The 56,730-nt window shown below is 60.7% G+C and carries 53 protein-coding genes and 2 pseudogenes (2 of these 55 cut by a window edge); 32 read left to right on the top strand and 23 right to left on the bottom strand.

From position 1 onward, the window contains the following. Together amn and AACY08_RS22060 are read left to right on the top strand one after the other, a co-directional pair. Positions 1-288 carry the end of an AMP nucleosidase gene (amn, locus tag AACY08_RS22055; protein ID WP_339427978.1) on the top strand. 1,185 nt of this gene lie to the left of the window's left edge, so only the last 288 of its 1,473 coding nucleotides appear in the window; its start codon lies off the left edge, out of view; the stop codon is at positions 286-288. A gap of 71 nt (positions 289-359) precedes the next feature. Further along, positions 360-995: a pseudouridine synthase gene (locus tag AACY08_RS22060; RefSeq protein ID WP_339437543.1), complete on the top strand. Its 636-nt coding sequence runs from the start codon at positions 360-362 to the stop codon at positions 993-995. On the opposite strand, the gene AACY08_RS22065 is transcribed toward AACY08_RS22060, so the two are convergent. Both AACY08_RS22065 and AACY08_RS22070 read right to left on the bottom strand, forming a co-directional pair. Then, positions 990-1,199: a DUF2788 domain-containing protein gene (locus AACY08_RS22065; RefSeq protein ID WP_049713471.1), complete on the bottom strand. Its 210-nt coding sequence runs from the start codon at positions 1,197-1,199 to the stop codon at positions 990-992. The genes AACY08_RS22060 and AACY08_RS22065 overlap by 6 nt on opposite strands. Before the next feature lie 194 nt (positions 1,200-1,393). Then, entirely contained in the window at positions 1,394-1,873 is a 480-nt protein-coding gene (locus AACY08_RS22070; RefSeq protein WP_017735654.1) for an Lrp/AsnC family transcriptional regulator, read from the bottom strand. 398 nt (positions 1,874-2,271) lie between these two features. Here AACY08_RS22070 and AACY08_RS22075 point away from each other — a divergent pair, with 398 nt between their 5' ends. Further along, on the top strand, positions 2,272-3,255 hold the full coding sequence (locus AACY08_RS22075) for a DUF6515 family protein (protein ID WP_339471395.1): 984 nt from the start codon (positions 2,272-2,274) through the stop codon (positions 3,253-3,255). Positions 3,256-3,281: 26 nt separating this feature from the next. Here AACY08_RS22075 and AACY08_RS22080 read toward each other — a convergent pair whose 3' ends face one another. After that, entirely contained in the window at positions 3,282-4,187 is a 906-nt protein-coding gene (locus AACY08_RS22080; protein WP_339427980.1) for a cation diffusion facilitator family transporter, read from the bottom strand. 15 nt (positions 4,188-4,202) lie between these two features. Then, positions 4,203-4,622, bottom strand: a complete 420-nt coding sequence (locus AACY08_RS22085; protein ID WP_090401953.1) for a polyribonucleotide nucleotidyltransferase — start codon at positions 4,620-4,622, stop codon at positions 4,203-4,205. 192 nt (positions 4,623-4,814) lie between these two features. Here AACY08_RS22085 and hrpB point away from each other — a divergent pair, with 192 nt between their 5' ends. Beyond that, complete coding sequence (gene hrpB, locus AACY08_RS22090) at positions 4,815-7,325, top strand: ATP-dependent helicase HrpB (RefSeq protein ID WP_339471396.1); 2,511 nt, start codon at positions 4,815-4,817, stop codon at positions 7,323-7,325. Positions 7,326-7,409: 84 nt separating this feature from the next. Here the strand turns inward: hrpB and AACY08_RS22095 are convergent, their stop codons facing one another. The 4 genes from AACY08_RS22095 to AACY08_RS22110 all read right to left on the bottom strand — a co-directional run bounded on the left by AACY08_RS22095 (position 7,410) and on the right by AACY08_RS22110 (position 13,044). Continuing rightward, positions 7,410-8,366 (bottom strand): TauD/TfdA family dioxygenase, encoded by a 957-nt coding sequence (locus AACY08_RS22095; protein ID WP_339471397.1) that lies wholly within the window; start codon positions 8,364-8,366, stop codon positions 7,410-7,412. Positions 8,367-8,397: 31 nt separating this feature from the next. Next, complete coding sequence (locus AACY08_RS22100; RefSeq protein ID WP_005791677.1) at positions 8,398-9,135, bottom strand: TSUP family transporter; 738 nt, start codon at positions 9,133-9,135, stop codon at positions 8,398-8,400. A gap of 330 nt (positions 9,136-9,465) precedes the next feature. Further along, a complete protein-coding gene (locus AACY08_RS22105) occupies positions 9,466-11,922 on the bottom strand; it encodes a membrane-bound PQQ-dependent dehydrogenase, glucose/quinate/shikimate family (RefSeq protein WP_339416886.1) in 2,457 nt (818 codons plus the stop codon). Between the two features lie 219 nt (positions 11,923-12,141). Further along, positions 12,142-13,044, bottom strand: a complete 903-nt coding sequence (locus AACY08_RS22110) for a GntR family transcriptional regulator (protein WP_339471398.1) — start codon at positions 13,042-13,044, stop codon at positions 12,142-12,144. A 189-nt stretch (positions 13,045-13,233) separates the two neighbouring features. Between AACY08_RS22110 and AACY08_RS22115 the strand changes: the two genes are divergently transcribed. Beyond that, positions 13,234-14,001: a hydroxypyruvate isomerase family protein gene (locus AACY08_RS22115; RefSeq protein WP_339416884.1), complete on the top strand. Its 768-nt coding sequence runs from the start codon at positions 13,234-13,236 to the stop codon at positions 13,999-14,001. 3 nt (positions 14,002-14,004) lie between these two features. Here AACY08_RS22115 and AACY08_RS22120 read toward each other — a convergent pair whose 3' ends face one another. Together AACY08_RS22120 and AACY08_RS22125 are read right to left on the bottom strand one after the other, a co-directional pair. After that, the gene (locus AACY08_RS22120; RefSeq protein ID WP_339416883.1) at positions 14,005-15,093 is read right to left on the bottom strand and encodes an endonuclease/exonuclease/phosphatase family protein; all 1,089 of its coding nucleotides are present in this window, start codon (positions 15,091-15,093) and stop codon (positions 14,005-14,007) included. A 40-nt stretch (positions 15,094-15,133) separates the two neighbouring features. Next, positions 15,134-15,793 (bottom strand): YciC family protein, encoded by a 660-nt coding sequence (locus AACY08_RS22125; protein ID WP_339416881.1) that lies wholly within the window; start codon positions 15,791-15,793, stop codon positions 15,134-15,136. Between the two features lie 176 nt (positions 15,794-15,969). Here AACY08_RS22125 and AACY08_RS22130 point away from each other — a divergent pair, with 176 nt between their 5' ends. From AACY08_RS22130 to AACY08_RS22140, 3 genes are all read left to right on the top strand, one after another. Beyond that, positions 15,970-16,737 (top strand): DUF2076 domain-containing protein, encoded by a 768-nt coding sequence (locus AACY08_RS22130; protein WP_339416879.1) that lies wholly within the window; start codon positions 15,970-15,972, stop codon positions 16,735-16,737. A gap of 117 nt (positions 16,738-16,854) precedes the next feature. Continuing rightward, entirely contained in the window at positions 16,855-17,331 is a 477-nt protein-coding gene (locus AACY08_RS22135; protein ID WP_065873655.1) for a LabA-like NYN domain-containing protein, read from the top strand. Positions 17,332-17,373: 42 nt separating this feature from the next. Further along, positions 17,374-17,985: a 3'-5' exonuclease gene (locus AACY08_RS22140; RefSeq protein ID WP_339471400.1), complete on the top strand. Its 612-nt coding sequence runs from the start codon at positions 17,374-17,376 to the stop codon at positions 17,983-17,985. Positions 17,986-18,010: 25 nt separating this feature from the next. On the opposite strand, the pseudogene AACY08_RS22145 reads toward AACY08_RS22140, so the two are convergent. Continuing rightward, a pseudogene (locus AACY08_RS22145) lies at positions 18,011-18,162 on the bottom strand (DUF3077 domain-containing protein); the annotation flags it as partial. Between the two features lie 225 nt (positions 18,163-18,387). Next, positions 18,388-18,849, bottom strand: coding sequence for an Lrp/AsnC family transcriptional regulator (locus AACY08_RS22150; protein ID WP_339416871.1), 462 nt, complete (start codon positions 18,847-18,849; stop codon positions 18,388-18,390). Between the two features lie 160 nt (positions 18,850-19,009). Between AACY08_RS22150 and yedA the strand changes: the two genes are divergently transcribed. Beyond that, positions 19,010-19,906: a drug/metabolite exporter YedA gene (gene yedA, locus AACY08_RS22155; protein ID WP_339471401.1), complete on the top strand. Its 897-nt coding sequence runs from the start codon at positions 19,010-19,012 to the stop codon at positions 19,904-19,906. 49 nt (positions 19,907-19,955) lie between these two features. Continuing rightward, positions 19,956-21,290, top strand: a complete 1,335-nt coding sequence (locus tag AACY08_RS22160) for a DEAD/DEAH box helicase (RefSeq protein ID WP_339438507.1) — start codon at positions 19,956-19,958, stop codon at positions 21,288-21,290. 62 nt (positions 21,291-21,352) lie between these two features. Here the strand turns inward: AACY08_RS22160 and AACY08_RS22165 are convergent, their stop codons facing one another. Next, on the bottom strand, positions 21,353-22,597 hold the full coding sequence (locus AACY08_RS22165) for a TIGR03862 family flavoprotein (protein ID WP_339471402.1): 1,245 nt from the start codon (positions 22,595-22,597) through the stop codon (positions 21,353-21,355). Positions 22,598-22,767: 170 nt separating this feature from the next. After that, a complete protein-coding gene (locus tag AACY08_RS22170; protein ID WP_339471403.1) occupies positions 22,768-23,688 on the bottom strand; it encodes a histone deacetylase family protein in 921 nt (306 codons plus the stop codon). Positions 23,689-23,763: 75 nt separating this feature from the next. On the opposite strand from AACY08_RS22170, the gene AACY08_RS22175 reads away from it, so the two are divergent. Genes AACY08_RS22175 through AACY08_RS22185 form a run of 3 tightly spaced genes read left to right on the top strand, consistent with a single transcriptional unit; the run spans position 23,764 to position 25,828 of the window. Next, entirely contained in the window at positions 23,764-24,333 is a 570-nt protein-coding gene (locus AACY08_RS22175; RefSeq protein ID WP_339471404.1) for a GNAT family N-acetyltransferase, read from the top strand. Between the two features lie 41 nt (positions 24,334-24,374). Continuing rightward, positions 24,375-25,244, top strand: coding sequence for an acyl-CoA thioesterase II (gene tesB / locus AACY08_RS22180; protein WP_339471405.1), 870 nt, complete (start codon positions 24,375-24,377; stop codon positions 25,242-25,244). Further along, entirely contained in the window at positions 25,241-25,828 is a 588-nt protein-coding gene (locus tag AACY08_RS22185) for an HAD family hydrolase (RefSeq protein ID WP_339471406.1), read from the top strand. Before tesB ends, AACY08_RS22185 begins: the two co-directional genes overlap by 4 nt. Positions 25,829-25,892: 64 nt before the next feature. On the opposite strand, the gene AACY08_RS22190 is transcribed toward AACY08_RS22185, so the two are convergent. Genes AACY08_RS22190 through AACY08_RS22200 form a run of 3 tightly spaced genes read right to left on the bottom strand, consistent with a single transcriptional unit; the run spans position 25,893 to position 28,214 of the window. Beyond that, a complete protein-coding gene (locus AACY08_RS22190; RefSeq protein WP_339471407.1) occupies positions 25,893-26,870 on the bottom strand; it encodes an alpha/beta hydrolase in 978 nt (325 codons plus the stop codon). Continuing rightward, positions 26,871-27,755: a KPN_02809 family neutral zinc metallopeptidase gene (gene ypfJ / locus AACY08_RS22195; protein WP_339471408.1), complete on the bottom strand. Its 885-nt coding sequence runs from the start codon at positions 27,753-27,755 to the stop codon at positions 26,871-26,873. Between the two features lie 45 nt (positions 27,756-27,800). Continuing rightward, positions 27,801-28,214, bottom strand: a complete 414-nt coding sequence (locus AACY08_RS22200) for a membrane lipoprotein lipid attachment site-containing protein (protein WP_339436764.1) — start codon at positions 28,212-28,214, stop codon at positions 27,801-27,803. A gap of 199 nt (positions 28,215-28,413) precedes the next feature. Between AACY08_RS22200 and AACY08_RS22205 the strand changes: the two genes are divergently transcribed. Then, the gene (locus AACY08_RS22205; RefSeq protein ID WP_339436765.1) at positions 28,414-29,292 is read left to right on the top strand and encodes a DMT family transporter; all 879 of its coding nucleotides are present in this window, start codon (positions 28,414-28,416) and stop codon (positions 29,290-29,292) included. A gap of 13 nt (positions 29,293-29,305) precedes the next feature. On the opposite strand, the gene AACY08_RS22210 is transcribed toward AACY08_RS22205, so the two are convergent. Next, a complete protein-coding gene (locus AACY08_RS22210) occupies positions 29,306-30,640 on the bottom strand; it encodes an MFS transporter (RefSeq protein ID WP_339471409.1) in 1,335 nt (444 codons plus the stop codon). Positions 30,641-30,850: 210 nt separating this feature from the next. Between AACY08_RS22210 and quiC the strand changes: the two genes are divergently transcribed. Together quiC and AACY08_RS22220 are read left to right on the top strand one after the other, a co-directional pair. Further along, positions 30,851-32,752 (top strand): 3-dehydroshikimate dehydratase QuiC, encoded by a 1,902-nt coding sequence (quiC, locus tag AACY08_RS22215; protein ID WP_339471410.1) that lies wholly within the window; start codon positions 30,851-30,853, stop codon positions 32,750-32,752. Between the two features lie 78 nt (positions 32,753-32,830). Beyond that, entirely contained in the window at positions 32,831-33,472 is a 642-nt protein-coding gene (locus AACY08_RS22220) for a TetR/AcrR family transcriptional regulator (protein WP_339416847.1), read from the top strand. 52 nt (positions 33,473-33,524) lie between these two features. Here the strand turns inward: AACY08_RS22220 and AACY08_RS22225 are convergent, their stop codons facing one another. Both AACY08_RS22225 and aroQ read right to left on the bottom strand, forming a co-directional pair. After that, entirely contained in the window at positions 33,525-34,379 is an 855-nt protein-coding gene (locus AACY08_RS22225) for a shikimate dehydrogenase (protein ID WP_339471411.1), read from the bottom strand. Further along, the gene (aroQ, locus tag AACY08_RS22230; RefSeq protein ID WP_065873640.1) at positions 34,376-34,825 is read right to left on the bottom strand and encodes a type II 3-dehydroquinate dehydratase; all 450 of its coding nucleotides are present in this window, start codon (positions 34,823-34,825) and stop codon (positions 34,376-34,378) included. The genes AACY08_RS22225 and aroQ overlap by 4 nt, the downstream gene beginning before the upstream one ends. A 206-nt stretch (positions 34,826-35,031) precedes the next feature. Between aroQ and AACY08_RS22235 the strand changes: the two genes are divergently transcribed. From AACY08_RS22235 to AACY08_RS22275, 9 genes and pseudogenes are all read left to right on the top strand, one after another. Then, on the top strand, positions 35,032-35,553 hold the full coding sequence (locus AACY08_RS22235; protein ID WP_049711425.1) for an RNA polymerase sigma factor: 522 nt from the start codon (positions 35,032-35,034) through the stop codon (positions 35,551-35,553). A gap of 63 nt (positions 35,554-35,616) precedes the next feature. Then, positions 35,617-36,615, top strand: coding sequence for a FecR family protein (locus AACY08_RS22240; protein WP_339471412.1), 999 nt, complete (start codon positions 35,617-35,619; stop codon positions 36,613-36,615). A gap of 150 nt (positions 36,616-36,765) precedes the next feature. Then, a complete protein-coding gene (locus tag AACY08_RS22245) occupies positions 36,766-39,528 on the top strand; it encodes a TonB-dependent receptor (RefSeq protein ID WP_339471413.1) in 2,763 nt (920 codons plus the stop codon). Positions 39,529-39,632: 104 nt separating this feature from the next. Further along, positions 39,633-40,256 carry a heme acquisition protein HasA gene (locus tag AACY08_RS22250; RefSeq protein WP_065875361.1) on the top strand — a complete coding sequence of 208 codons (624 nt, stop codon included), beginning with the start codon at positions 39,633-39,635 and terminating at the stop codon, positions 40,254-40,256. Between the two features lie 173 nt (positions 40,257-40,429). After that, positions 40,430-42,166, top strand: coding sequence for a type I secretion system permease/ATPase (locus AACY08_RS22255; protein ID WP_339471414.1), 1,737 nt, complete (start codon positions 40,430-40,432; stop codon positions 42,164-42,166). Then, positions 42,163-43,488 (top strand): HlyD family type I secretion periplasmic adaptor subunit, encoded by a 1,326-nt coding sequence (locus AACY08_RS22260; RefSeq protein WP_339471416.1) that lies wholly within the window; start codon positions 42,163-42,165, stop codon positions 43,486-43,488. Before AACY08_RS22255 ends, AACY08_RS22260 begins: the two co-directional genes overlap by 4 nt. Then, a complete protein-coding gene (locus AACY08_RS22265) occupies positions 43,485-44,795 on the top strand; it encodes a TolC family outer membrane protein (RefSeq protein WP_339471417.1) in 1,311 nt (436 codons plus the stop codon). Before AACY08_RS22260 ends, AACY08_RS22265 begins: the two co-directional genes overlap by 4 nt. Before the next feature lie 141 nt (positions 44,796-44,936). Continuing rightward, positions 44,937-45,364: pseudogene (locus AACY08_RS22270) on the top strand (DUF4160 domain-containing protein). Continuing rightward, positions 45,361-45,831 carry a DUF2442 domain-containing protein gene (locus tag AACY08_RS22275; RefSeq protein WP_339471418.1) on the top strand — a complete coding sequence of 157 codons (471 nt, stop codon included), beginning with the start codon at positions 45,361-45,363 and terminating at the stop codon, positions 45,829-45,831. Before AACY08_RS22270 ends, AACY08_RS22275 begins: the two are co-directional and overlap by 4 nt. On the opposite strand, the gene trmA is transcribed toward AACY08_RS22275, so the two are convergent. Together trmA and AACY08_RS22285 are read right to left on the bottom strand one after the other, a co-directional pair. After that, on the bottom strand, positions 45,814-46,893 hold the full coding sequence (gene trmA / locus AACY08_RS22280; protein ID WP_339471419.1) for a tRNA (uridine(54)-C5)-methyltransferase TrmA: 1,080 nt from the start codon (positions 46,891-46,893) through the stop codon (positions 45,814-45,816). The genes AACY08_RS22275 and trmA overlap by 18 nt on opposite strands. Then, a complete protein-coding gene (locus AACY08_RS22285) occupies positions 46,890-48,185 on the bottom strand; it encodes an NCS2 family permease (protein WP_339416840.1) in 1,296 nt (431 codons plus the stop codon). The genes trmA and AACY08_RS22285 overlap by 4 nt, the downstream gene beginning before the upstream one ends. A 173-nt stretch (positions 48,186-48,358) precedes the next feature. On the opposite strand from AACY08_RS22285, the gene AACY08_RS22290 reads away from it, so the two are divergent. The 4 genes from AACY08_RS22290 (at position 48,359) to AACY08_RS22305 (ending at position 52,574) form a co-directional block, all read left to right on the top strand. Then, positions 48,359-48,805, top strand: coding sequence for a DUF4879 domain-containing protein (locus tag AACY08_RS22290; protein ID WP_339416839.1), 447 nt, complete (start codon positions 48,359-48,361; stop codon positions 48,803-48,805). A gap of 96 nt (positions 48,806-48,901) precedes the next feature. Continuing rightward, on the top strand, positions 48,902-49,408 hold the full coding sequence (locus AACY08_RS22295) for a (2Fe-2S)-binding protein (RefSeq protein WP_339471421.1): 507 nt from the start codon (positions 48,902-48,904) through the stop codon (positions 49,406-49,408). Then, complete coding sequence (locus AACY08_RS22300; RefSeq protein WP_339471423.1) at positions 49,405-50,394, top strand: FAD binding domain-containing protein; 990 nt, start codon at positions 49,405-49,407, stop codon at positions 50,392-50,394. The genes AACY08_RS22295 and AACY08_RS22300 overlap by 4 nt, the downstream gene beginning before the upstream one ends. After that, positions 50,391-52,574, top strand: coding sequence for a xanthine dehydrogenase family protein molybdopterin-binding subunit (locus AACY08_RS22305; RefSeq protein WP_339471424.1), 2,184 nt, complete (start codon positions 50,391-50,393; stop codon positions 52,572-52,574). The genes AACY08_RS22300 and AACY08_RS22305 overlap by 4 nt, the downstream gene beginning before the upstream one ends. Positions 52,575-52,709: 135 nt before the next feature. Here AACY08_RS22305 and AACY08_RS22310 read toward each other — a convergent pair whose 3' ends face one another. Next, positions 52,710-53,948, bottom strand: coding sequence for an MFS transporter (locus AACY08_RS22310; protein ID WP_339471426.1), 1,239 nt, complete (start codon positions 53,946-53,948; stop codon positions 52,710-52,712). Between the two features lie 320 nt (positions 53,949-54,268). On the opposite strand from AACY08_RS22310, the gene AACY08_RS22315 reads away from it, so the two are divergent. The 3 genes in view from AACY08_RS22315 to AACY08_RS22325 are tightly spaced (at most 12 nt apart) and all read left to right on the top strand, a layout consistent with a single transcriptional unit that may run on beyond the window. After that, positions 54,269-55,708 (top strand): cytochrome ubiquinol oxidase subunit I, encoded by a 1,440-nt coding sequence (locus AACY08_RS22315; protein WP_339436771.1) that lies wholly within the window; start codon positions 54,269-54,271, stop codon positions 55,706-55,708. 1 nt (position 55,709) lies between these two features. Next, complete coding sequence (gene cydB, locus AACY08_RS22320; protein ID WP_339416833.1) at positions 55,710-56,717, top strand: cytochrome d ubiquinol oxidase subunit II; 1,008 nt, start codon at positions 55,710-55,712, stop codon at positions 56,715-56,717. 12 nt (positions 56,718-56,729) lie between these two features. Then, on the top strand, position 56,730 holds a 1-nt sliver of the coding sequence (locus AACY08_RS22325) for a DUF2474 domain-containing protein (protein WP_339471427.1). The gene runs 167 nt beyond the window's last position; only 1 of the gene's 168 nt is visible here; the start codon is cut by the window's right edge — 1 of its three bases falls inside, at position 56,730; the stop codon falls past the right edge of the window.

Raw genomic sequence — 56,730 nt, forward strand, 5'->3', positions numbered from 1 at the left:
GAACGCCCATTGATCAACCTGTCTCGCGCGGTGGCCGTGGACATGGAAAGCGGTACCATCGCGGCGCAAGGCTACCGCTTGCGTGTGCCTTACGGCACCTTGCTGTGCGTGTCCGACAAGCCGCTGCACAGCGAGATCAAACTGCCGGGTTCGGCCAACGCGTTCTATGAGCGCGCGGTCAGCCAGCACTTGAAGATCGGCATCGAAGCCGTCGACCTGCTGCGCACCGAACTCAACTCGCTGCACTCGCGCAAACTGCGCAGCTTCGACGAACCGCCGTTCCGCTAAGCGGTTGGGATGGTCATTTAACGGTCAGGCCACTAGGATTGTCGGTCCTGACCGTTAGATGTTCCTTTGCCATGTCCCGTCCCACCCGTCCTGATTCGCGCCGCCCCAGCGTGAAACCTACGCATTCCGCAGCCCGTCGTGTCGCCAAGGCACCGCCGGCCGAGCCGAAGTTGATCCTCTTCAATAAACCGTTCGACGTGCTGACCCAGTTCAGCGACGAAGGCGGGCGCGCGACCCTCAAGGACTTTATCGACATCCCCGGCATCTACCCGGCCGGTCGCCTGGACCGTGACAGTGAAGGCCTGTTGCTGCTGACCAACGATGGCCAACTCCAGGCGCGGATTGCCGACCCCAAGCACAAACTGGCGAAAACCTACTGGGTACAAGTGGAGGGCGAACCGACCGAAGAGCAACTGCAACGGCTGCGTGACGGCGTCGAGCTCAATGACGGCAAGACCTTGCCCGCCGAAGCGCGGCAGTTGGATGAGCCCGAGTTATGGCCGCGCAACCCGCCGGTGCGCTTTCGTAAAAGCGTGCCGACCCATTGGTTGGAGTTGGTGATTCGAGAAGGGCGCAACCGTCAGGTACGGCGCATGACCGCCGCCGTGGGGTTGCCCACCTTGCGCCTGGTACGTGTGCGAATTGGCGATTGGACAATTGAAGGCCTGGATCAAGGCCAGTGGAAGGAAGTGCCGGCGCGCTTATAAGGCGCCGGACTCGATCAGACCGATGACCACGCTCTTGATGATGAACGCGGCCACGCCCAGGCCCAGCACGAAGAACAGGATGAACGAGCCAAAGCGTCCAGCTTTGGATTTCTTCGCCAGGTCCCAGACGATAAAGCCCATGAAAATGATCAGGATGGTGACCAGGCCGGTCATCATCCATTCTTCAAACAGGACGGGATCGATGTTGTTCATGGAGTTTTTCCGACAAAGGCAGGCGGCGAGTATACGGCAGTGCTACAGGCGCAATATTGACTTGAGTTGGAATGCAATCAATGTGGGAGCTGGCTTGCCTGCGATAGCATCACCTGGGTCTGGCTGACATACCGAGGTGTCTGCATCGCAGGCAAGCCAGCTCCCACATTTGATCTTCATGGGGCTCAGGTACGCAGATGGGTCAGTGGTAACTCAGTGCTGTTGAGCACCTGGTTCAGCACAAAGCTCGACCGCACGCTGGTCACGCCATCAATGCGCGTTAGATGCCCCAGCAGCAACTTCTGGTAGTGATCCATATCCGGCACCACCACTTTCAATTGGTAGTCAGCATCCATTCCCGTCACCAAACTGCATTCCAATACCTGGGGCAAGGTGCGGATGGCCGCTTCGAAATTCTCGAAACGCTCGGGGGTGTGACGGTCCATGCCGATCAGCACATAGGCAGTGAGGCTCAGGCCGAGCATCTTGCGGTCGAGCAGGGCGACCTGGCGTGCGATGTAGCCGTCATCCTCCAGTTGCTTGACCCGGCGCGAGCACGGCGAAGGCGACAAGCCGATACGTTCGGCCAACTCCTGGTTGGAGATCCTCGCATCACGCTGCAATTCCGCCAAAATACTCAGGTCGTATCGGTCAAGCTTGCTCATTGGGTTGGCCTTTGTCGTAACTATTGCGGTTAATTATCTATGAAGGGTTAAAAATTGCGCAAGCACTGTTTATTGACGCAATCTTCGCAATCATCTGTCGGGCGCTCGCCTGTATCTTTATCAACAGAATCACCGCCTGGACAACAGTCCACTTACAGCGCGCCCAATCAGGCCCGCTGCGGCCGCCACCCCAGCAGGGTTGAGCCGGCCTCCAGGCTGCACACTGTCCACAAGACGGCGTGAGGTGAGCCAACGCCAAAAGCGTTGAGCCAGGACGAAGTTCTCAAGGGGTGGCCGACGGGTCACCCCTTTTCTTTTGCCTGCTGATAACCTGTCCAAGAACCGGGCCTCGCTTTTCCAGTCTCATGGACAGGTCCTAATCCGCAATGAGGAATAGCATGAAGCGCATCTGGCGTTGGGCAGGTGTTGGTTTGCTGATGGTCACCGTTGGTGCTCAGGCAGTGGCCGACGAGCGTGATAACGCGCCGCGCGGTGAAGGCGGTGGTCAGCATGAAAGAGGGCCGGAGGGCGGACGGCCTGGGAATAATGAACAGCCGCGCCCACAGAATCAGCATTTCGATGGTGGTGCCCAGAACGGTGGTGGCCAATGGCAGGGGCGTCCCCAGGGCAATGAGCAGGGGCGGCCGGTGCAGCAACCGCAACCGTCGAATAACCTGCCGATCCAGAGTCGCCCCGACACCGTGCGCCAGACCCAGGAGCCCCGCCAGGGCTATTACCGCGACATCCCGCGACGCAATGATGGTAACCCACATTGGGAAGCCGGCGGCCCAGGCTCACGGCCCGGCGACAACCGCTGGCCAGGCCGCCCCGACGGGCACGGCAATGGTTGGGGCCCAGGCCCGCAACATCGTCCTGGCTACGTGATCGACCGCTTCCCCGACCGCAACTACCGCGTGCCTTACCGCGGCCAGGATTATTTCTATTCCGGTGGCTACTGGTACCGCCCGCAAGGGCCGCGCTATGTAGTGGTGACGCCGCCCTACGGAATCCGCGTGCAATACCTGCCCGACTATGCACGTGAAGTGTGGATAGGCAGTGCGCTGTTCTTTCTTGCGGCGGGCTCTTATTACACCTACGAAAGCAGTTCCCAGCAGTACGTGGTGGTGCAACCGCCGACCGCCGTGCCGGCGCCGCAGCCCACGCCGCAAGGCAATGGCTATGACGTGGTGGCGTACCCCGCCAACGGCCAGTCACCGGCCCAGGTGCAGCAGGACGGTTACGACTGTTATCGCTGGGCGGTGCAGCAAAGCGGCTTCGATCCGCAGGCGGTGACGTACGCCCCAGACCCTGCGGTGGTGCAAACCTACCGCCAGGCCCAGGGCAACTGCCTGAGCAGTCGCGGCTATCAGGTGCAACAGTAGCAGCGACAAGCCTCAAGCTTTTGGTGTCAAGCTTGAGGCTTGTGACTTGCAGCTTGAAGCTGATCCGCAGGATCCGCATGCACCAGCACTTCGGCGCGCGGGTAAGCCTTGTGAATGGCATCGGCGGCCTGGTCGCTGATCCCGTGGGCGACTGACAGCGTCAACTCCCCCGGCAACTCCAGGTGCAATTGCACAAACCAGTGGCTGCCGGAAATCCGCGTGCGCAGATCATGTGCGCCCAACACCCCCGGTACGCCACGGGCCAGTTCCAACATGTGCTGGCTGACGTCCGTCGGCAGCTCTTCATCCATCAACACCGCAAAACTCTCCCGAGCGATCTGGACCGCGCTCCACAAGATGTAGGCAGCGATGCCCAGGCCGAACCAGGCGTCCACTTGATGGTAGCCAACACCCGCCAGCACCAGCGCCACCAGGATGCTCCCATTGAGCATCAGGTCCGAGCGGTAGTGCAGTGAATCCGCGCGCACGGCGTTGGAGCCGGTTTCGCGGATCACCCGGTGTTGCAGCATTAATAAGGCGACGGTCAACGCCAGGGAAAACACGATTACGCCAATGCTCAACCACGGCGCGCCCACCGGTTCCGGGTGCTGCAGCCGCTCGTAGGCCTGGAACGCGATCAGCACCGCACTGCCACCGATAAACAGCGCCTGCGCCATGCCCGCCAGCGATTCTGCCTTGCCATGCCCATAACGGTGATCGTCATCGGCAGGGCGCAGGGCGTAATGCACCGCGAGCAAATTCAACAGCGAGGTCACGCCGTCCAGCAGCGAGTCGGTCAACCCGGCGAGCATGCTCACCGAGCCGCTGAACCACCAAGCGATGGCCTTGGTGATAATCAACGCACAGGCCACGCCCACCGAAGCGCGAGTGGCCAGGCGCAAGAGCCGGGCGTGTTCGGGACTGCTGGTCATAGGCGGCTCGACTCCTTAAGCGGCAGGTTGCAGGCCCAGGCTGGCGAGCTGTTGCACGCTGCCTTTGAACTGGATCATGCGCGGGTCGTCCAGCGGCAGGGTGCGGCCGGTTTCTTTTTGAATGATGCTTTGCAGCTTGGCATTGTCGACCTTGCCGTCGGCGCCGATGGCTTCGTGGAGTTTTTCCGGGTCGACCTGGGCGGTCTTGCCCGGTTCGAAGTAGATGGCGCCGGTGGCGAAGTCCACACCAAAAGCGATCAGGCCTGGGATTACGTAGAACAGCAGGCCCACGGCATCGAGCACGGCAATCGTCGGGTCGATCTTGCCGTCGATCTGGCCGCGGCGGTCCGGGTAGAAGATCGATCCGCAGGCCGTCAGTTGGCTCAGCAGGGTGACGGCGAGGACACCACCAATGACACGGGAAGCGATACGCATAAAAATTCTCCTGAACACGATTGATACGGGACTATATGACAATACTGCTGAACAACAGCGCTCTAATGTGCGAGCAGGCAAGCCAGCTCCCGCCGTTGAGCGCGTTGCCAGGCGCAGCCGGTGGTGTTTTTCAGACCAGCGTCGGCAACCGGCAGTTCGCCGTTATACTCGCCGCTCTGCTTTGGAGCCAGTATGAATTCGTTGCCGATTGATGATGTTTTACCCGCCCTGCGTGACGCCTTGGCGAATCGCCATGAAGCCGTGCTGGAAGCGCCGCCCGGCGCCGGTAAAACCACCCGCGTGCCCTTGGCCCTGTTGAATGAGCCATGGCTAGCCGGGCAAACCATCCTAATGCTCGAACCGCGCCGCCTTGCCGCCCGCGCCGCTGCCGAGCGCTTGGCCAGCGAGCTGGGTGAAAAAGTCGGTGAAACCGTCGGTTATCGCATTCGGCTGGACAGCAAAGTCGGCCCCAACACGCGCATCGAAGTGGTCACCGAAGGCATCCTCACCCGCCGCCTGCAGGACGACCCGGCGCTGGACGGCGTGGGCCTGCTGATTTTCGACGAATTCCACGAACGCAGCCTCGACGCCGACCTCGCGCTGGCCCTGAGCCTGAACGGCCGCGACCTGTTTCGTGATGAGCAACCGCTGAAAATCCTGCTGATGTCCGCCACCCTCGAAGGCGAGCGCCTCGCCAGCCTGCTGGAGAACGCGCCGATCCTGCGCAGTGAAGGGCGCATGTTCCCGGTGCAGATGCGTTGGGGGCGGCCGTATCAGACGGGCGAATTTATCGAGCCGCGCCTGGTGCAGACCATCCTTGAAGCCCTGCATGACGAAACCGGCAGCGTGCAGGTGTTCTTGCCGGGGCAGGCGGAGATTCGGCGGGTCAATCAACAACTGGCCGACGCCCTGGGTGATCGTACCGATGTGCTGCTGTGCCCACTGCATGGCGAACTCGATTTGAACGCTCAGCGCGCTGCTATCGATCCCGCGCCCGCCGGCAAACGCAAAGTCGTGCTGGCCACCAACATCGCCGAGACCAGCCTGACCATCAATGGCGTGCGCGTGGTGATCGACGCCGGCTTGGCCCGCGTGCCGCGCTTCGACCCGGGCAGCGGCATGACCCGCCTCGACACCCAGCGCATCTCCCGCGCCAGCGCCACGCAACGGGCTGGCCGGGCAGGGCGGTTGGAGCCGGGCGTGTGTTATCGCTTGTGGTCCGAGGACCAGCATGAAGGCCTGGCTGCTTACGCCAGCGCGGAAATCCTCGCCGCCGACCTGGCGGGTTTGGCCTTGCAGTTGGCACGCTGGGGAGTCACGCCTACACAGCTGGTGTGGCTGGATGTACCGCCGACCGCTGCGTATGCCCAGGCGCAGGACTTGCTGATGCGCCTGGGCGCCATGAATGAAGACACACTCACCGCGCACGGCCAGAAGATGGCCGAGTTACCTGCTCATCCGCGTATCGCCCATTTACTCTTGCGCGGGCAGGACTTGGGGCTTGCGGCGACGGCGTGTGATGTCGCCGCCTTGCTGGGTGAGCGCGACATCTTGCGCGGTGGCGGCGCGGATTTGCACAGCCGCCTGGCGCTGTTGTCCGGCGAAGAACGTGCGCGTGGCACGCAAGGCGGCGTGCAGCGCGCCAAGCAACTGGCCCGTCAATATCGCGGCTACCTGAGAGGCAAGGCCACGCAACCGGTGGCTGACCCCGATCACCCACGCTGGCTCGGCGCCTTGCTCGCCCTGGCCTACCCGGACCGCGTCGCCCAGCAACGCCGTCCCGGTGGCGCCGAATACCGTCTGGCCAATGGCCGTGCCGCGTTGTTCGCCGAGGCCGACAGCCTGATGAAACAGCCCTGGCTGGTGATCGCCGACCTGGGCAGCCGCCAGGGCCAGCGTGAAGAACGCATCTACCTGGCAGCGGATTTTGATCCGGCGTTGTTCGACACGGTGTTGTCCGAGCAAGTGCGCAATGTCGACCAACTGGACTGGGACGAACGCGAAGGCGTCCTGCGCGCCGAACGCCAGCGCAAAGTCGGCGAACTGGTGCTCAGCCGCGAACCCCTGACCGGCCTCGACGAATCTGCCCGCAGCCAGGCGCTGGTCAACCTGGTGCGCCGCAAAGGCCTGGAACTGCTGCCCTGGACTCCGGAACTGCGTCAGTGGCAAGCCCGTGTGATGCTGTTGCGCCAACTCGACGCCGGCAACACCAGCGAGTGGCCCGACATCAGCGACAAGGCCCTGCTCGCCAGCCTCGAACACTGGTTGATGCCTTACCTGGGCAAGGTCTCGCGCCTCAGCCACTTCGCCAACCTGGATATTTCCAGCTACCTGCACAACCTGTTGCCCTGGCCATTGCCCCAACGCCTGGAAGAGCTGGCGCCGCAGCATGTGAAAGTGCCGTCGGGGTCATCGGTACGCCTGGACTACAGCGAACAGCCGCCGATTCTGGCAGTGCGCTTGCAGGAATTGTTCGGGCTGGCAGACACCCCGCGTATCGCTGGCGGGCGCCTGGCCGTGAAGTTGCACCTGCTGTCCCCGGCGCGGCGGCCGGTGCAGGTGACGCAAGACCTGGCGAACTTCTGGCGCAGTACCTACGCCGAAGTGAAGAAGGATTTGAAGGGGCGGTATCCGAAACATTACTGGCCGGATGATCCGTTGGTGGCCGAAGCTACGGCCCGGATCAAACCCAGAAAGCCTTGAATGTAAGTAACTCCCCAGTCGTTTTGATGACTGGGGGGTTACCTGAAAGCGTTGAATCAGAGCAAGGTGGTTGTCTTGAAGGGCTTAAAGCACTTCAAGCGCACTGTCAAATTGCTTATGCGCGTTTGGCAACGATTTGCTCGTTTGGGTGTGGATGCCACAGGTGTACTCGATGAACGAATGCCCGGCGGTTTCAGACTGGGCAACATTGTAGTTCTGAAAGGGCAGCATGGCCCTGCGTACCGGGGATTGATCCAGGATGTTCTTGAATGTGGTGCTCGCGTCATCAGCGATCCACAGCCTTCTTACTTTTCTCTGCTGGTTGCCATCGATGAATTTATGCCGGGCATGCAGGACACGCAGGTTATCCATCACCAGAATGTCCCCTGGCTCAAGGCTGATGGGGGTAATGTAACGCTCGTTGGTGGAGTAGTGGGTCTGGATGTATTTAAACGCCGCGCTGGCCCATTCGGGAATAAACGCAGTGCTGTCATACCGGTAGCGAATTCTTAACGTTTCGTCATCGATTTTTTCAAAGACTGCGCAATCGATGGACAGCAAATCGTCGCGGCAGTAAGTGACACTGCCGCTGGTCATCAATATTTTTAATGTGTCAGCGTGATGGGCAAGCAGGTCATTGTAGATTTTCTGCCCATCCACCAGGAAGTTGTCGCCGCCAAATTCAGGCTTTGAAACGCACTGGAGAATGACGAATTTGCGTGGCGTGATTTTTTTCGCAGTGCCCTCTACGTAGGCGATGCCATTCAAGAATGACCCATCGGTATGCGGGAAAAAATCGCTCGACAGTTCGCCATGATAATCATCCTTGAAGCGTTGCCAGTCCTTGTTGATCGGCTCGCCACCGCCCACCACACCGTGTTCATCGGACTTGGTATGAAACTGAATCAGCCCGAACTTGCCGGCGGTCTCTCTAAAGGCTTCCAGAGAGTGGTCTTGAGGCTTGATAACGCAATATCCATGCTCTTTCAGAAACGTCGAGATTTCTTTGGTTTCAAAAAAATCAAACTTACGTGTGCTCATTTCACGCTCCTTGTTTTATTGGAAGAACTTTTTACAGGCCGTTGAAAAAATGATCGAAGATCATCTTCAAACCAAAAAACGTCACCCCTGCCTTTAACAGCATTGCGCCGACACGCTGCGATATACGGTCTCTGAGAAAGCCGCCCAAGTACGAACCCAATGTAGAGGCGGTAATCATGATGATGATCAGGTTGGCGTAATCCATGAACGCAAAACCTGCAATAACAAAGGCGGCGACCTTGAGCCCGTGCAGTACGCTCATTTGCATGGCGTGGGTGACAATTACTTCGTTTTTATTAATATTCATCTTCATCAGGATGGGCTGCGATATCAAACCGGTTACGGCCACGAACAGTGAAAGGAAGGTTTGAAAAAAGCCCACCAGGGCAAAGTTTTTAAATATAAAACCCAGGCGTGCGACGATCTTGGTCCAGGTGATGGCCAGGATGAAGAAGCCGAGAATCAGTGATAAATATTGCTCGGGAAATTTGCCGATGAAGAAGTAACCGATGAACGCGCCGACCAGGCAGCCGATAACGTATTTAGGCAGGATTTCCACTTTCGCACTTTTAAAGTCAAACGCGAATCGACTGGCGTTGCTGACCATTTGAATCAAGCCGTGAACCGGTACAACCGCAGAGATGGGGATAAATTGAGGCATAACCGCAAGCAGTCCAATCCCGCCGCCCACGCCAATGGCAGCCGTCATGAATGACGTAATAAAACTGACGCCCACCAATAGATACAAACCATCAGAAAGTTCGAGCATTGTTAATTCCTATCCAATTTTATAAAACGTAAAGCATATATATCGATGCGCAGGCTTCTCACCGGGTGAGTAAACCGGGCGCAATCGCCTGCGAGCGCGCTGAGAGAGTCAGGCGCTTTGAATCTGGCGTAGAAGTGGGTATTGCTACGTGAATAAAGGGCAGCAATGATGGCCGCTACTTATAAACTTCCTGCGATAAGTCATTAGCCTGTCATCACTCTGAAGTGATGCGATACGTGCCAGAAACTACGCCATGACTGAGGGAGGTAGAACATGTATATGTTTTACCCACCGATACGCTCATGGCGAGCCTCTCTTACAGCACTCGATTTACTGCTCAGGCAGGGCCCAGGCGATGATGCTGTCACCTAACTTGGTTGGGATTCGGTCATGACCGCCAACCACCGCCACCACGTACTGTCGACCCTGGCTCATGTAGGTCAAGGGCGAAGCCTGATTGCCTGCCGGGAGGCGTTCTTCCCAGAGCAGCTCACCGCTTTCGCTGTTGTAAGCCCGCATGAACCGGTCAATAGCGGCGCCGATGAACGTCACACCGCCAGCGGTTGTCACGCCCGTTGCATCACTTGGCGTACCGATTTCGAAGCGCATCTTGGAGGCGATCCCCCAAGGTCCACTGTCATAGCCTGTGCCGAACGGGCGGCTCCACACGACATCGCGAGTGCGCAGGTCGATACCGGAGATAAAGCCCCAGGGTGGCGCAATGCATGGCTGGTCAAGGGATGACATCCACGGGTCTTTAATCGCGCCGTAAGGTAGCCCGGCCTGGACGCGGAAGCCCTGGGCGTTGCCCGGCGACTCCTGGAACGACTTGGCATTGATGGCGTCGAGTTGTTCGCGCGGCACCAGCCCCTGCATATAAGGAAGGCGCTGGTTATTGATGATCAGCAGCCCTCGCTTAAGGTCGACCATCACACCGCCCCAGTTCAAGCCGCCATGATGGCCGGGGAAGATCAGGCTTTGCTGGCCCACGACCGGCGGGGTGAAGATCCCTTCGTAGCGTGCCTGGCGAAATTCGAGGCGACATTGCATCTGATCGAAAGGCGTCAGGCCCCAGGCATTGGCTTCGGTCAGTACTTCCGGTGTTTTCGATGGGCGCCCCATGGTGCTCGGCATACCAGGGGACAGTGGCTGGGTGGCTGCGGTGTAGTCTCCCGGGGCGGTGCCCTGTGGGACAGGAGCTTGCACGACATCCACCAGTGGTTCGCCGGTGGCGCGGTCAAGCACGAACAACTGGCCGGATTTGGTCGCCTGGATCACGGCCGGGCGTGGCCCGGCAGCCGTCGGAAAATCAATCAGGCTGGGTTGCGGGCTCAGGTCGTAGTCCCATAGATCATGGTGGACTGTCTGGAAGTGCCAGCGGACCTTACCGGTGGTGGCGTCCAGTGCGACCAGTGACGAACTGAACTTGTCTTCTTGTGCTGTGCGGGTGCCGCCATAGAAGTCGCCCGCTGCGTTGCCGGTGGTGACATACACCAGGCCCAGTTCATCGTCGGCCGACAGCGGTGCCCACGAGTTGGGGGTGCTGAGGGTGTAGGTCTCGTTGTTACCCGCGGGGGCGTTGGTGTCTGGCCGGCCCAAATCCCAGGCCCACTTCTGTTTGCCGGTCACTGCATCGTAGGCGCGCACCACGCCCGAGGGGGCAGGGCGCACATCCGAGTCGAGTACTCGGCCACCGGTGATCACCACCCCGCGAATGACCAGAGGAGCAGACGTGATACCCGTCGAACCTTTTCTGAAAGTGCCCAGCCCGTCTTTCAAATCCGCAAAGCCTGCGTTGCCGAAGTCGGGACACGCCTGGCCGGTCAGGGCGTCTACCGCGCCGAGGCGAATATCATTGGTGCCCCAAATGATGCGCGAGGCGCACAAGCCACTGGCATTGGGGACTTCGAAATAAGAGACACCACGGCAATAGGCGCCGCCATTGGCGAAGTAGTCCGGGTCGACTTTGGAGTCGAATCGCCAGTTCTCCTTTCCAGTGGTGGCATCCAGGGAAATGATGATTTGCTTGGGGGTGCAGGTGTAGAGCGAGTTACCCACCTTGATCGGCGTGGCTTCGTTCAAGTACTTGGTTTTCTCACCGGGTTGCTTCACGTCGCCGTGGTGGTATTCCCAGGCTTTGACCAGGCCCGACACATTTGAAGGCGTGATCTGCGACGCGGCTGAATAGTGGTTGCCCAGGTTGGAGCCTGCATAGGCGGTCCAGTTGGTCTCGGTGTGTGACGCGGCAATATTGCCGTCTGGAGAGGCGACGGTACTGCGGCTGAAGGCGGCGGCGGGGCGTGTGGTGGCGTGCGCCGAGTCGGCAAGGTGAACGCTTTTCGGGTAGAACAGCGGCACCAGGATGGTAGCCCCCATCACCAGCGGCAGCACACCCATAATGGTGAAGTAATGACTTTTTCTGACGTTGGCAAAATCACGCCGTACTACGGGCCAGAACGCCAGGAACGGCACGCTGAGAACCGCCAGCCAGGCCAGGCGTGGAATATAGGCCCAGCCATCGTAACCAGACTCCCACACCGCCCAGGCATAGGTGGCCACAGAGGCTGCGCCATAAAGGTAGAGGCCCAAGGACTTTTTCAGGCCCAAGAGGATGGCCGATAACAACAGCGCGGTGCCCATCATCGCGTAATAGGGTGACCCGCCCGCGGCCATCAGCACGCCGCCTTTATAGGCCAGCATCACGCCAAGCAGGGCAACCACTGTGTTGTACACCCCGAACAGGAGGTTTGAGACTCCCGCTGCACTACCCAACGTCCTTTCGTTCATGGCCATCATCCGTGTGCGATTCGATACGGATCCGAGTCCGAGCGGCGCGCATGATTGCCTATTGTTGTAACGAAATACAATATGTAGTGAAAAAATTAACTGTTTGGTGATTTTTTTGTATTCTGTTTTGATCAGAAACAATTGTGCTAGGCTGCTTGGCCCGTTATTGGGCGCGGTGATGGCGAAGCTCCGGCACTGACGGGGAGCCAGTGACGCGTTCTAGATTTGGCTTTCTTCTGGCACTGCGCGTTGATCAGTCTTGAGTCGGCCGACTTGATCCAGGTGGCGCCAGAGAAACTGTGCGGCTTCTTCACGCCGATCAGACTCGATGAGGTCGAGCAAATGGATGTGTTCCTGGCATTGCGCCTTAAGACGCGTGCGATCAATGTTGGCCTTGTAGCCCATAAAGCGCCTGAGCTGATTCTGGTGGCGTATGGCGTCGATGAAAAAAACATTGCCGGAGCACTGCACGATCATTTCGTGAAACTGGGCCCCCAGCTGGAACAGTTGCGCGCGGGACAAGGTCTGGATCTCGCCGTCGATCAAGGCCTGTTGCTGTTGCCTGGCCTGGGCAAACGCGGCGTGATTGACCTGATAACCGGGCTCAAGGAGCGCCGCCGGTTCGATGGCCATCCGGAAACGGTAGCTATGAATATGCGCCTGCGTGTTATGCACGAAGTCCTTGAGGCCCCACCCTTGGCCTGGCTTACGCTCCACCATGGCTTCGCCGGCCAACCGGTTCAGCACCTTGAGCAACTGCCCCCGGGGCACCTCATAGCGTCGCAACAACTGCGCTTCGAAAAAGTGCGCAGGTATTTCTCCGCTCAGAATGTCGTCGACCACGCGAAGGTAAAAGTCCTCGAACGGATCGCTGGCGCAAGGGACTGCGGCTTCCTGAATCTGCCCGGCACCTTGTTTGAGGAAATAGCCACGATTGGGCTCTTGAATGGCAAGGTCCCACTCGGCGAGCAAGGCAAAAACCCGCCGGATCGGCGAGCGCGACACCCCGAGCGCTTGCGCAAATGTCTGCTCGCGCAAGGGCTCACCGGCTTTCATCGAACGGGCGCGAACCATGTCGATGACGCGTGGGGCCAACTGCAGGGCGAGGTCTGTCTTGATCACAGGTTTTATTCCGAATGGTTAGCTTCAGTCCGTTCCCGTCGGGGCAGATGCCCCCACCGCACTGGAGTGGGAAAATACCATACGAAGAGCATGAGTATTTGCACTGACCACTTTCAATAGCGTGGCGCTGGAGCCGCGAATGAGGCTCCAGGCTGATGATTTGTTTATTCCCAGGATGGATAGTTACCCATGCTCAAATTCAATGCTCACCTCGGTTTCCAGTTCAACGAATTGCCTTTTCTGCAACGCATCGAAGCCGCCGCCGCTGCCGGTTTCAGGGCGGTGGAGTTCCCATCGCCCTATGAATTTGACGCCAGCCTGCTCGCCGATCACCTGGCTCAATACAACCTGCCGTTGATTCAGTTCGCAGCGCCGGCAGGTGTTACCAAAGGCATCGCTGCCTTGCAGGGCAAGGAGCAGGAATTTCGCGATGGGCTGCGCGAGGCGGCCCGCTATGCGAAGGCGCTGAACTGCTCGGATGTGCACATCATGTCTGGCGTGACCACGCCCCAGGATGAGAGCGCGCCTGCCTACGTCAGTAACCTGGAATACGCGGTCAAGTACCTCGAAGATCAGGGTTTGCGCGCGCTTATTGAAGTGATCTGCCCGCAGGCGATGCCCGGCTATTACATGTCTGACTTCAGCAAGGCGCAACAGGTGCTGGAAACCTTTACGAGTGTCGGGCTGATTCTGGATCTTTACCATGCCCAGCTTTTGACCGGCGACGCAGCCGGGGTGCTGGCGCAGTTTTACGACAGGACCGTCCATGTACAAATCGCCGACAACCCGGGTCGTCATGAGCCGGGCACCGGGACCATGGACTTTGCCGCCTTGTTCGCGGCGCTGGAGCAGCGTGGCTACCGAGGATGGATCGGCTGTGAGTACCGCCCATCCGGCACCACGGTTGAAAGCCTTGAGTGGCTTAAGCCGCTGCGGGCCCAGGTGTTGAAACCCTAGGGGTTATTGCGCGGCAGGCAGCAGGAAGCGGGCGATCACCGGCAGGTGGTTGGAAATACGCAAAGTATCGTCTTGGCGCACCTTCGCTTCCACGCGTTTGATCCGCGAGCTGTAGAACAGGTAATCCAGGGTGCGATCCGGGCCATCAAGGCTTGGGTCGTTGGGGAAGTGCGTCAGCCATTTCTCACGGTCGATGCCACTGGATTGGCTGTTGCTGGGGATCATCGGGTATTTGTCCCACAGCATATGCAGCTCGCTGTCCGGCGAATATTGCCCGCGCTTACCGGCGTCCAAACGCAGGAATTGACCCAGGGGCAGCAGGTTGAAATCCCCGCCGATCAGCCAGGGCGTGCCACGGCCTTCGAGTCTGTCCAGCAGTTTGACCGTGGTTTTGACTTGCTCCTGCACCGCGCTGCGTCCGGGGGCAGCGCCGTCCAGGCGCGTGTTGATCACTGCCAGTTGGCCGCCGTCGCTGAGCGGCAGGTAGGTCAGCAGCAAGGCCGGTTTGGGTCGGAACTGACGGCTGAGGATATTGGCCTCGGGCGCCGGCAATTGCAGGCGTTCGGCGTGTTCGATCTGGTAGCGGCTAAGGGTCGCCAATTTGCGGCCGACGCTGCCGAAGATATGCAGGTTTGGCACAAAGTCGGCTTTCCAGTCGAACGTCTGGGCACTGCAAGGGTAGAGGTCGACCAGGCGTTCCTGCAAAAGGGCGAGCTGGTCCTGGTAGTGGGAAGGCTTGGCGTTTTCGTCGAGTTCCTGCAGCAGCAGGATGTCGGGTTTTTCGTCGCGAATCACCCGCGCCACTTCGTCGAGGCTGGCGGCCATGTCTTCAACCGTGGGGCGATCATCGGGGCCGCTGCCATCGGCGGTGTCGTACCAGAACACGTAATTCTTGCCGGCCAGGTATTGTACGTTCCAGGTCATGACCTTGAGCGCCTGCCCTGGCAGCAGCGTTGGTGCACGCGGCGCGACGCAGCTCACCGGCAGGGTTTCCTTGGCCTCGGGGCGCCAGGTCAGGCTGTAGATCAGTGCGGTGAGCAGGCCTGCGATGATCAACAGGCCCAGCAAGGTTATGCGCAATAAACGGGTCATCGGCTCGGCTTATAGCGTTTCAGGAGTGGCAAGGAGCATATCACCGCGCGTCGGCATCGCCACCGATCAACATGAATAAACGGAACAGCACCACGCTGGTAAACAGTTGCAGGAAGCTGTGGGCGCTGTCTATCAATAGGCCCAGCAATGGCGCCGGTTCTGGATAGGCTGCCACGCTGGCGCCCTTGAGCAGCCACAACGGTGTCATCACGCACAGCAGGCACACCAGGATTCGCCAGAAATGCCCACGGGTCAGGCGGAAGCTTTCCTTCATGGCCTCCAGCGCCGGCATGCCGCGCAGCACCAGCAAGTACTCGGCGAACGCCAGCACCACCATCAGCCACAGGCCCGGCAGGAAATACAGCGACAGCCCCAACAGAATCAGCAGCGTGCTCATGGCCGTCAGCAGGGCGAAACGCGGCCACAGGGTCAGGGCCATGGCCCATACATCCTGGGTGCGCGGCGACTCGCCACGGGTGCGGGCATCCAGGAACAGAATCAACGCGCCGGTGTACAGCGGGTACACCAGCAACCCCACCACCACGCTGTAACCGGGGAACGCGTCCGGGCCGACCATGTGGTTGAGCACCTGTTGCAGCAGGGCTTCGAGAATCACCAGCGGCAAGCATAACTGGACGATGGCGCCCAGGTTGTGTCGGGTGAAACGCAAGGAGTCGCGCAATACGTCTAACGGATTCATCAAGTTCATCGCAGGCCTGAAAGCAAGGGCAACACTTTAACCGATCAAGGCTGGCGGTACGCAAACGTAAACCTTGAGTAAAGACCATTGAAACAACTCGTAACACCCCCATAACTAAGACGGCGCCTGATTAAAGGCGAGACCACGATTTCTACCGGCAATCTAACGAGGTCGCCATGAACAGCGAAGAGCAAACCCTGATCGATGGACTGTTTTCACGGTTGCAGCAAGCCGAAACGGACTCAGCCCCCCGCGACGCCCAGGCCGAAGCGCGGATCAAGGAGCACATGACTCGCCAACCGGCGGCCGGGTACTTCATGACCCAGTCGATCCTGGTGCAGGAACACGCGCTCAAGACTCTCGACGCGCAGAACAAACAACAGGCGCAGCAGATCCAGCAATTGCAGGATGAGCTGCAACGGGCCAAATCCGCGCCACCCGCCGCTTCGGGTGGCGGTGGTTTCTTGTCGAGCATCTTTGGCGGAGGCGGTTCACGTGATTCGCAACCGGCACAGAGCGCGCCAGCCTCTTCCAGCGGCGGTTGGCGTGAACCGGCGCGGCCTTCCTTTGGCCAGCCTGCGCCGCAGCAAAACTACGGCGCCCCGCAGCCGAATTATCAACAGCCTCAGCAAGCGCCAGCCGCTCCAATTGGCAGTGGTTTCCTCGGTGGTGCGTTGAAAACTGCTGCCGGTGTGGCCGGTGGTGTGATGTTGGCAGAGGGCATCAGCAGCCTGTTCAACCACAACTCACAACAGCCGCAAGTCGTCGAGGAAATCATCCGCGAAGAGCCCGCGCCTGCCAGTGACAACGGCAACTGGGGCAACGATGACCAGAAGTTTGCCGGCAATGACAGCTGGGGCAACGACAACGCCTCGGACAGCTTTGCCGACAGCGATTACGCCGACGATTCCTCTTCCTTCGGCGACGACGATTCCTTCGTCTGACACACCGTGATCGGGGTGCTTCGTCGCCCCGGTCTGATTTTTCCCGGAAACGTTCTCGCGGCTGGCATACTGGCAGCCTTTCCGGGCGCTGGCGCCTGGCTGTCATGAGGAAGTGCGGTGAAGAAAATTGCAGTGTTCGCCGATGTGCAAAACCTCTACTACACCGTCCGCCAGGCCTATGGTTGCCACTTCAACTATGCCGCCCTGTGGGCTGACATCAGCTCGCGGGGGCAGATTGTCGAGGCCTACGCGTACGCCATCGACCGCGGCGACAGCAAGCAGCAGCAATTCCAGCAGATCCTGCGCAACCTCGGCTTTACGGTAAAACTCAAGCCGTACATCCAGCGCAGTGATGGCTCGGCCAAAGGCGACTGGGACGTGGGCATCACCCTCGACATCATGGACGCCGCCGACCACGTCGACGAAATCGTGCTGGCCTCCGGCGACGGTGATTTCGACATGCTGCTCGACCGCATCATCCACAAGCACGGCGTTGAAGCCGTGGCTTACGGCGTGCCGGGGCTGACGGCCAACTCACTGATACGCGCTGCCAGTCGCTACGTACCCATCGAAGGCGCGTTGTTGCTCAAATAAGCGCTGCGGCTTAATAAATTGTTAGACGGAGTTGGAACAGGTTTGGAACGTATAGCGGTCATCGACTTTGAAACCACTGGCATCACCCCGAGCAGCCACTGCCGCGCTACGGAAATCGCCGTGGTTATCCTCGAACGCGGCCAGATCGTGGAGCGCTACCAGAGCCTGATGAACGCAGGCGTGCGCGTCCCCGGTTTCATCGAGCAACTCACCGGCATCAGCAACGCCATGCTGCGCAGCGCACCGCCGGCGGAGCGTGTGATGAACGAGGTCAACGAATTCGTCGGCACCACGCCGTTGATGGCGCACAACGCCGCGTTCGACCAAAAATTCTGGGATTACGAGCTGGGCCTGATCCGCCGCACCCGTCTGCAGAAATTTGCCTGCTCCCTGCTGCTGGCTCGCCGCTTGATGCCCACCGCGCCCAACCACAAACTTGGCACGCTCAACGCCTTTGCCCAACTGCCCCACACCGGCAAGGCTCACCGGGCGATGGCGGATGCCGAGATGGCCGCTAACCTCACCGCGCACCTGGCCCAGCAACTGCGCGGTACCCACGGCCTGCGCGAACTGTCCCACGAACTGCTGTGCACCTTGCAGAAAGTGCCGGCGGCGAAGATCAATGAGCACCTGAAGAAACATCGCGGGTTCTGATCCAGCCACAATCCCAAAAACACCCCCGCTGCTGCGCGCTCAGTACATCACCCGAATCCTGCACCGTCTCCACCGCGCAATGCAGCAAATCCGCCGCATGGGCGAGGGCTCTTCGAAGCTCAGGTTGTCATTCAGTATGAAATGGGGCGCATCCGAGGCGGACGCTTTCTGGTAATAGCCGTTGGTACTTGGGTTCACGTGGGTTCCAGCAAGACGACAAACCTGGCTAGCCTCATTGGCAGATTGGAATCACATCACCACGATCAGGCAGATTATCGATTTGATCGTTCAGCGCTGTCACTGACCCTATCGCTGCACAGGTATCTAAACAATTTCAATTTGATAGTGCGTAGCCAAGGGGAGACCTATGCCTATCGCAGGCTTGCCCGCGATGGCGGTGGGTCAGCCACCACTCTTCCCGATCCCCTCCAACTGCCCCAACGGCACCCGCCGCTCTATCGCGCTCGACAAAATGATCGAGGTCTTGCTGAACCCGAACTTCGCTACCCGATTAATCAGGTTTTCCAGCTCGGGCATGCTGCCCACTGCCGCTTGCATGATCACACATGGATCACCCGTCACCCGATGGCACTCGGTCAGCTCAGGGATTTGCGCCAGGGCGTCGTAGGTCTTTTGGCTGCCATGGTTAGTCAGCCGCAACTCCATCACGCATTGAATCGGCAAGCCGACTTTGGACAGGTCCACCTTGGCCTGATAACCGGTGATCACGCCGCTGGCCTCGAGCTTGGCCACTCGCTCAGCGACGGCGGGGGCGGAGAGGTTTACCTTGCGGGCGAGTTGCGCGTAGGAGGCGCGGCCGTCTTCGAGCAGGGCGCTGAGGAGCAGGCGGTCGTATTTGTCCATGATAAGGCTCCGGTAACGCGTGGCTTTCGAAAACATGGCTTATAGCGCTGATAACCATGCTTTGAAAAGTGTATGGGCGGTTTAAACAGGTTTTGTAACTTATGTTTATCGACCTGCTTTTTTAGAATAAGCCTCCCTACACCTGCCATAGAGCTGACCAATGCCTGGCCCACGTCGCTTTCCCTTACCGTTGATCGCCGCCTTTTTTGCGTTGTATGTGATCTGGGGGTCTACCTACCTGGTGATCCGGATTGGCGTGGAGTACTGGCCGCCGTTGATGCTCGGTGGGATTCGCTTTTTGCTGGCGGGCGCGGCGATGTATGGCTATTTACGCTGGCGCGGGGCGCCGGCGCCGACCTGGGAGCAGTGGAAGGCCGCCGCCAAAATCGGCATTTTGCTGCTGACTTTCGGCAACGGCTCGGTGACGTTGGCCGAGCACTCGGGTGTGTCGTCCGGTGTTGCCGCACTGGCCGTGGCGACCGTGCCGTTGTTCACCTTGCTCTGTGGCTATTTCTGGGGCGCGCGTAATACCCGTCTGGAATGGGCCGGGGTGGTCTTGGGGATTATCGGCATCGCCATGCTCAACATGGGCAGCACCTTGCAATCGAGCCCAACGGGCGCTGCCTTGCTGTTATTTGCTGCCGCTTCGTGGGCATTTGGTTCGGTGTGGAGCCGGCGCTTGCCGCTGCCTCAAGGCGCCATGGCCAGTGCCGCAGAAATGTTGGTGGCCGGCGTCACGTTGTTGATCGGCAGCGTGTTGACCGGTGAGCGCCTGCAGGCTATGCCACCGCTGGAAGGTTGGCTGGCCCTGGCCTATTTGGCTGTGTTCGGTTCGATCATCGCCTTTAACGCTTATATGTACCTGCTCAAGCATGTACGCCCGGCGGCGGCTACCAGCTATGCCTACGTCAACCCGGCGGTGGCGGTGTTGTTGGGGATCGTATTCGTGGGCGAGACCATCGGCATGGAAGAAGCCCTTGCGATGCTGGTGATTATCAGCGCGGTGCTATTGATCAGCCTGCCCCAGTGGCGCAAGCCCAAGCCGGAAATAAGGTAAACTGCCGCGCATTACGCGCAGTGCGCTGAATTTTTCCTACGGTAAACACATGACTTTCGCCACACTTGGCCTGATCGAACCCTTGCTGCGCGCCCTTGAGACGCTTGGCTACCAGACCCCGACGCCGGTGCAGGCGCAAGCCATTCCGGCGGTGCTGGCCGGTCGCGACCTGATGGCCGCGGCCCAGACCGGCACCGGCAAGACCGCCGGTTTCGCCGTGCCGCTGCTGCAGCTGCTGACCATGGAGGGGCCGAAAGTCGCTGCCAACTCGGCGCGTGCGCTGATCCTGTGCCCAACCCGCGAGCTCGCCGAACAGGTTCACGCCAGCGTTGCCGAGTACGCGCAAAACCTGCCGCTGACCACTTACGCCGTGTACGGCGGCGTGAGCATCAACCCGCAGATGATGAAGCTGCGCAAAGGCGTCGACATCCTGGTCGCCACGCCTGGCCGCTTGATCGACCTGTTCCGCCAGAACGCGCTGAAACTCAACCAGCTGCAAACCCTGGTACTGGACGAAGCCGACCGCATGCTCGACCTGGGCTTCTCCGAAGAGCTTGCCAACATTTATCGCATGCTGCCGAAAAAGCGCCAGACCCTGCTGTTCTCCGCCACCTTTTCCGATGAGATCCGCCAGCTCGCCGGGCAGATGCTCAACGACCCGCTGACCATCGAAGTCAGCCCGCGCAACGTCGCCGCCAACACTGTGAAGCAATGGGTGGTGCCGGTGGACAAGAAGCGTAAGGCAGAGCTGTTTGTGCACCTGATGCGCAAAGGCCGTTGGAAGCAGGTGCTGGTGTTCGCCAAGACCCGTAACGGCGTGGATGCGCTGGTGGATAAGTTGCAAGGCCTGGGTATCAATGCCGATGGTATCCATGGCGACAAGCCGCAAGCCACTCGCCAACGTGCGCTGGACCGTTTTAAATCGAGTGATGTGCAGATCCTGGTGGCTACCGATGTGGCGGCCCGTGGCCTGGACATCGAAGACCTGCCGCTGGTGGTCAACTTTGATCTGCCAATCGTGGCTGAGGACTACATCCACCGCATCGGCCGCACCGGTCGCGCGGGCAATACCGGTGAAGCGATTTCCCTGGTGTGCGCCGATGAAGTGAACATGCTGTCGGCCATTGAGATGCTGACGCGTCAGACGCTGAGCCGGCATATGGAGCAGGATTTCGAACCGGAGCACCGCGTGCCGGACACCGATGCCAGCGGGCAAGTGGTGAAGAAGCCGAAAAAACCGAAGAAGCCTAAAACGTCGGGTGGTGGCGGTAAGCGCAACCTGGGCAAGTGGGTGGACAGCGGGGATGCAGCGCCGGTGGAGCCTTCGATCAAGCCGGTGCGCAAGGTGCCTGTGTTTAATACTGGGCCGCGTAAGAAGAAATAGAGCCGCTATGAGCTGCGAGCCAAAAGCTGCAAGTGGGCACGACGCTGCTCTTGCTTGCAGCTCTAGGCTTGCAGCTTGCAACTGCCTTTAAGCCATTCCAACATCCCACGCCCAGCCGCCCATCCGCTGGCAAAGCATCCCGTCAGTAGGTAGCCCCCCGTCGGCGCTTCCCAATCCAGCATCTCCCCCGCACAAAACACCCCCGGCAATTGCTTGAGCATCAAGCGCTCATCCAACGCCTCAAACGGCAAGCCGCCCGCAGTGCTGATCGCCTCATCCATCGGTCGCGTCTTCACCAGCGTCAACGGCAACGCCTTGATATCCACCGCCAATTGCGCCGGATCGTTGAAGTGCTCTGCCGGTGCCAACTCACGCAACAGCGCCGCTTTCACCCCATCCAACCCCAACTGACTGTGCAAGTGCTTGCTCATCGAGCGCGAGCCACGTGGCTTGGCCAAGGCAGCCAGGACCTTATCCAGCGGCTTGCTCGGCAACAGGTCGATGTGCACCGTGGCCGAACCGTCGCGGTTGATCGCTTCGCGAATCGGCGCCGACAGTGCGTAGATCAAACTGCCCTCAATACCGGTGGCAGTGACCACACATTCCCCTAACCGAGGCTTGTCATCCCCCAAGCCGATGGCGACGTTTTTCAACGGCGCACCGGCGAATTTACTGACCATCAATTCGCTCCAGGCCGACACCTCGAAGCCACAATTGCTGGGTTGCAATGGGATGTAGGGCACGCCTTTGTCTTCCAGCAGCTTGAGCCAGGCACCGTCAGAACCCAGGCGCGACCAGCTGCCGCCGCCGAGGGCCAGCAACACTGCCTCGCTGTGGACAGTTTTTTCGCCATCCGGGCTGTGGATAAGTAAATCACCCTGGGCATTCCAGCCGGTCCAGCGATGGCGAGTGTGGATAACCACGCCTTGATCGCGCAGGCGCTTGAGCCACGCACGCAGCAGGGGGGCAGCTTTCATGTCGGTAGGAAATACGCGGCCAGAGGTGCCGACAAAGGTTTCGATGCCCAAGCCATGAATCCATTCGCACAACGCTTCGGCACCAAACCCACGCAACAAGGGCGCCATATGCGGCGCGCGCTCGGCGTAACGTGACAGGAACGCCGGGTACGCCTCGGAATGGGTGATGTTCATGCCGCCCACCCCCGCCAGCAGGAACTTGCGCCCCACCGAGGGCATCCCGTCGTACAGGTCCACGCGCACGCCTGCCTGGCTCAAGACTTCAGCAGCCATCAGCCCGGTGGGGCCGCCGCCGATAATGGCAACGTGAAGAGCAGGGGTCTGAGGCATGGGCTGGGCTACGGTCGCTGAATAGGACGAGCATTCTACCCGAGGACGGCGCAACTGCCTGATCAAAAAATGTACAACTTCCTACAGGCCAGACTGCTTCTGGCTTTCAGGTGCTTACGCTCAAGTTATCCACAGGTGGTTCCACAGGCATTGTGGGTAACGCCCACGGTTCAATGACAACCTGATGACGTCCAGACCCGTTGCGCACTGTGGTGCAGGATGCCGTGGCGGCGGGCGAGGGCCGGGCGGTCCTTGCTGTAGCCGCCGCCGATCACGCCCATCACCGGGATGTCGCGCCCCAGGCAGTGGCGCATGACGCTTTCGTCGCGGGCGGCGACGCCTTCGTCTGTCAGCTTGAGGTAACCGAGGGCGTCGTCTTTATGCACATCGACGCCGGCGTCGTACAGCACCAGGTCGGGCTGGTAGAGCGGCAGCAGGTAGTTGAGCGCGTCGTCCACCACCTTGAGGTAATCGGCATCGCCCATGCCCATCGGCAGTGGGATGTCCCAGTCGCTCTGGGCCTTGCGCGCCGGGAAGTTCTTTTCGCAGTGCAGCGACACAGTGATGGCGTCCGGCGTGTCGTGGAGAATGCGCGCGGTGCCATCACCCTGATGCACGTCGCAGTCGAAGATCAGTACGCGGTTGACGCGGCAGCTCGCCAGCAGGTAGTGGCTGATCACCGCCAGGTCATTGAAGATGCAAAAGCCGGCCGGATAATCGTAATGGGCGTGATGGGTGCCGCCGGCCAGGTGGCAGGCCAGGCCATGGTCCAGCGCCTGTTCCGCCGCGAGAATGGAGCCGCCGACTGCACGCACAGTGCGTCGCGCCAGCGCTTCGCTCCAAGGCAGACCGAGGCGCCGTTGGTCTTCGCGGGACAACTCGCCGCTCATATAGCGCTCGATATACCCAGCGTCGTGGGCCAGGGCCAGAATCTGCGGTGGGCACAGTTGTGGGCGCAGCAGTTGGCTGTCCTCGGTCAGTCCCGTTGACACCAAGTGGTCGCGCAACAGGCGGAATTTGTCCATGGGGAAGCGATGCTCCGCCGGGAACTCGGGGCTGTAGTCATCGTGGTAGATCAACGGCAAAGGCATAGGATTTTCTGACGGGAACCTGCGACGGATCTTACCAGCGCTGTACACTCACGCACATGGCAAGGGAGGGGACCCATGGAGCCGATACTCGAATTGGAAAGCGCACGGCTGGTGCTGCGCCAATGGCGCGACAGCGACCTGCTGGCGTTTGCGCGCATGTGCGCCGACCCGCAGGTGATGCGCTATTTCCCGGCCAAGCTGAGCCATCTGGAAAGCGCTGCGTTGATCGGCCGGGTTCGTGGTCATTTCGCCGAATACGGCTTTGGCCTGTGGGCATTGCAGCGCAAGGACACCGGTGACTTCATCGGCCTTACCGGGTTGCTGAATGTCAGCTTCGAAGCGGATTTTACCCCAGCGGTGGAAATCGGCTGGCGCCTGGCTCACGAACACTGGGGCCTGGGTTACGCCAGCGAGGCGGCGTGGACCGCGCTGCGCTGCGGTTTCGACCGCTTGCAACTGGACGAAATCGTCGCCTTCACCACGGAATCCAATCTGCCGTCACAAAAAGTCATGCAGGCCATCGGTATGCATTACGATCCCCAGGCAGATTTTGAACACCCCAAGGTCGCAGCCGATGACCCGCTGCGCCATCATGTTTTGTATCGCATCACCCGCGCCCAATGGTTGGACACGCTGCACGGATAAGCAGCCCGGAATGCCCTCTCGATTGTTGTAGGAGTTGCTCTATGAGCCAAGTATTGGAAGATCTGGTGGACTTGCTGACCCTGGAGCCGATCGAGGAAAACCTCTTTCGCGGCCGCAGCCAGGACCTGGGTTTTCGCCAACTGTTCGGCGGCCAGGTGCTCGGCCAATCGCTGTCGGCCGCCAGCCAGACTGTAGAAGAAGCGCGGCACGTGCATTCCCTGCATGGTTACTTCCTGCGTCCTGGTGATGCGGCGTTGCCGGTGGTGTATTCAGTGGACCGCGTACGCGACGGCGGCAGTTTCAGCACACGTCGTGTGACGGCGATCCAGAAGGGCCACCCGATCTTTACCTGCAGTGCCTCGTTCCAGTACGACGAACAAGGCTTCGACCATCAGACCACCATGCCCGTGGTGGTCGGACCGGAAAACTTGCCGTCCGAGCTTGAGCTGACCAAACAGCGTGCGCACTTGATACCCGAACATATGCGCGAAAAGTTGCTGTGCCCCAAGCCGATCGAAGTGCGCCCGGTCACCGAAAAAGACCCGTTCAACCCGCAGCCATCCGACCCGGTCAAGTACGTGTGGTTTCGTGCCGACGGCGCTTTGGCCGACGCGCCGGCGCTGCATAAGTACCTGCTGGCCTACGCCTCTGACTTCGGCCTGTTGACCACCTCGTTGCTGCCCCATGGCAAGACCGTGTGGCAGAAAGATATGCAGGTCGCCAGCCTCGACCATGCGCTGTGGTTTCACGCTGACCTGCGTGCCGATGACTGGTTGCTGTACGCCATGGACAGCCCGTGGGCCGGCAATTCCCGTGGGTTCTCCCGGGGCAGTGTGTACAACCGCGCCGGGCAACTGGTGGCCTCGGTGACCCAGGAAGGCTTGATTCGCCATCGCAAGGACTGGGCATGAGCCTGACGGACGTTAAGCACTGGGTGTTCGACATGGATGGCACGCTGACGGTGGCCGTGCATGACTTTGCGGCCATTCGCGTGGCCCTGGAAATCCCGCCCGAGGACGATATTCTCACCCATCTGGCGGCGTTGCCCGCGGATGAGGCGGCGGCCAAGCATGCCTGGCTGCTGGAGCATGAGCGCGAGTTGGCGCTGGGTTCGGTCGCCGCAGAAGGCGCGGTTGAGTTGGTGCGCGAGCTGGCCGGGCGTGGTTATCGCCTGGGCATCCTGACCCGCAATGCGCGGGAATTGGCCCACGTTACGCTGGAGGCGATTGGCCTGGCGGACTGTTTTGCCCTCGAGGATGTGCTGGGGCGTGATGATGCGCCACCGAAGCCGGCCCCGGGTGGTTTGCTGAAACTGGCAGCCGCTTGGGATGTCGCGCCGAGCGAGATGGTGATGGTCGGCGATTACCGCTTCGACCTGGATTGTGGCCGAGCGGCAGGTGCGCGGACGGTGTTGGTTAACCTGCCCGAGAACCCGTGGCCGGAGTTGGCGGATTGGCATGCCGAGGATTGCGTGGCGCTGCGTCGGATGATCTAAACCGGACACCGAAAATCAAATGTGGGGGCGAGCAAGCCCCCACATGTTGATCCGGTTTTGTCTGTTAATTTGTGAACAGTACCTTCTGCCCCTCCGGCGACGTAAACATCCCATCCCCGTTATGCCCCACTCCAGGCACTTCCACCCACCTGTGGCCCAACTGCGGATGCCGCTGCTGGAGGTAGTCAAAATAGTTTTGCCCGCGAATCAGGCGATACGCGCCCTGGGTTTCGGCCTCACAGCTTTTATCCAGTGCCGGGTGGTTTGGGTCGATGTCCTGCTGGCCCAGTAGGTAGGTAACGTTGCGTGACACATAAACCCGCTCAAGCTGTTCGGCACTCTGGCCCTTGGCGTAGGCCGGCAGGTGTTGCATGCCATATTTCCAGTCGTTGAAGCCTGGGCAGTTGGCCGCGTCGAACTTCAGCGGGCGCTGCGGGCTGAAGTAGGCGTAGGAAGACGGATTGGCCACCACATAGCGCACGCGAATGCCTTCGGTCAGGAGGGTAGGGTGTTCGTGCCCGGTGACGGCGAAACGCTGGACCACTTGACCGCCGCCTGAGTGGCCAGCCACCACAATTTCTTTGAGGGCCGGGAACAGCGTGCGATTGCCCAGGTGCTTGATGATCTGTTCGAGGGCGCCGTAGGAGCTGATCTGACCTGGGCCGCTCGAGGGCTCGCCGGCCATCCAGTCATTGCCCTTCCAGCGCAGTACCTGGTTGTCCAGGTGGTTGCGCTTCACGTCGAACTCATTCAGAAACTGCGGCGCTATCACCAGCGTCTTGGCAGCTTGGCCTGCGTGCTCGGCGGCGTCTTCACCGCTTTGCAGGTAAGTTTGCGCATTACGCAGGCGACCATGCACGATGATCAATGCACGGGTGACTTGGGGCAGGGGCTGGCGCCAGTCCTGGCTTACGCCGAGGCTGAGGTCACCGGCATCCAGGTGAAAACGATCGGGACTCACGACTTTGACGCCATGTTCGGCGGCCAAGGTGGTAGAGCAGGTCAGCATCAAACCCAGCAGCAATCCCAATCGTTTATTCATCTAGAGACTCTTGGCCGTAAACGTATCGCATTGATTGATTTGGCCCTGGGCGAAGCCAGTCTTGAACCAGCGTACCCGCTGTGCCGAGGTGCCGTGTGTAAACGAGTCCGGTACGACACGGCCCTGACCCTGTTGCTGCAAGCGGTCGTCGCCAATCGCGTTGGCCGCATTCAGCGCTTCTTCAATGTCGCCGGGCTCCAGCCAGTTCAAGCGCTTTTGCGCACGGTTGGCCCACACCCCGGCGAAGCAGTCGGCTTGCAGTTCCTGACGGACCAGCAGACCTCCATCGCCCTCCATTTGCCGACCCTGTTGGCGCGCGGCCTGGATTTTCGACGAGATGCCGAGCAACGTCTGCACGTGGTGCCCGACTTCGTGGGCGATCACATACGCCTGGGCAAAGTCGCCGGCGGCCTGGAAGCGTTGCGACATTTCCCGGAAAAACCCCAGGTCCAGGTACACCTGCTGGTCAGCCGGGCAATAAAACGGGCCGCTGGCCGAGGTGGCGCCACCGCAGGCCGAATTCACCCGGCCACGGAACAGGATCAGTTTCGGATTCTTGTAGGCCAACCCGTTTTCCTGGAACACCTGGCCCCAAGTGTCTTCGGTATCGCCCAGTACGGCCCGCACAAAATCGGCTTGCTCATCGTTGGCCGGCGGCGCCTGGCGCGGCTGTGTACTCACCGACGGTGCCTGTTCCATCTGGCCGGTCAACTGGCCGAGGATCTGCATCGGGTCCTGGCCGGTCAGCCAGCCGATGCCGACGATCAGCACAATCGCCGTCAGGCTCAGGCCTTTGCCGCCACCAAAGCGCATGCCGCCGCCACCGCCGCCGTCACTGCGTGCATCCACCACGTTGTCGCTGCGTCGGCCTTTTTTCCATAGCATGTGGGCAATCCTCTGGGTGATGACAGTGTTTGATTATGGTCGTTATTAGCGGCAATAGCCTTCGCCGGTATCGACAATCAGGCAGTCCTTTTTATCCGCCAGCCATTTCAGCCCGGTGGCGGCACCGTCGCCAGCCCGCAATAGCTGTGGACCGTCGGGGCGGGTGAAGGCGATGCCGTCTTCGGTGGCTTCACCCTTGAAGGTGCCTGAGTCGTCGGCGTCGAGGCCGTATTGCATGGTGAGGATGTAATGACCACGGCCAATGCTGTCGTCCTTGGCGATGGTCAGGTTGAGGCCTTCGACGCCGATCCACTTGCCGACCCATTTGTCGGTGGGCGGGGTCTCTGGCACCAGGGTGGCCTGCACCGAAGCCGGGGCAGGTTTGGGGGCTTCCTTGGCTTCTTGATTGCAAGCGGTGAGCAGGGCAAGGGCAGACAGAACAAAGAGGGTTTTTTTCATAGCGGCAGGGCCTTGGTTAAAAAGTGTGCAACACGGCAGTCAACGTGCAGCGTTGGACTCGAATCCCGTGATTTAGTGCGCTGTTCGCACGGTGTTTGGTTATGCTCTTGGGGCAGACTCCGGCCCGGCTGCTAGATTACCGGGTTGAGCGCTATTTCATTCAGTGCACAGTGTTCAGCCCGCCACGCAAGAGAACTCAATGACCGTCAGTACTCCTCTATCCGGCGTCAACCACCCTTTCAAAGGCATCCTGCTGATTGTGCTGGCGACGTTTCTGTTTTCCAGCCATGACGCCTTGTCCAAATACCTGGCGGGGTTCTACCCCGTCGTGATGGTGGTGTGGGCGCGTTACCTGGTGCATACCTTGTTGATGGCCGGCATCTTCCTGCCGCAATCAGGCCTGCGCGTATTGCGCAGCAAGCGACCGGGGATGCAGGTGGTGCGGGCGCTGTGCCTGTTGGGCACGAGCCTGTTTTTTACTGCGGCGCTACATTACATCCCGCTGGCGGAAGCCACGGCGGTGAACTTCCTCGCGCCGATCCTGGTGACGGCGCTCTCGGTGCCGCTGCTCGGCGAGCACGTGACGCGCGGCCAGTGGCTGGCGGTCATCTGCGGGTTTGTCGGCGTGCTGATCATCATCCACCCCGGCGGCGAGCTGTTTACCCCGGCCGTATTGTTGCCGCTGTGTTCGGCGATGTTCTTCTGCTTCTACCAACTGCTGACGCGCATCCTGAGTAAAGTCGACACCCCCACCACCAGCAACTTCTTTGCCGGCCTGTGCAATACCTTGGTGATGAGTGCGATGGTGCCGTTCTTCTGGCAGGTCCCGACGCTGTGGCATGGCGTGTTGATGCTGGCCCTGGGCACATGCGGGATGACCGCGCACTTGATGCTGACCCAGGCGTTCCGCTTCGCGGCGCCGGCCTTGTTGGCGCCGTTCGGCTATTGCCAGATCGTATTCGCGGGGTTGTTGGGCTGGCTGGTGTTCAACCATACCCCCGACTTGACCACGGTGGTCGGCATCGGGGTGATCTGCATGAGCGGGCTGGCCGCTGCCTGGCAGCAGCGGCGCAGATAGCTCAGGGGGAAGCTCAGACGTCTACGGTAGGAATTCTGCGCGGCGCCATGAAGTACATCCAGGTCAGCGCAATGAAGTACATCGCCGGGATCAGCGTGAACAACACGGTGTAGTTATTGTTGGTCACGGTAAGGATGTGGCCGACGATCTGAGTCATGAACATACCGCCGATGGCCGCGCACATGCCGCCGAAACCAAACACCGTGCTCATCATGTGCTTGGGCGTGTAGTCCATCACCAGGCTCCAGATGTTGGCGGTCCAGGCCTGATGCGCACCAATCGCCAGGGAGATGGCAAACACGGCGACCCACAGCTGGCTGGAGCCGGCAGCCATGATCACGCTGACGATGCAGCAGGCAAACAGCAGCATCGACAGCAGCCGCGCCTTGATCGAGTTCATGCCACGGCCGATCAGGAATGACGACAGAATCCCGCCTCCCACGCTGCCGAAGTCGGCGGTCAGGTAAATGATGATCAGCGGGATGCCCATCTGCGTGACGTTGATGCCCAGGTTGTATTGCTGATTCAGGAACGGCGGCAGCCAGTACAGGTAGAACCAGAACACTGGCGCGGTCAGCGCGTAGGCGATGGCGAAGGCCCAGGTGCCGCGCATGCGCAGGATACGGCTGAAGGGTACGCCGGGTTGTTCCGGTTCGATTTCCCGTTGCACGTAGTCCAGTTCGGATTGTTTAACCGTCGGATGGTCTTCCGGGTTGTAGTACTTCAAACCCCAGAACACCAGCCAGATCGCGCCAAGTGACGCCATGCACAGGAACGCCGCCTGCCAGCCCCACACCTGCAGGATCAACGGCAACAGCATCGGCGTCATCATCGCGCCCACGTTGGTGCCGGCGTTGAAGATACCGGTCGCCACCGCACGCTCACCGGCCGGGAACCACAGGCGCGTGGTTTTGACGCACGCCGGGTAGTTGGCGGCTTCGGTGAGCCCGAGGATGAAGCGACACACCATAAAGCCTAGCGCCGAAGTGGCCAGGCCGTGGGCGCCCGTCGCCAGGCTCCACAGCAATACCGCGCAGAAGAACACGCGTTTCACGCCCACTCGGTCGATCAGTCGGCCCTGCAGCACAAAGCCGATGGCGTAGCCGACCTGGAACCAGAAGTTAATGTTGGCGTAGTCCATCGCCGTCCAACTCATCTCTTTGGCGAGGATCGGCTGCATGACGCCTAACGCGGCGCGGTCGATGTAGTTCAGGGTGGTGGCGAAAAACACCAGGGCCAGCATGCCCCAGCGCGTTTTACCCACGGCCAGGGCGCCGCGGATCTTGTCGCCGATGCCGGCGTGCGGGGTGCCCGGGCGCGCGGCCAGGGCGGAGTTTTGCAGAGGCATGAGGTCGTACCCGTTTTTTGAAATTTTTATGGTGTGTTCTGGGTCTGTTGCGTCATTGATGGTGCGCAGTGGCTAAAAAATCGTCAATTCGCCAAACCGGCATAGTGTTCGATAATCGCACTAAAAACTAACCGGTTCGTACATTTTAATTGCTGCGTGTAGGCTGGGGGCGAATAATTTACTGCAAACAACAATTTCCGGGAGTCGCCCATGCAACGTTCCATCGCCACTGTTTCCTTGAGCGGCACCCTGCCGGAAAAGCTCGAAGCCATTGCCGCCGCCGGGTTTGATGGGGTCGAAATCTTCGAGAACGACTTGTTGTACTACGACGGCAGCCCCCGTGAAGTCAGGCAGATGTGCGCCGACCTCGGTATTGCCATCACCTTGTTCCAGCCGTTTCGTGACTTTGAAGGCTGCCGCCGCGACAGGCTGGCGCGCAACCTGGAACGCGCCGAGCGTAAGTTCGACTTGATGCAAGAGCTGGGCACCGACCTGGTGCTAGTCTGCAGCAATGCGTCGGCCGACTGTGTAGGTGACGAGCGCATTTTGCTCGATGACCTGAGCCTGTTGGCCGAACACGCCGGTCGCCGTGGCCTGCGCATCGGCTATGAAGCCCTGGCCTGGGGCCGGCATGTGAACACTTGGCAACAGGTGTGGAACCTGGTGCGTCAGGTTGATCACCCAAACTTGGGCGTACTGCTCGACAGCTTTCACACCCTGTCCCTCAAAGGCGACCCGAGTGCCATTGCCGAGATCCCCGGCGACAAGATCTTTTTTGTACAAATGGCCGACGCGCCGATCCTGGCCATGGACGTCCTGGAGTGGAGCCGACATTTCCGCTGCTTCCCCGGCCAGGGCGAATTCGACCTGGCGGGGTTCCTCGCGCCGATCATCAAGAGTGGCTACACCGGGCCATTGTCCCTGGAAATCTTCAACGACGGCTTCCGCGCCGCGCCCACCCGCGCGAATGCGGCGGATGGCCTGCGCTCCTTGCTGTACCTGGAGGAGAAAACCCGCGAACGCCTGAAGCAGGAAGCAACGGTGCAACCGGTCGAGATCCTGTTTGATACCCCGGCGGCCAGCGAATATGACGGTATCGAGTTCCTCGAATTCGCTGTCGATGAAAGCCTTGGCGCCAAGCTCACCCATTGGCTCGAGCGCCTGGGCTTTGTCAAGGCCGGGCAGCATCGCTCCAAGAGCGTGAGCCTGCTGCGCCAGGGTGATATCAATCTGATCCTCAACTGCGAACCCTATTCTTTCGCCCACAATTTTTTCGAGGCCCACGGGCCGTCGTTGTGCGCCACCGCGATCCGGGTCAAGGACAGCGCCAAGGCGCTGGAGCGCGCGGTGGCCTACAAGGGCCAGCCGTATCGTGGCCTGGTCGGGCCCAACGAGCTGGAATTGGCGGCCGTGCGCGCACCGGATGGCAGCCTGATTTACTTGGTGGACCCCAGCGAAGGCACGCTGTACGACACCGACTTCAACCTGCAAACCGCTTCGACGGCCAGCGCAGGCCTGTTGCGTATTGACCATATGGCGATGGCCCTGCCGGCCGACAGCCTCGACAGTTGGGTGCTGTTCTACAAGAGCCTGCTGGATTTCGAGGCCGATGATGAAGTGGTGCTGCCCGATCCTTACGGCCTGGTGAAAAGCCGTGCACTGCGCAGCCGTTGCAGCTCGATTCGCCTTCCGCTGAACATCTCCGAGAACCGCAATACCGCCATTTCCCATGCCCTGTCGAGCTATCGCGGCTCGGGCGTGCACCACATTGCCTTCGATTGCGCAGATATTTTCGCCGAAGTGAGCCGCGCCAAGGAGGCGGGGGTGCCGCTGCTGGATATCCCGCTCAACTATTACGATGACCTGGCGGCACGTTTCGATTTTGACGAGGCGTTCCTCAGCGAGCTGGCGTACTACAACGTGCTGTACGACCGCGACGCCCAGGGCGGTGAGTTGTTTCATGTGTACACCGAGCCGTTCGAAGGGCGGTTTTTCTTCGAGATCATCCAGCGCAAGAATGGCTATGCCGGCTACGGTGCGGCCAATGTGGCGGTGCGCTTGGCGGCAATGGCCAAATCGCGCAGCGGTGCGGTTCGCCAGGCGCGTTTATAACGGCGGGTCCGGTGCTTTCTTTCAGGCCGCATCGCGGCCCATAATCACGGCCTGCACAACACTGGCCGTGAGCGCACCATGACCTCCGAGGCACCCCGCAAGAGTCGTAAGAACAACCCGGAAAAGACCCGCGAGAACATACTCCAGGAAGCCATTGTGGAGTTTGTCCAGCAGGGCCTTTCCGGCGCTCGCGTGGATGCGATCGCCGAGCGCATCCACACCTCCAAGCGCATGATCTATTACTACTTCGGCAGCAAGGAGCAGTTGTACGTCGAGGTGCTGGAGAAGCTCTACGGCGACATCCGCACTACCGAAACCCAGATGAACCTCACCGCGCTGGAACCGCGCGAAGCGATCCGTCGGCTGGTGGAATTCACCTTTGATCACCACGACCAGAACGTGGATTTCGTGCGCATTGTCAGCATCGAAAATATCCACAATGCCGAGTACGTGAAGCGCTCGGATGCGATCAAGGCGATGAACAGCAACATTCTCGAAGCGCTGGGCACGACGTTGCGTCGCGGGGCCGAGATGGGGGTGTTTCGCGAGGGGCTGGAGCCGCTGGACGTGCACTTGCTGATCAACTCGTTCAGCTTTTACCGTGTGTCCAACCGCCATACGTTCAGTGAGATCTTTCAAATTGAGTTGTCGGATGAAGCGATTAAACAGCGGCACCGGGACATGATTTGTGACTCGGTGATGCGCTATTTGCAGGTTTGAGTCCATGCGAGGCTCGAGGCTGAAATGCAAGCCCCACATTTGGATTCGGTTCCTACAGTGAAACGTTCATGCTCTGGAAGTGCGCCAACATCCGGTCTGCATCCGGCACTTCCCCACTGAACAACTCAAACGCCTTCACCGCCTGAAACACCGCCATGTTGCCGCCATCCAGCGTGCGGCAGCCCAAGGCGCGGGCGTCGCGCAGCAGCTCGGTCTCGAGTGGGAAATACACGATTTCCGCGACCCATAACTCAGTGCGCAACAGAGCGACCGGCACCGGTGTGCCGGGCAGCTTGGCCATACCCATCGGCGTGGTATTGACCACGCCGTCGGCCTCGGCCATCGCGTTCTCCAAGTGGTTGCCGACCTGGGCCCGGCCAGCACCGAAACGTTGCGTGAGGTTATCCACAAGGTCACGGGCGCGATTGGCGTCCACGTCGAAAATGCTCAACTGCTCGACACCTTCCGCCAACAGCGCGTGGGCCACCGCTGCGCCCGCACCGCCAGCGCCCATCTGCACCACACGTTGGCGCGCCACGTCATTCAAGTTGCGCCGAAACCCTTCGGCGAACCCCAGGCAATCGGTGTTGTGGCCGATACGTTTGCCGTCCTTGAACACCACTGTATTGACCGCACCGATGCCGCGGGCCTCGTCGGACAGTTCATCGAGCAGCGCCAGGATCGCCTGTTTGCACGGATAGGTAATGTTCAGCCCGGTGAAGTGCATCAGCTCGGCGGCATGCAGCAGGTCGGGCAGGGCGTTGATGTCCAAGTGCAGGGGCTCAAGGTCGATCAAGCGATACAGGTAGCGCAGGCCTTGGGCGTCGCCTTCCCGTTCATGCAGGGCCGGCGTGCGGGAAGCCTGGATGCCGGCACCGATCAGGCCAGCGAGGATGCGCGGTTTCATCGGGCCGATCCTTTTAGCAGATGGCTGAAATGTTCCAGGGCCAGGTGGTAGCCATGGCTGCCGAACCCCGCCAGCACTGCCTTGGCGATGGGCGACACAAAGGAGTGATGGCGGAACGCTTCACGGGCATGCACGTTGGACAGGTGCACCTCAATCACCGGCACTTCACTGGCTACCAGCGCGTCGCGAATGGCTACGGAGGTGTGGGTCCAGGCCGCAGGGTTGATCACGATGCCAGCGCAACGGGCGCGGGCGCCGTGGATCCACTCGAGCAATTCGCCTTCGTGGTTGGTCTGGCGAAATTCGATTTTCAGCCCGAGCTGTTCGGCGCTGCGGCCACACAGCGCGGCGACATCGGCGAGGGTTTCATGGCCGTAAGTGGCGGGCTCGCGGGTGCCGAGCAAGTTGAGGTTGGGGCCATTGAGCACCAGCACGATGGGCGGCATTGAGGGTTTCTCCACAGTTCTTGTTAGTTGTGTGGATAAAATGTACTGGTTAGTTAATTTGGTCAATTGATGGCGGCGGATGTGTTCGATAATCGAACCGTTAATCAGACCTTTCGCACAGTTGAATCAGATTAGATATCAATTGAAAATCATTCTCGACAACGCTTAAGATGCCGCCTGTTTCCTTAACATTCCAGGGAGTCGGTTTGTCGGACGTGGATCTCAAAGGCCTGTTTCTCAAGCACGCCGATACCTTGCGCGGGTATCTGGCGCGCAAGGTACGGGACCCGCAGTTGGCCGCAGACCTGGTGCAGGAGAGCTTCCTGCGCCTGGCGGAAAAACCGGCCGGCGAGCGCATCGACAACTCCCAGGGCTATCTCTATCGGACGGCGAGCAATCTGCTGATCGACCATATTCGCCAGGAAGCGCGGCGCAAGACAGACTCCGTGCCCCATGAGGCGCTGGCCGAGATTGAAGATGAAGTGGCCGGGTTGGAGGCTCAGGCAATGGCGCAGCAACAGCGACAGGCATTGAAGCAGGCACTGGCGGAGTTGCCGGAGCGCACCCAGCAGATTTTCCGTCTCAACCGTATCGAAGGCATGACCCACGCCCAGGTCGCCCGGCACCTGGACATCTCCGACAGCTCCGTGCAAAAGCACTTGGCCAAGGCCTTGGCCTACGTGATGCAGCGCTTGCAGGACGGCGAGGGGGTGCCATCCGACGAATGAGTTACCGAAATACGCCAGGTCAGACGTCACAGCGTTATATAACGAAAAATTCGAGATTCACACGTGAATAGCCAGGGTCCGCAACAGCACAGCATTACCGAGGCGGCCGCCGAGTGGGCGGTGCGCTTGCACGCCGGTGCCCTGACCGACCAGGAGCAGGCCGAGCTGCGGCATTGGATCGCCTGCGACAGTCGCCACGAAGCGGCACTGCGTTTTGCCGAACAGACGTGGGCGGCATTGGGCGAGGTGCATAAGGAAGAGCCGGTGCATCGCCAGCGGCCCCCAGCCGCCACGCTGCCGGTGCGCCGCTCCACGCGGCGCAGGTCATGGCAACGCGCGGCTGCCGTCGCGCTGGTTGTGGTGGCGGCGGGCGTCGGCTGGGTGCGCGGCCCGGACATGTTGCTGCGCATGCAAGCCGATTACATCACCCAGAAAGGCGAAGTGCGCACCGTGCACCTGGCCGATGGCAGCAAGGTCGAGTTGGATTCCGCCAGTGCCATCCGCCTGGACTACGACGGCGTACAGCGGCGCATCAGCCTGATCCAGGGCTCGGCGATTTTTGACGTGGCGCCGATGGTGGGCGAGGAAAACCGGCCCTTCGTGGTGCAGAGCGCCGGAGGGCAAACCCGGGCCTTGGGCACGCGGTTTGTGGTGGAACGCGAGGGCGATAGCCAGGCCTGGGTCGGCATGCTGCAGCACAGTGTCGAGGTTTCCCTGCAAGCCTCGCCGAAAAAAGGCGCGGCCGACAGGGTGCTCAAAGAAGGCCAGGCCGCACGCTACAACCCTCAGGAAGGCATCGTGCCCCTGGATCAATTCGATGTGGAGCGCGCCACCAGTTGGCGACGCGGCGTGTTGATTTTTGATCGCCAGCCCCTGGCCAACGTCATCCAGCAACTCAACCGCTACCGCCCTGGCCGCATCGTGCTGACAGACGCGCAACTGGGCGAACGCGAAGTCAGCGGCGTGTTTCGCCTCGACTTGCTCGACACCGCCCTAGCCACCCTCACCCAGGAACTGCAAGTGCAACGCTTGGACCTGGCAGGCCTCAGCCTGATCTATTGAATACCCGGTGGGAGGCCTTCTCCCACCCGCCGAACGCCTCCCTCCTTAAAAAACTTTCGAAAAGTCTTACTGACTTCCTGCGCGCCGCACGTCTTGCTAGGTGAGAAGCATTCTCACAAACAAAAACGCTCAGCGCAGGGAACAACAGAAATGTCAGCACTCAACAAGGGGCGCACCACCGGTAGCCGGTTAGCCCTGGCCATTCACTTGGGCCTGTTCGCGGTAACGGCACCCGTGTATGCCGCGCAGCCGCAGGCAGGTAACGCCGCCCAGCCCGCCGTGTTGATGTTCGATGTTCCTGCGCAACCTCTGGGCGTCGCCGTACTGGCTTTTGCCGACCAAGCCGGCCTGCAAGTGCTGTTTGATAGCCAGCGTCTGCGCGGCTTGAACAGCACCGCACTCAAGGGCCGTTTCAGCGTGCAGGAAGGGCTGGGCCGTTTGCTTGGCGCTGCGCCAGTGGAATACCGCTTCACCAGCGACCGCCAGGTCTCCCTCAGCCGCGTCAGCGACGACCATGACGGCGCCATGACGGTGGGTACCACCACCATTACTGGCAACAACACCCACGGCCAGGCCAGCGACTGGGTGTACCAGAGCCCAAAGTCTGTGGCCGTGATCAGCCGTGACATGATCGATAAACGCCCGCCCCGTCACGCCGCCGACATGCTTGAAGAAACCGCCGGGGTCTACACCGCCGTCAACCAGCGCGATCCTGGGCTGTCGGTGAATATTCGCGGCGTGCAGGACTACGGCCGCGTCAACATGAACATCGACGGCATGCGCCAGAACTTCAACGTCAACGGCCACCAGCAACGCAACGGCACCATGCTGATCGATCCGGAGTTCGTCTCCAGCATCCAGATCGACAAGGGCAGCCAGTCGGGGCAGGGCGGTGCGGCGGTGCTGGGCGGTATTGCGTCGTTCAAGACGTTGGACGCCAGCGAGTTTCTCAAGGACGGCAAAGAATACGGCGGGCGAGTTCGCGCCGGCAGCGGCATCGGTGAACTGGGCAACGGCACCGACTTCAATGGCAGTGGCGTGTTTGCCTTCGGTGATGAGCGCGGCGATGTCATGCTGGGGTACAGCGAGCGCCACTTCGGTAACTACCGTGGCGGCAAGCGCAACGCGGATAACCTGGGCACTAACATGCGGGCCAGAAAGTACGCTCCGGTAGCCTTTGACGACTGGTTGAACAGCGAAGTCGGCGACACCGGCAGCGTGACCCGCTCGCAGATCGTAAAGCTTGGCCTGAACCTGCCCAACGATCAGCGCGTGCAGTTGAGCTACCTGGAAAGCGACGCCGACAGTAACGATGCCTGGGGCTACATCGCCGATGACCTTCAGAGCACCTACTACCTGCGTACCAGCAAAAACAACCTCAACGCGAAAAACGTCGCGCTGGACTACAGCTACAGCCCGGATAACCCGCTGATAGATTTCAAGGCCAAGCTGTATATCGTCACCACCCAACTGGATCGCGCCAACGCACCCAACACGGCGTCCGTGAGTTCTGGCAACTACACCCCGGGCTACACCGACCATTTCCAGACCGACACCTGGGGCCTGCAAGGCGAAAACACATCGCGCTTTGACCTGGGCCGCGTGGGGCACTTGAGTTGGAGCTATGGCTTGGAGATGTATCAAGACAAGTTCAAGCCCAGCACCAACAAGGTCGAATCGAGCAATACGATCGCCAGCGGTTCATTGCCCTACACCCCCAGTGCAGACCCGGAAGGCAAGCGCACCATCGCCAGCCTGTTCAACACCCTCCAATACGACTATGACGATTGGCTGACCGTGGATGCCGGCCTGCGTTACGACCGTTATCGGCTGGAAGGCGTTACGGGGATGACGCTCTGGAAGCGCGACCGCTTTTACTCAAGCTCGGTAGGCGCCAAGCGCGTCGAGGACATTTTCGATATTGATCGTGAGCAGGGGCAGTTCTCTCCGACCTTTGGTATCGGCATCAAGCCCGGGCTCGACTGGCTGCAACTGTATGCCCGCTGGGGCCAAGGCTGGCGCCCGCCGGCCGTGACGGAAACCTTCATGAGCGGCCGCCCGCACGGTGGCGGTTCGGGTGAGCGAGTGTTTCCCAACCCCTACCTCAAGCCCGAAGAGTCCCGTGATTGGGAAGTGGGGATGAACGTGTTCAAGGAGTCGTTGTTTTTCAATGACGACCGACTGGGCATCAAGGTGGCGTACTTCGACACCAAGATTAAGAATTTCACCTTCCTCAATACCAGCGTGAGTTTGCCGGAAACCTCCGTGGGCGGTTTCAACGGGATCATGGCGTACACCAATAACCTCAATGACACCCGGTTCAGAGGCCTTGAGTACCAATTCAACTACGACATGGGCCGGGCTTACACCAACCTCAGCTACACCCACATGATCGGCACGAATGAGTTCTGCTCGAAGAACTATTACATGGGCGGTGCGAAGAAGAACGGGCCTTCAACCACCGTGATCGAGACGTACGTGCGCCCCAACGGCACGATTGGGCGAAGGCCTGTCACTAAATATGAAGTGCTGGATGACGACGTCGCCAACAGCAAGGAAAGCTGTGGCCGAATCATGGGCAACGCCACGTATACACCGGCGGATCGGGGTTCAGTGACGGTGGGTGCACGCTTCCTGGAGAAGCGCCTGGATACGGGCGTTCGTGTTCGCTACAGCTCCGGTAATGGGGAAAACCTGAATAACCAGGGTTACCAGTTCATCGACCAGGCCATGTGGCCCAAGTACACCGTGTATGACCTCTACGCCAGTTACTGGATGACCGATCAATTGAATATCGCGCTGGCGTTGGAAAACGCCACGGACGAGGCGTATTTCGTCGCCATGGGCGATGCCAACAACCTGAGCCTGGCGCGCGGACGCACGCTGAGCGGAATGCTCGAATACACATTCTGATCCGGTGCGCAGGCACTGGATCCACCCACGGTTTTGCCCAGGGTTGGGCAAAAAGTGCGCACCTGCGTACTGATCAATAGCGCTGTTTATAACGAGGTTTAGTGATGACTATTTCTGTTAGTTACGAGTCGTACCTGGGCACTACGTCGCTGTCCGACTACCTGACGGACTGGGCCATAGGTTTCGCCACCGCAGGTCATGGCACCGGTAACACCGGCGGTTTCAGCAACGGCACCTTCAGTGGCGATCAGTATTCGACGCATGGCGCCAACAACTCCGACTACGCGTTTATCGCCGACAGCAACACCAGCAACGGCCTGCACTATGTGTTCAACCCGGCCTTGCCGGCCAGCAGCAACCTGAACCACTACCTGTGGGGCAACCTGGATAACGTCGAACTGGGCACGGGCCTGACCGGCGGCGCAGGCAGCGATTTTGACCTGAGTGCCTACAAGGTAGCGTTCAACGGTCTCGACCTGTTTGCCGCTGAAGGCGCAGGCCGCACCGGCAACGAAGTGCAGAGCGTGATCTACGGCTTGATGCAAGGCAACACGTCGGCACTGGAAACCGTGCTCAACGACCTGCTGGACGATTTCGGCCTGTCCACCGCCAGCACCTTTGACGAAGTCAGCGCTGGGTTGGCTGCACACGCGGCCACCGCTGCCACCACCGACGTGGCGCTGGTGGGCGTGCAAGACGCTGCGCAGGACTGGGCCCTCGCGGCCTGAACCTCTGCTGCATGAAAAAAGCGAATGGAAGATCGCTCTCCCATTCGCCGCATTACACCGCTGTCGCCTAAGCCTTCTAATTCTTCGGGCGACAGCGGTGCCGAATTCTGCGCAGCGTCGTATCGCCTGTCAACGCGGCGACGCTGCGCGCCCAACCCCATGAGAGTCCCCTGATGCGCCACGCCGGCAACGAAACCCTGGCCGCCCTCGCGGCCTATAAAAGTGGCTTCTTCAACATCGGCCTGTTCTCGGCGGTGATCAACCTGCTGATGCTCGCCCCGGCGCTGTACATGCTGCAGGTGTACGACCGGGTGTTGGCCTCGGGCAATCAGATGACCCTGTTGATGCTGACGCTGATGATCCTCGGCCTGTTCGGCCTGATGGGCGCGTTGGAATGGGTGCGCAGCCAGGTGGTGATCCGCCTCGGCACGCAGATGGACATGCGCTTGAACCAGCGGGTTTACGACGCCGCGTTCGAAGCGCAACTCAAGGGTGGCACCCAGGCGGCGGGGCAGGCGCTGCATGACCTGACCACCCTGCGCCAGTTCGCCACTGGCCAGGCGTTGTTCGCGTTTTTTGATGCGCCGTGGTTTCCGGTGTACCTGTTGGTGATCTTCCTGTTTCACCCCTGGCTCGGCCTGCTGGCGCTGGTCGGGGCGGTGGTGTTGATTGTGCTGGCGTGGGTCAACCATCACGTCAGCCAGGCGCCGATGGCCCTGGCCAGCCAACTGTCCATCAGTGCCAGCCAGCAGGCCACGGCCAACCTGCGCAATGCCGACACCATCGAAGCCATGGGCATGCTTGCTACGTTGCGCGGGCGTTGGTTCGGCCAGCATCAGGCGTTCCTGGCGCAGCAGAACCTGGCCAGCGAAAAGACCGCGACCGTCACCGCCTGGTCCAAGGGCGTGCGCCTGGCGTTGCAGTCCTTGGTGCTGGGCCTGGGCGCATTGCTGGCGGTGCAGGGCGATATCACGCCGGGGATGATGATTGCCGGCTCGATTCTGATGGGCCGCGTGCTCAGCCCGATCGACCAGTTGATTGGCGTGTGGAAACAGTGGGGGTCGGCGCGCCTGGCGTTTGATCGGTTATCACAGATGCTGGCGGCCAACCCCGCACGACCGGAACGCATGAGCCTGCCGGTGCCCAAAGGCCAGCTGAGCGTGGAGCAGATTAGCGCCTGCGCGCCCGGCAGCCGTCGGCCGGCGCTGGCCAACCTGGGTTTTAACGTGGCGGCGGGCGACGTACTGGGGGTGATCGGGCCGTCGGGCTGCGGTAAATCCACCTTGGCCCGAGTACTGGTGGGCGCCTGGGCACCCTTGGCCGGCAAGGTGCGGCTGGACGGCGCCGACCTGGCTTTGTGGGACAAACAGCAGTTGGGGCCGCACATCGGTTACCTGCCGCAAGATATCCAATTGTTTGCCGGCAGCCTCGCAGAAAACATCGCGCGGTTTGCCGAGGTTGACGCGGAGAAGGTTCTGGCTGCCGCGCAAATGGCCGGCGTGCATGAGCTGATCCTGCAACTGCCCCAAGGCTACGAGACGCAACTGGGCGAGGGCGGCGCAGGCTTATCCGGTGGCCAGAAGCAACGCGTAGCACTGGCCCGTGCGCTGTACGGCCTGCCCGCACTGATCGTACTGGACGAACCCAACGCCAACCTCGACGAAGTGGGCGAGCAGGCCTTGCTCCAGGCCATCGCCCAGCTCAAGCAACAGCGCCGCACTGTGGTCCTGATCACCCATAAACCCAACGTGCTGAGCCTGACCGACCACTTGCTGATCCTCAAGGAAGGCCAGCTGCAGGCTTTCGGGCCGACGGCGCGCGTGTTGGAGGCACGGCAGAAGCCGGCAACGAGCAAGCCGGTGTCGACCATGAGCATGAGTTACCGCCTCGGTGAAGGAAAACAGGCATGAGCCAGAGCAAACCTGTGTTGATCAGCGACGCCCCAAACAACGTGCTGGCGCTGGATGACAAAAAATACTCACGCCTGGGCTGGCTGTTGGTACTCGGTGGCTTTGCCGGGTTCCTCGGTTGGGCGGCATTGGCGCCACTCGATAAAGGCGTGGCGGTGCCGGGCAAGGTCATGGTCTCGGGCCATCGCAAGACCGTGCAGCACCCAGCCGGTGGCATCGTCGAACGTATCGAGGTGCGCGACGGTGATGTGGTCAACGCGGGCCAAGTGCTGCTGCGCTTGAAGGAAACCCCGTTGCGCGGGCAGATGCAGTCCCTGCGCAGCCAGTACGTGGCGTCCCTGGCCAGCGAAGCGCGCTTGAATGCCGAAAGCGAAGGGTTGTCGGCGATCACCTTCGGCCCTGAACTGCTCAACGATCCTGAGGCGGCGAGCACCCTGAACCTGCAACGGCAACTGTTCAATAGCCGCGCCCAGGCCTTGGCAACCGAGCAACAAGGCCTGCGCGAAACCATCGCCGGGGCCGAGGCGCAGTTGCGCGGCACGCGGGATTCGCAAGCGAGCAAGGTCCAGCAACGCGCGGCGTTGAATGAGCAACTGCAAGGCCTGCGCGAGTTGGCACGTGACGGCTACATTCCGCGCAACCGCCTGCTCGACAGTGAACGCCTGTACTCACAAATCGACGGCGCCATTGCCGAGGACTACGGCCGTATCGGTCAGTTGCAACGCCAGGTCCTCGAGCTGCGCTTGCGCATTCGCCAGCTCGGCGAAGACTTCCAGAAAGACCTGCGCGGCCAGTTGGCCGAGACCCGCACCCGCAGCGACGACCTGCGCAATCGCCTGGCCTCGGCCGAGTTCGAACTGGCCAACAGCCTGGTGCGCGCCCCCGCCTCTGGTGTGGTGGTGGGGTTGGACGTGTACACCGAAGGCGGCGTGATCAAGCCCGGCCAGGCACTGATGGACATCGTGCCGCAAGGCGAACCGTTGCTGGTCGAAGCGCGAGTGCCAGTGCAGATGGTCGACAAGGTGCATCCGGGCTTGCCAGTGGAGCTGCTGTTCTCGGCGTTCAACCAGTCGACCACGCCACGGGTGGCCGGCGAGGTGACGCTGGTTTCTGCCGACCGCCAGGTCGATGAACGCACCGACGAACCGTATTACACACTGCGCGCCCAGGTTAGCGCGGCGGGTATGCAGCAGCTCGACGGTGCACGGATACGCCCGGGCATGCCGGTGGAAACCTTCGTCAAAACCGGTGAGCGCTCGATGCTCAACTACCTGTTCAAACCCCTGCTGGACCGTACCCATATGGCCCTGGTGGAAGAATGAAGGCGCTGCTGTTTACCTTGTGTTTCGGTTGTACCTCGGCGGCACATGCCTTGGGTTTACTGGATGCCTACGACTTGGCCCTACGTAATGATCCGACTTTTCAGGCCGCCATCCAGGAACGTGAAGCCGGTGAAGAGCATCGCGTGATCGGCCGTGCGGCGTTGTTGCCCAACTTGTCGTGGAGCTATAACAACTCGCGCAATGAGTCTGAAGTGACGGCGGGTGATGTCACCAGCGACCGTGACTACCGCAGCTATGCATCGACCCTGACCTTGCAGCAGCCCTTGCTGGATTACGAAGCCTACGCGCGTTTTCGCCAGGGCACCGCCCAGGCGTTGATGGCTGACGAGCGCTTTCGCGGCAAGAGCCAGGAACTGGCCGTGCGCGTGCTCAGCGCCTACAGCCAGGCGTTGCTGGCGCAGGAGCGCATTGAGTTGAGTCGGGCGCAGAAACGCGCGTTTGCCGAGCGCCTGCAACTCAATGATCGCCTGCTCAAGGGCGGTGAAGGCACACGTACGGATGTGCTGGAAACCCAGGCGCGCCTGAGCCTGGCGCAGGCCGAAGAAATTGAATCCCAGGACGCTCAAGACAGCGCCCTGCGCGAGCTGGAAGCCATCGTCGACCAACCGTTGCAGATCGAAGCGCTGGCGCCGCTGACCCGCCAATTCGAGATCCCACCCCTGGAACCCAACCGTTTCGAAACCTGGCGCGACATGGCCATGGCCAATAACCCGGAGCTTAAATCCCAGCACCACGCCCTGGACGTGGCCGCCTATGAAGTGGAGCGCAAACGCGCTGGCCACCTGCCCAAGGTCAACCTGTACGCCACCAGCCGCCAGACCAGCTCCGACTCGGAAAGCAGCTACAACCAGAAATACGACACCAACAGCGTCGGCATCCAGGTCAGCCTGCCGCTGTTTGCCGGCGGCGGGGTGTCGGCCTCCACGCGCCAGGCGGCGAACCAGCTGTCCCAGGCCCAGTATGAGCTGGACGCGCAAACCTCGGCGACGCTGGTGGAGTTGCGCAAGCAGTTCAACCTCAACACCAGCGGCGCGGCCAAAGTGCGCGCCTATGAAATGGCCGTCAGCTCCGCCACCGCCTTGGTGACCGCGACTAAAAAGAGCGTCACCGGCGGTGAACGGGTGAACCTTGATGTACTCGACGCCGAGCAACAACTCCTCACCGCCCGTCGCGATTTAGCGAATGCGCGGCATGCGTATCTGCTGGCGAGGATTCAGTTGAAGTATTACGCGGGGTTGCTGAGCGAGCAGGATTTGCGTGCGCTGGCGGAGTATTTCCAACCGTAGGCATGAGTGGTTACAACCCGGCATTCGCCGGGTTTTTTGTGGTTACTAATCTGTGAAACAGCTTCGGGAATATGAAGCCGGTTGTCGGGTGGCACGGGAAAATTGTTACCTGGCGGAAAATAACCTAACGGATGGGTTACGATGAAAGTAGGCGCTTACAAGGGATATGTGATTTCGGTGTTTATCAGGGATGAGCATTGCCCGCTCCATGTGCATGTGAGGGGGAACGGATGGGATGCGCGTTTTCGTTTCAGTTTTCTGGATGGGATGTTGAGTTGTGGGATGTCGAGCCTGAGCGGCGGCAGCCACCCATGGCGGTTTTGAAAGAAATACGCGGGGCGATCATGCAGCGGCATTACCTGGCGCGGGCACGCAGGATCTGGTGGGAATACCTGCAAACGGTCTGCCTGGAGAATCACTCCTGGGATTGGGAGGCCCGCGAGGTGTTGCCTGGGCTGATCATTCAGCCGGGTGTTTATGTGATCGCGCGTGCCCGGCACGATGTCGTTGGGCAGAAAACAATTTTGAATCTGGTCAGGGCACCGGGTTTTGTGGGGATTGAACTATGAAGCAAATCGTAAAAGCCAAAGTTGTACCCTATAAACCGCTCACTGAGGCCGATGTCGAAAAGGCGATAGCCCGAGGGCGTAAGACACGGCACCTTTATGCCCGCGCCAGCTCTGTGCGTTATGAAGACAACTGCATTTCCATCGGCTTCAGCGACGGTAGTCGCGTTGTACTGCCGGTGGCTGGCCTGCCCGAGTTCGCGGGGTTTTCCTTGGAGGACTTTGAGCAACTTGAAGTCGGCTTTGGCGGAAAGGCGCTGTGCTGTGATGCCCAGGACTTGGATGTTTCGGTCACGGGCCTGATCGCCACCAGCAAACCGCTGATGGACCTAGCCACCAGTTTGGTTGCCTCGCGCAACGGTCGCAAAAGCAGCCCCGCCAAATCCGCCGCCGCCCGAGCCAATGGCAAGAAGGGCGGGCGGCCACGCAAGAAGGAACCTGAGGACGGTGAACTACCGCCGAGTCAGTAACACCCCGGATTCCATATGGTGCGTCCACGGAAACTGGTCAAACAGCGCGCATTGGGTGATGCGGTGCGTGTCATGCAGTTGCGCGATGTTCGCCGCCAACGTCTCCGGGTTGCAGGAGATGTACAGGATGTTGTCGAAGCGTCGGGTCAGTTCGCAGGTGTCCGGGTCCATGCCGGCGCGCGGCGGGTCGACGAACACGCTGCCGAACTCATAGCGCTTTAGGTCGATGCCGTGCAGGCGGCGGAACGGGCGCACTTCGTTGAGCGCTTCGGTGAGTTCTTCGGCGGAGAGTCGCACCAGGGTGACGTTATCCACGGCGTTTTCATCGAGGTTGCTCAGCGCCGCATTCACTGAGGTCTTGCTGATCTCGGTGGCCAGCACTTTGCGCACGCGGGTTGCCAAGGGCAGGGTGAAGTTACCGTTGCCGCAGTACAGCTCGAGCAAATCATCCGGGCGGTCACCCAAGGCTTCGTATGCCCAGTTGAGCATCTTCTGGTTCACCGTGCCGTTGGGCTGGGTGAAGGCGCCTTCGGGTTGGCGGTAGCTGAAGGTGCGCTCGCCAACGTCGAGTTTTTCCACCACGTAATCATGGCCGATCACATCGCGCTTGCCCTTCGAGCGGCCGATGATGCTTACGTTCAAGTCGGCAGCCAGCTGGTTCGCGGCGGTGTGCCAGTGCTCGTCCAGCGGGCGGTGATAGCACAGAGTAATCATCGCGTCGCCGGCCAGGGTGGTGAGGAACTCTACCTGGAACAGCTTGTGGCTCAGGGCGGCGCTGGCTTGCCAGGCGGCCTTGAGTTGCGGCATCAACTGGTTGATGCGGGCGCTTGCGATGGGGAACGCGTCGATCAGGATCGGCGTGCGCTTGTCGTCCTGGGAAAACATTGCGTAGTGGCGCTCACCGCCTTCGCGCCACAGGCGGAACTCCGCGCGCAGGCGGAAGTTCTGTGGGGGCGAGTCGAAGACCTGTGGCTCCGGTGCATCGAACGGTGCCAGCAGGTCACGCAAGCGCGTGACCTTGTCTTGCAGTTGAGCGGTGTAGCGTGCGGCGTCAAAAGTCATGCGTTGAACCAGCCCAGCTTGATCACGAACAGAATCGACAGAATCACCAGCGCCGGGTTCAGCTCACGGTAGCGGCCCGAAAGCAGCTTGATGGCGGTCCAGGCGATGAAACCGAAGGCGATGCCGTTGGCAATGGAGTAAGTGAAGGGCATCGCCAGGGCGGTGATCACCACCGGCGCTGCAACGGTAATGTCGTCCCAGTCGATTTCGGCCAGGCCCGACGTCATCAGCACGGCCACGAACAGCAGTGCCGGTGCAGTTGCGAAGGCAGGTACGCTGGCGGCCAGTGGCGAGAAAAACAGCGCCAGCAGGAACAGGATCGCTACCACGACGGCGGTCAAACCGGTGCGGCCACCTGCGCTCACGCCGGCAGCCGATTCGATGTAGCTGGTAGTCGTTGACGTACCCAGCAGCGAACCGGCCATGGCGGCGGTGCTGTCGGCGATCAGCGCACGGCCCATTTTCGGCATGTGGCCGTCCTTGCCCATCAGGCCCGCGCGCTTGGCGACGCCGATCAGGGTGCCGGAGTTATCGAACAGGTCGACGAACAGGAATGCGAAGATCACGCTCACCAGGCCGATATCGAGCGCGCCTTTAATATCCAGCTGCAGGAACGTCGGGGCCAGGGACGGCGGCATTGAGGTCACGCCGCCGAACGGGGTGACGCCCAGCAGGATCGACACGATGGTCACTGCCAGGATGCCAATCAGCACGGCTCCGCGTACCGCCAGGGCTTCCAGCGCAACGATGAGCACGAAACCCAGGGTGGCGAGGATCGGAGCAGGTTGCTTCAAGTCACCCAGGCCAACCAGCGTGGCCGGGTTGGCAACCACAATCCCGGCGTTGTGCAGCGCAATCAGCGCCAGGAACAGGCCGATACCCGCAGCAATCGCCGAGCGCAGGGGCAGGGGAATGCTGTTGATGATCCACTCACGGATACGAAAGATCGACAGCAGGAAGAACAGCACCGCCGAGATAAACACCGCACCCAGCGCAACCTGCCAGGTATGGCCCATGTGCAGGACCACGGTGTAGGTAAAGAAGGCGTTGAGGCCCATGCCCGGCGCGAGGGCGATCGGGTAGTTGGCGATCAGGCCCATCACGGTCGAACCGATGGCGGCCGCCAGGCAGGTCGCGACGAATACCGCGCCCTTGTCCATGCCGGTCTCGCCGAGGATGCTCGGGTTCACGAACAGGATGTAGGCCATGGCCAGGAATGTTGTGATGCCCGCGAGGATCTCGGTGCGCACGTTGGTGTTGTGTGCCTTGAGTTGAAACAGCTTTTCCAGCATGCCTGCTCCCTGTGACGCTCTGTGGCGTCGTGATTTGTTGACCTCTAAGTCAAAGCACAAACTGCGCCAAGCGCCTGTGGTTTCAGAGAGGATCGGAAAAAGCGGCGCATCATACCAGCAGCCGAGGCCTTGAGGCATACTGCGACGACGTTTAAACGAAGGTCACCCGCAGCATGAAAAACGCCAAACCGTGGAGTCTAGTCCTGATCCCCTGTATCAGCCTGTTGCTCGGCGCAGCACCGGCGTGGGGCGCGACTGCACCGCCCTTGAGCGAAGTGCGTGTGTTCAAGGTCGAGTCGGCGAAGTGCAGCGAGACCATTGCGGAACGTGTAAACACTACCCAGATGTGTGAGCACCGCGGGCCCACCCGGGTTTCTGTGATGGAAGTCGGCCTGGGCAACAACCCCATGGGTCGCTTCAATGGTGCTGAGTTGAATGGCCAGCGCACGGCGGTTTGCCAGGTGGGCAACATCAGCGAAGCCTGCACGGGGGCCGGCACATTGATGGGCTACATCTATGTGTTTGACCTGAACGTCGAAGCCCAGGGCTGGTTCCAGTACAGCAACTCCTCGATCAACCCCCCGCGAAATACCTTGACCACACAGCTCAATATCCGCTGATCAATCACCTTGAACGCTCAATACCCTGGGAAGTCGTACCCCTGAGACGGCGACTTTCCTGAACGCCGCGGATGTAGACCAACCCGTGAGGTGTTTATGAGCGCGACCCCCAATGGCGCGGCGACCCAACCGTTCGCCAGCCACTCCATATGCCTGAGGCTCAACGGCCAGGATCGCCAGTTGGATGTGCTGCCCTGGACCACACTACTCGACCTTTTGCGTGAGCAGCTCGACCTGGTGGGCAGCAAAAAAGGCTGCGACCACGGCCAGTGCGGCGCCTGCACCGTATTGCGCGATGGCAAGCGGATCAATGCCTGCCTGACGCTGGCGGTGATGTGCGACGGTGCCGAACTCACCACCATCGAAGGCCTGGCCAGCGGCGACCAACTGCACCCGATGCAGCAGGCGTTTATCAAACACGATGCCTTCCAATGCGGTTACTGCACCCCTGGACAGATCTGCTCGGCCGTCGGCCTGGCCAATGAAGGTCGGGCCCACGACACGGCGCAAATCCAAGAGCTGATGAGCGGTAACCTGTGCCGCTGTGGGGCTTACAGCAATATCCGCGATGCCATTGAAGACGTAGTGGGAGGTGAGCAATGAATCCCTTCCACTACAGCAAGCCTGCGGATGTGCAAGAAGCGGTTCATCTGAGCAGCGCCGCGTCGCGCTTTATTGCCGGTGGCACCAACCTGCTGGACCTGATGAAAGAAAACATCAGCCGCCCCGAGCATCTCATCGATATCACAGGATTGCCGCTCAATGACATTCAGGAGACTGCCGGTGGCGGTCTGTTGATCGGCGCGTTGGTGAGCAACGCCGACCTGGCCTGGCACCCGCTGATCGAACAACGTTACCCGCTGCTGTCCCAGGCCATCCTGGCCGGCGCCTCGCCGCAACTGCGCAACATGGCCAGTACCGGCGGCAACCTGTTGCAGCGCACCCGTTGCTACTACTTCTATGACGCTACCGTGCCGTGCAATAAGCGTGAGCCCGGCAGTGGCTGCCCGGCACGCACCGGTTTGAACCGTATTCACGCGATCCTCGGCGCCAGTGAACAATGTGTCGCCACCCATCCCTCCGACATGTGCGTCGCTTTGGCAGCGCTGGAGGCGAGGGTGCATGTAGAGGGGCGTGGCGGTTCGCGGATCATTGAGTTCGCCGACTTTCATCGCCTACCGGGTGATGCGCCGCAACGTGACAACCAATTGGCCGACGATGAGCTGATCACCGCCATCGAACTGCCTGCCGATCACCTGGCAAACCATAGCAATTACCTGAAAATCCGCGACCGTGCCTCTTATGCGTTCGCCCTGGTGTCTGTGGCTGCCGCGCTTGAGCTGGACGGCGACACCATCATCGACGCGCGCCTGGCCCTTGGCGGCGTGGCCCACAAACCCTGGCGTGACCGCGTGGTGGAAGCCTCACTGATCGGCCAGGTTGTTAGCCGCGAAACCTTCAGTAACGCCGCCGATGCCCTGTTGCAAGACGCCGAGCCGCTGCAACACAACGGCTTCAAGATCAAGCTGGCACGCCGGGGGATTATTCGCGCCCTGAGCGACGCCGCTGTTGCAGGAGAACGCCCATGAGCGCTATAGGCAAACCCTTGGACCGCGTTGACGGTCTGCTCAAGGTCACAGGCAAAGCGCGGTATGCCGGTGAGTTTCCCGAAGAAGGCCTGCTGCATGGCAGCGTAGTGTCGAGCACCGTGGCCAAGGGCCGGGTGCTGCGTATCGACGCGACCAAGGCGCTGGCGCTGCCGGGTGTGGTGGAGGTTATCCATCACCTCAATCGGCCAATAATCGCCAGCTACGATGATGCTTTCCAGGACGATGATGCGGCCGACGGCTCGCCGTTTCGCCCGCTGTACAACGATCGCGTACTGTACAGCGGCCAGCCACTGGCGCTGGTGATCGCCGATAACCTCGAGGTGGCGCGACATGCCGGCTCCCTGGTGGAGATCGAGTACGAAACCGAAGCCTTTGAAACCGACTTGCTGGCCTTGCAGGAACAAGCCTACGCCTCGCCGCAGACTCCGCCCAAGCCGCGCGGCAACTTCCAGGCCGAATGGACCGGCGCTGCCGTCAGCCTGGATCTGCACTACAGCACCCCCATCGAACACCACAACCCGATGGAGCCCCACGCCAGCACCGTGCTGTTTCAGCCGGACGGCACGCTGCACATCCACGACAAGACCCAAGGCCCGCAGAACTGCCAGGCCTATGTGCAAAAAGTCTTCGGCCTGGATAAAAGCCAGGTGCGTGTCTTCGCGGCATTTGTCGGCGGCGCCTTTGGCTCCGGCCTGCGCCCGCAGTATCAATTGCCGCTGGCGGTGATGGCGTCCTTGGCGCTCAAGCGCTCGGTGCGCGTCACGCTGACGCGTCAGCAGATGTTCACCTTCGGCTACCGCCCACGCACTTTGCAGCGTTTGCAACTGGGCGCCGCCGCCAACGGCCGCCTGCTGGCACTGGGGCACACCGCGATTGGCCAGACGTCGCGCTTCGAGGATTTCAGTGAGCATGTGGTGGAGTGGAGCGGCATGCTCTACCACTGCGATAACGTGCAGCTTACTTATAAGTTGGTGCCACTGGATGTGTTCACGCCGCTAGACATGCGTGCACCTGGGGCGGCCCTCGGGGTGATCGGCCTGGAGTGCGCCATGGACGAACTGGCCTGCGCGCTGGGGATGGACCCGGTGCAACTGCGGCTGATCAACTATGCCGAACGCAATCAGAACGAAGACAAGCCCTGGTCGAGCAAAGCCCTGCGCGAGTGTTACCGCGAAGGCGCCGAGCGTTTCGGCTGGCACCAACGCAACCCGGAACCGCGCAGCATGCGCGACGGCCGCCAGTTGATCGGCTGGGGCATGGCCGGCGGCGTGTGGGAGGCGATGCAGATGAAGGCCAGCGCCAAGGCGCGTATTGATGCCGAGGGCAAACTGACCGTCAGCAGCGCCACCACCGATATCGGCACTGGCACCTACACGGTGATGACCCAGATCGCGGCTCAGGCCAGTGGCGTGGCGGTTGAGGACGTGGCCTTTGTGTTGGGGGATTCATCGTTGCCCACTGCGCCGCTGCAGGGCGGATCATTTACCGTGTCCTCCGTCGGCACGGCTGTGCAGCAGGCCTGCGAAGCGTTGAATGCCAAGCTGTTGGCCGTTGCTCGGCAGACGTACCCGGTATTCAAGGAGGCCGAATCCGTGCGCTTTGAAGACGGCCAGTTGCATACCGGTGACGTCAGTGTGTCATTGGCACAGCTGGTCAAGGACAGTGGCGAAGACGCGTTGGCGGTGCAGGTCGACAGCGAGCCCGACAAGAAGCGCGAGGGGTTTGCTACCGCTACCCATTCGGCGGTATTTGTCGAGGTGCGTGTGGATGAAGACCTGGGCACGATCAAGGTCAGCCGGGTGGTCAGCGCGATTGCCGCCGGGCGCGTGGTCAACCCGAAGATGGCGCGCAGCCAGATCCTCGGCGGGGTGGTATGGGGTATCGGCATGGCCCTGCACGAAGAAACCCAGATCGACCATCAATTGGGGCGTTACATGAACCATAGCCTGGCGGAGTACCACATCCCGGTAAACGCCGATATCGGCGAGATTGACGTGGTGTTTGTCGAAGAGCGCGACGATATCGTCAACGCCCTTGGGTCGAAGGGGGTTGGTGAGATTGGTATTGTGGGCGTGGCGGCGGCGGTGGCGAATGCGATTTATCACGCCACTGGGAAGCGGGTGCGGGCGTTTCCGATTACCTTGGACAAAGTGCTCTGACGCAATCTCCTATCCACTGAAGATCAAGTGTGGGAGCTGGCTTGCCTGCGATGGCGGTGGGTCAGCTCCTGATGAGGTGACTGACACACCGCTATCGCGGGCAAGCCCGGCTCCCACAGTATTTTGCGGTGTGGCTTAAACCTTGGGTTCTTCCACCGGCACATGCATCCGATCCCGACTCGCCAGGGTCGGGAACAGCTTGATCCACACCCCCGTCACCACCAGCGTGCCGATCCCGCCCATGACCACGGCAGGCACGGTGCCGAACCAGTGGGCGGTGATGCCCGATTCAAACTCGCCCAACTGATTCGACGCGCCGATAAACAAACCGTTGACTGCACTGACCCGCCCGCGCATTTCGTCCGGTGTCTCCAACTGCACGAATGAGGCGCGGATCACCATGCTGATCATGTCTGCCGCACCCAGCACCACCAGCACCGCCAGGGAAAACCAGAACGAGGTGGACAGGCCGAAGGCGATGGTCGCCACGCCGAATACGCCGACGGCGGTGAACATCACGCGGCCCACATGCCGGTCCACCGCGAACCGCGCCAACCACAACGACATCAATAGCGCGCCCACTGCCGGTGCCGAACGCAGCAGGCCCAGGCCCCAGGCGCCGGTCAGCAGGATGTCCTTGGCGAACACCGGCAGCAACGCGGTGGCGCCACCCAGCAGCACGGCGAACAAATCGAGGGAGATGGCACCGAGAATATCCGGGCGGCTGCGGATGAAGCGGATACCGGCGAGCAGAGAGTCCATGGTCGCCTTGGCTTTGTTCAGCGGCGTTTGGCGCGCGGGCAAATTCAGGGTCAGCACGCAGGCAATGAGGTACAGCACCACCGTGGGGCCATACACCCACACGCTGCCAAAGGCGTAAAGCAAACCGCCAAGGGCCGGCGCGACAATGGTCGCCAACTGCTGGGCCGACTGCGACGAGGCCACGGCCCGTGGGAACAGTGCGGCGGGCACAAGGCTCGGGAGCATGGCCTGGGTGGTGGGCATTTCAAACGAGCGCGCGGCACCCAGCAGGAAGGCGAGGATAAAGATCATCTCGCGGGTCACGTTGCCGGTCAGGCCTCCAATGGCCAGGGACAAGGCGATAAGGGCCTGCACGGTCTGGCAGATGGCGGCAACTTTGCGCCGCTCATAGCGGTCGGCCACATGCCCGGTGTGCAGCATGAACAGCACGCGCGGCACGAATTCCACTAATCCGACCAAACCCAGGTCCAGCACGTTGCCCGTCAGTTGGTAGAGGTTCCAGCCGATCGCCACGGTGAGCATCTGGAAGCCGCTGGCGGTGAAGATGCGCGCCAGCCAGAAGGCGATGAAAGGGCGATGGTGACGTAACAGCAACGCAGGTTCGCTAGGCATCGGGAATTCGGGTCAAGGCCGGGGGAAGCGCCGAGATTATCATTAAGTTGTAACAGATAGTTGCAAGAACTGAGCTGAGGCAGTCTGTCACGCGGCAAAAGACCACACAGGCCAACCTCAAAAATGGGACTACTCTTTCAGCAATGCTTGATTCAGATCAATGCCGTCGCAGGGGCAGTTCAAGTCGGCAGACCAGTCAAGCATCCCAGCGTGATTGGACAAAAAAAGAAACGAATTGAAATTCGCCGTACTCCATATCGATGGGGCAGTGATTGCAGGCCGCCGGCCGGCATTCGGTATTACCTGAAAGAGGACAACATATGTTCGGTTTGGAGGCGCTAGATCTCGCCCGAGTCCAGTTCGCGTTCACCATCTCATTCCATATCCTGTTCCCGGCGATCACCATCGGCCTGGCCAGTTACCTTGCGGTGCTGGAAGGCTTGTGGCTCAAGACCCACAACGACACTTACCGTGATCTCTACCACTTCTGGTCGAAGATTTTTGCCGTCAACTTCGGCATGGGCGTGGTGTCCGGCTTGGTCATGGCCTACCAGTTCGGCACCAACTGGAGCCGCTTCTCGGACTTCGCTGGCGCCGTCACCGGGCCACTTCTGACCTACGAAGTGCTCACGGCCTTCTTCCTTGAGGCCGGTTTCCTCGGCGTGATGCTGTTCGGTTGGAACAAGGTCGGGCGCAACCTGCACTTTTTCTCCACCGTGATGGTGGCCGTGGGTACGTTGATTTCGACCTTCTGGATCCTGTCGTCCAACAGCTGGATGCAGACGCCCCAGGGCTTTGAAATCATTGACGGCCGCGTGATCCCAACCGATTGGTTCGCCGTGGTCTTCAACCCGTCGTTCCCTTATCGCCTGGCGCACATGGCCACGGCGGCCTTCGTGGCGACAGCGTTCTTCGTCGGCTCCTCAGCGGCCTGGCACTTGTTGCGCGGCAAGGACAACCCGGCGATCCGCAAAATGCTCTCGATGGCGATGTGGATGGCGCTGATTGTTGCGCCTATCCAGGCGGTGATCGGCGACTTCCATGGCCTCAATACCTTGAAGCACCAGCCGGCGAAAATCGCCGCGATTGAAGGCCACTGGGAAAACAAAGGCAACGAACCGACACCGCTGATCCTGTTTGGCTGGCCCGACATGAAGGCCGAAAAAACCAAATACGCGGTGGAAATTCCCTACCTGGGCAGCCTGATCCTCACCCACTCCCTGGATAAACAGGTGCCTGCGCTCAAGGACTTCCCACCGGAAGATCGTCCGAATTCGACCATCGTGTTCTGGTCGTTCCGGGTCATGGTCGGCCTGGGCTTCCTGATGATCTTCACCGGCCTGTTCAGCCTCTGGCTGCGCCGGGGCGACAAGATGTACACGTCCAAACCGTTCCTGTACCTGGCGTTGTGGATGGGCCCGTCCGGCCTGATTGCGATCCTTGCGGGTTGGTTCACCACCGAGATCGGCCGCCAGCCGTGGGTAGTCTACGGCTTGATGCGCACAGCGGATGCTTCTTCCGGGCATAGCCTGGCGCAGATGACCATTACCCTGGTGTTGTTCGTGGTGGTGTACTTCGCGCTGTTTGGTGCGGGTCTTGGCTACATGATGCGTTTGGTGCGCAAAGGCCCTGTAGCCCATGACGTGACCGAGCCGACCCACGGTGGTCCTGGCCAGAAGCGCACGCCGGCGCGTCCTTTGTCTGCTGCCGATGACGGCACTGACAACGACCACGACCACATCCAGCATAAGGGGAATTGAGATGGGTATTGATCTTCCGCTGATCTGGGCCGTGATCATCATCTTCGGCATCATGATGTACGTGGTCATGGACGGCTTCGACCTGGGTATCGGCATCCTGTTTCCGTTTATCCCGGGCAAGACCGACCGTGACGTGATGATGAACACCGTGGCGCCGGTCTGGGACGGTAACGAAACCTGGTTGGTATTGGGCGGCGCGGCGCTGTTCGGCGCGTTCCCGCTGGCCTATTCGGTGGTGTTGTCGGCGCTGTACCTGCCGCTGATGCTGATGTTGATCGGGCTGATCTTTCGCGGTGTCGCGTTCGAGTTCCGCTTCAAGGCCAAAGACCACAAGCGTCACCTGTGGGACAAGGCGTTTATCGGCGGCTCGTTGGCTGCAACGTTCTTCCAGGGCGTGGCGCTGGGGGCGTTTATCGATGGCATCCCGGTAGTGAATCGCCAGTTCGCCGGCGGTTCGCTGGACTGGGCCACACCGTTCACGATGTTCTGCGGTGTGGCGTTGATCGTGGCCTATGCGTTGCTCGGTTGCACTTGGCTGATCATGAAGACCGAAGGCCCGTTGCAGGAGAAGATGCACAACCTGGCGCGGCCCCTGGCGTTCGTGGTGCTGGCGGTGATCGGCATCGTGAGTATCTGGACGCCGCTGACGCACCCGGAAATTGCGTCGCGCTGGTTCACCCTGCCCAACCTGTTCTGGTTCCTGCCAGTGCCGATCCTGGTGCTGGTGACCATGTACGGCCTGTTCCGCGCCGTGGCACGCAACGCGCACTACACGCCGTTCCTGCTGACGCTGGTGCTGATCTTCCTGGGCTACAGCGGCCTGGGTATCAGCCTGTGGCCGAACATCATTCCGCCATCGGTGTCGATTTGGGACGCTGCCGCGCCGCCGCAAAGCCAAGGCTTCATGCTGGTGGGCACGTTATTCATCATCCCGTTCATCCTGGGCTACACCTTCTGGAGCTACTACGTATTCCGCGGCAAGGTCACCCACGAAGACGGTTATCACTAGGAGGGTCGTCTCA

Origin of the sequence: Pseudomonas sp. EL_65y_Pfl1_R83 (assembly GCF_963970695.1) — a bacterium.
Lineage (GTDB): Bacteria > Pseudomonadota > Gammaproteobacteria > Pseudomonadales > Pseudomonadaceae > Aquipseudomonas > Aquipseudomonas tritici.

Bases quoted from the DNA above. Each gene is read 5' to 3' on its own strand.
- AACY08_RS22245 (WP_339471413.1), top strand. From the start codon at position 36,766: ATGTCAGCACTCAACAAGGGGCGCACCACCGGTAGCCGGTTAGCCCTG.
- AACY08_RS22200 (WP_339436764.1), bottom strand. From the start codon at position 28,214: ATGAAAAAAACCCTCTTTGTTCTGTCTGCCCTTGCCCTGCTCACCGCT.
- AACY08_RS22170 (WP_339471403.1), bottom strand. From the start codon at position 23,688: ATGCCTTTGCCGTTGATCTACCACGATGACTACAGCCCCGAGTTCCCG.
- AACY08_RS22165 (WP_339471402.1), bottom strand. From the start codon at position 22,597: ATGCCTCAGACCCCTGCTCTTCACGTTGCCATTATCGGCGGCGGCCCC.
- tesB (WP_339471405.1), top strand. From the start codon at position 24,375: ATGAGCCAAGTATTGGAAGATCTGGTGGACTTGCTGACCCTGGAGCCG.
- AACY08_RS22120 (WP_339416883.1), bottom strand. From the start codon at position 15,093: ATGACCCGTTTATTGCGCATAACCTTGCTGGGCCTGTTGATCATCGCA.
- AACY08_RS22300 (WP_339471423.1), top strand. From the start codon at position 49,405: ATGAATCCCTTCCACTACAGCAAGCCTGCGGATGTGCAAGAAGCGGTT.
- AACY08_RS22175 (WP_339471404.1), top strand. From the start codon at position 23,764: ATGGAGCCGATACTCGAATTGGAAAGCGCACGGCTGGTGCTGCGCCAA.
- AACY08_RS22070 (WP_017735654.1), bottom strand. From the start codon at position 1,873: ATGAGCAAGCTTGACCGATACGACCTGAGTATTTTGGCGGAATTGCAG.
- AACY08_RS22205 (WP_339436765.1), top strand. From the start codon at position 28,414: ATGACCGTCAGTACTCCTCTATCCGGCGTCAACCACCCTTTCAAAGGC.
- AACY08_RS22275 (WP_339471418.1), top strand. From the start codon at position 45,361: ATGAAGCAAATCGTAAAAGCCAAAGTTGTACCCTATAAACCGCTCACT.
- AACY08_RS22225 (WP_339471411.1), bottom strand. From the start codon at position 34,379: ATGAAACCGCGCATCCTCGCTGGCCTGATCGGTGCCGGCATCCAGGCT.
- AACY08_RS22310 (WP_339471426.1), bottom strand. From the start codon at position 53,948: ATGCCTAGCGAACCTGCGTTGCTGTTACGTCACCATCGCCCTTTCATC.
- AACY08_RS22160 (WP_339438507.1), top strand. From the start codon at position 19,956: ATGACTTTCGCCACACTTGGCCTGATCGAACCCTTGCTGCGCGCCCTT.
- AACY08_RS22080 (WP_339427980.1), bottom strand. From the start codon at position 4,187: ATGACCAGCAGTCCCGAACACGCCCGGCTCTTGCGCCTGGCCACTCGC.
- AACY08_RS22255 (WP_339471414.1), top strand. From the start codon at position 40,430: ATGCGCCACGCCGGCAACGAAACCCTGGCCGCCCTCGCGGCCTATAAA.
- aroQ (WP_065873640.1), bottom strand. From the start codon at position 34,825: ATGCCGCCCATCGTGCTGGTGCTCAATGGCCCCAACCTCAACTTGCTC.
- AACY08_RS22260 (WP_339471416.1), top strand. From the start codon at position 42,163: ATGAGCCAGAGCAAACCTGTGTTGATCAGCGACGCCCCAAACAACGTG.
- AACY08_RS22315 (WP_339436771.1), top strand. From the start codon at position 54,269: ATGTTCGGTTTGGAGGCGCTAGATCTCGCCCGAGTCCAGTTCGCGTTC.
- AACY08_RS22185 (WP_339471406.1), top strand. From the start codon at position 25,241: ATGAGCCTGACGGACGTTAAGCACTGGGTGTTCGACATGGATGGCACG.
- AACY08_RS22190 (WP_339471407.1), bottom strand. From the start codon at position 26,870: ATGAATAAACGATTGGGATTGCTGCTGGGTTTGATGCTGACCTGCTCT.
- AACY08_RS22100 (WP_005791677.1), bottom strand. From the start codon at position 9,135: ATGCTCGAACTTTCTGATGGTTTGTATCTATTGGTGGGCGTCAGTTTT.
- AACY08_RS22220 (WP_339416847.1), top strand. From the start codon at position 32,831: ATGACCTCCGAGGCACCCCGCAAGAGTCGTAAGAACAACCCGGAAAAG.
- quiC (WP_339471410.1), top strand. From the start codon at position 30,851: ATGCAACGTTCCATCGCCACTGTTTCCTTGAGCGGCACCCTGCCGGAA.
- AACY08_RS22305 (WP_339471424.1), top strand. From the start codon at position 50,391: ATGAGCGCTATAGGCAAACCCTTGGACCGCGTTGACGGTCTGCTCAAG.
- AACY08_RS22125 (WP_339416881.1), bottom strand. From the start codon at position 15,793: ATGAATCCGTTAGACGTATTGCGCGACTCCTTGCGTTTCACCCGACAC.
- AACY08_RS22150 (WP_339416871.1), bottom strand. From the start codon at position 18,849: ATGGACAAATACGACCGCCTGCTCCTCAGCGCCCTGCTCGAAGACGGC.
- AACY08_RS22290 (WP_339416839.1), top strand. From the start codon at position 48,359: ATGAAAAACGCCAAACCGTGGAGTCTAGTCCTGATCCCCTGTATCAGC.
- AACY08_RS22210 (WP_339471409.1), bottom strand. From the start codon at position 30,640: ATGCCTCTGCAAAACTCCGCCCTGGCCGCGCGCCCGGGCACCCCGCAC.
- AACY08_RS22130 (WP_339416879.1), top strand. From the start codon at position 15,970: ATGAACAGCGAAGAGCAAACCCTGATCGATGGACTGTTTTCACGGTTG.
- AACY08_RS22105 (WP_339416886.1), bottom strand. From the start codon at position 11,922: ATGAACGAAAGGACGTTGGGTAGTGCAGCGGGAGTCTCAAACCTCCTG.
- yedA (WP_339471401.1), top strand. From the start codon at position 19,010: ATGCCTGGCCCACGTCGCTTTCCCTTACCGTTGATCGCCGCCTTTTTT.
- AACY08_RS22115 (WP_339416884.1), top strand. From the start codon at position 13,234: ATGCTCAAATTCAATGCTCACCTCGGTTTCCAGTTCAACGAATTGCCT.
- AACY08_RS22265 (WP_339471417.1), top strand. From the start codon at position 43,485: ATGAAGGCGCTGCTGTTTACCTTGTGTTTCGGTTGTACCTCGGCGGCA.
- AACY08_RS22060 (WP_339437543.1), top strand. From the start codon at position 360: ATGTCCCGTCCCACCCGTCCTGATTCGCGCCGCCCCAGCGTGAAACCT.
- AACY08_RS22295 (WP_339471421.1), top strand. From the start codon at position 48,902: ATGAGCGCGACCCCCAATGGCGCGGCGACCCAACCGTTCGCCAGCCAC.
- AACY08_RS22075 (WP_339471395.1), top strand. From the start codon at position 2,272: ATGAAGCGCATCTGGCGTTGGGCAGGTGTTGGTTTGCTGATGGTCACC.
- AACY08_RS22085 (WP_090401953.1), bottom strand. From the start codon at position 4,622: ATGCGTATCGCTTCCCGTGTCATTGGTGGTGTCCTCGCCGTCACCCTG.
- hrpB (WP_339471396.1), top strand. From the start codon at position 4,815: ATGAATTCGTTGCCGATTGATGATGTTTTACCCGCCCTGCGTGACGCC.
- AACY08_RS22285 (WP_339416840.1), bottom strand. From the start codon at position 48,185: ATGCTGGAAAAGCTGTTTCAACTCAAGGCACACAACACCAACGTGCGC.
- ypfJ (WP_339471408.1), bottom strand. From the start codon at position 27,755: ATGCTATGGAAAAAAGGCCGACGCAGCGACAACGTGGTGGATGCACGC.
- trmA (WP_339471419.1), bottom strand. From the start codon at position 46,893: ATGACTTTTGACGCCGCACGCTACACCGCTCAACTGCAAGACAAGGTC.
- cydB (WP_339416833.1), top strand. From the start codon at position 55,710: ATGGGTATTGATCTTCCGCTGATCTGGGCCGTGATCATCATCTTCGGC.
- AACY08_RS22250 (WP_065875361.1), top strand. From the start codon at position 39,633: ATGACTATTTCTGTTAGTTACGAGTCGTACCTGGGCACTACGTCGCTG.
- AACY08_RS22095 (WP_339471397.1), bottom strand. From the start codon at position 8,366: ATGAGCACACGTAAGTTTGATTTTTTTGAAACCAAAGAAATCTCGACG.